Annotated in this window: 50 protein-coding genes (1 of these 50 running past the window's edge); 2 read left to right on the plus strand and 48 right to left on the minus strand. The window is 40.2% G+C overall.

Annotation, left to right across the window (positions count from 1 at the left end; translation table 11 throughout):
- The 16 genes from QMF37_RS08450 to yneA form a co-directional block, all read right to left on the minus strand.
- Positions 1-74: the start of a hypothetical protein gene (locus tag QMF37_RS08450; RefSeq protein WP_283477820.1), read on the minus strand. The gene continues 961 nt to the left of window position 1, outside the view; 74 of the gene's 1,035 nt are visible here — the first part of the coding sequence; its start codon is at positions 72-74; the stop codon falls past the left edge of the window.
- A 23-nt stretch (positions 75-97) separates the two neighbouring features.
- A complete protein-coding gene (locus tag QMF37_RS08455) occupies positions 98-268 on the minus strand; it encodes a helix-turn-helix domain-containing protein (RefSeq protein WP_283477822.1) in 171 nt (56 codons plus the stop codon).
- Between the two features lie 88 nt (positions 269-356).
- On the minus strand, positions 357-1,208 hold the full coding sequence (locus tag QMF37_RS08460) for an SU10 major capsid protein (RefSeq protein ID WP_283477824.1): 852 nt from the start codon (positions 1,206-1,208) through the stop codon (positions 357-359).
- 54 nt (positions 1,209-1,262) lie between these two features.
- Positions 1,263-1,655: a hypothetical protein gene (locus QMF37_RS08465; RefSeq protein ID WP_283477826.1), complete on the minus strand. Its 393-nt coding sequence runs from the start codon at positions 1,653-1,655 to the stop codon at positions 1,263-1,265.
- A gap of 14 nt (positions 1,656-1,669) precedes the next feature.
- On the minus strand, positions 1,670-1,936 hold the full coding sequence (locus QMF37_RS08470) for a hypothetical protein (protein ID WP_283477828.1): 267 nt from the start codon (positions 1,934-1,936) through the stop codon (positions 1,670-1,672).
- Positions 1,933-3,177, minus strand: a complete 1,245-nt coding sequence (locus QMF37_RS08475; protein WP_283477830.1) for a M26 family metallopeptidase — start codon at positions 3,175-3,177, stop codon at positions 1,933-1,935. The genes QMF37_RS08470 and QMF37_RS08475 overlap by 4 nt, the downstream gene beginning before the upstream one ends.
- Before the next feature lie 10 nt (positions 3,178-3,187).
- Entirely contained in the window at positions 3,188-3,535 is a 348-nt protein-coding gene (locus tag QMF37_RS08480; RefSeq protein WP_283477832.1) for a hypothetical protein, read from the minus strand.
- A 225-nt stretch (positions 3,536-3,760) separates the two neighbouring features.
- Positions 3,761-4,780 carry a hypothetical protein gene (locus QMF37_RS08485; protein WP_283477834.1) on the minus strand — a complete coding sequence of 340 codons (1,020 nt, stop codon included), beginning with the start codon at positions 4,778-4,780 and terminating at the stop codon, positions 3,761-3,763.
- Between the two features lie 159 nt (positions 4,781-4,939).
- Entirely contained in the window at positions 4,940-5,185 is a 246-nt protein-coding gene (locus tag QMF37_RS08490) for a DUF3102 domain-containing protein (RefSeq protein WP_349307300.1), read from the minus strand.
- A gap of 5 nt (positions 5,186-5,190) precedes the next feature.
- The gene (locus tag QMF37_RS08495) at positions 5,191-5,574 is read right to left on the minus strand and encodes a hypothetical protein (RefSeq protein WP_283477836.1); all 384 of its coding nucleotides are present in this window, start codon (positions 5,572-5,574) and stop codon (positions 5,191-5,193) included.
- 553 nt (positions 5,575-6,127) lie between these two features.
- Complete coding sequence (locus QMF37_RS08500) at positions 6,128-7,042, minus strand: tyrosine-type recombinase/integrase (RefSeq protein ID WP_283477838.1); 915 nt, start codon at positions 7,040-7,042, stop codon at positions 6,128-6,130.
- 223 nt (positions 7,043-7,265) lie between these two features.
- Positions 7,266-7,508 carry a YneF family protein gene (locus QMF37_RS08505; RefSeq protein ID WP_058384996.1) on the minus strand — a complete coding sequence of 81 codons (243 nt, stop codon included), beginning with the start codon at positions 7,506-7,508 and terminating at the stop codon, positions 7,266-7,268.
- Between the two features lie 130 nt (positions 7,509-7,638).
- Positions 7,639-9,642 carry a transketolase gene (tkt, locus tag QMF37_RS08510; protein ID WP_283477840.1) on the minus strand — a complete coding sequence of 668 codons (2,004 nt, stop codon included), beginning with the start codon at positions 9,640-9,642 and terminating at the stop codon, positions 7,639-7,641.
- 87 nt (positions 9,643-9,729) lie between these two features.
- Complete coding sequence (locus QMF37_RS08515; protein WP_058384994.1) at positions 9,730-9,963, minus strand: DUF896 domain-containing protein; 234 nt, start codon at positions 9,961-9,963, stop codon at positions 9,730-9,732.
- A gap of 58 nt (positions 9,964-10,021) precedes the next feature.
- A complete protein-coding gene (locus QMF37_RS08520; protein WP_058384993.1) occupies positions 10,022-10,675 on the minus strand; it encodes a YneB family resolvase-like protein in 654 nt (217 codons plus the stop codon).
- On the minus strand, positions 10,672-10,989 hold the full coding sequence (gene yneA, locus QMF37_RS08525; RefSeq protein ID WP_058384992.1) for a cell division suppressor protein YneA: 318 nt from the start codon (positions 10,987-10,989) through the stop codon (positions 10,672-10,674). The genes QMF37_RS08520 and yneA overlap by 4 nt, the downstream gene beginning before the upstream one ends.
- A 165-nt stretch (positions 10,990-11,154) precedes the next feature.
- Here yneA and lexA point away from each other — a divergent pair, with 165 nt between their 5' ends.
- A complete protein-coding gene (gene lexA / locus QMF37_RS08530) occupies positions 11,155-11,775 on the plus strand; it encodes a transcriptional repressor LexA (protein ID WP_058384991.1) in 621 nt (206 codons plus the stop codon).
- Positions 11,776-11,835: 60 nt separating this feature from the next.
- Here lexA and QMF37_RS08535 read toward each other — a convergent pair whose 3' ends face one another.
- The 7 genes from QMF37_RS08535 to QMF37_RS08565 form a co-directional block, all read right to left on the minus strand.
- A complete protein-coding gene (locus tag QMF37_RS08535) occupies positions 11,836-12,570 on the minus strand; it encodes a class I SAM-dependent DNA methyltransferase (RefSeq protein ID WP_283477848.1) in 735 nt (244 codons plus the stop codon).
- Positions 12,571-12,658: 88 nt separating this feature from the next.
- Entirely contained in the window at positions 12,659-12,853 is a 195-nt protein-coding gene (locus tag QMF37_RS08540; protein ID WP_078080522.1) for a hypothetical protein, read from the minus strand.
- 60 nt (positions 12,854-12,913) lie between these two features.
- Positions 12,914-13,345, minus strand: a complete 432-nt coding sequence (locus tag QMF37_RS08545) for a hypothetical protein (protein ID WP_078080523.1) — start codon at positions 13,343-13,345, stop codon at positions 12,914-12,916.
- Between the two features lie 145 nt (positions 13,346-13,490).
- The gene (locus tag QMF37_RS08550; protein ID WP_058384987.1) at positions 13,491-13,679 is read right to left on the minus strand and encodes a hypothetical protein; all 189 of its coding nucleotides are present in this window, start codon (positions 13,677-13,679) and stop codon (positions 13,491-13,493) included.
- Positions 13,680-13,906: 227 nt separating this feature from the next.
- Complete coding sequence (gene glnA, locus QMF37_RS08555; RefSeq protein ID WP_283477851.1) at positions 13,907-15,241, minus strand: type I glutamate--ammonia ligase; 1,335 nt, start codon at positions 15,239-15,241, stop codon at positions 13,907-13,909.
- A 44-nt stretch (positions 15,242-15,285) separates the two neighbouring features.
- Complete coding sequence (locus QMF37_RS08560) at positions 15,286-15,672, minus strand: MerR family transcriptional regulator (protein WP_058384985.1); 387 nt, start codon at positions 15,670-15,672, stop codon at positions 15,286-15,288.
- A gap of 121 nt (positions 15,673-15,793) precedes the next feature.
- Positions 15,794-17,026, minus strand: a complete 1,233-nt coding sequence (locus QMF37_RS08565) for a methionine gamma-lyase family protein (RefSeq protein ID WP_283477854.1) — start codon at positions 17,024-17,026, stop codon at positions 15,794-15,796.
- Between the two features lie 109 nt (positions 17,027-17,135).
- Between QMF37_RS08565 and QMF37_RS08570 the strand changes: the two genes are divergently transcribed.
- Entirely contained in the window at positions 17,136-17,741 is a 606-nt protein-coding gene (locus QMF37_RS08570; protein WP_058384983.1) for a trimeric intracellular cation channel family protein, read from the plus strand.
- Between the two features lie 133 nt (positions 17,742-17,874).
- Here the strand turns inward: QMF37_RS08570 and QMF37_RS08575 are convergent, their stop codons facing one another.
- The 25 genes from QMF37_RS08575 to QMF37_RS08695 all read right to left on the minus strand — a co-directional run bounded on the left by QMF37_RS08575 (position 17,875) and on the right by QMF37_RS08695 (position 48,528).
- The gene (locus tag QMF37_RS08575; RefSeq protein WP_283477856.1) at positions 17,875-18,174 is read right to left on the minus strand and encodes a rhodanese-like domain-containing protein; all 300 of its coding nucleotides are present in this window, start codon (positions 18,172-18,174) and stop codon (positions 17,875-17,877) included.
- A gap of 389 nt (positions 18,175-18,563) precedes the next feature.
- Entirely contained in the window at positions 18,564-18,788 is a 225-nt protein-coding gene (hfq, locus tag QMF37_RS08580) for an RNA chaperone Hfq (protein WP_058384980.1), read from the minus strand.
- Positions 18,789-18,798: 10 nt separating this feature from the next.
- Positions 18,799-19,755 carry a tRNA (adenosine(37)-N6)-dimethylallyltransferase MiaA gene (gene miaA, locus QMF37_RS08585; RefSeq protein ID WP_283477859.1) on the minus strand — a complete coding sequence of 319 codons (957 nt, stop codon included), beginning with the start codon at positions 19,753-19,755 and terminating at the stop codon, positions 18,799-18,801.
- Complete coding sequence (locus QMF37_RS08590) at positions 19,748-20,668, minus strand: alpha/beta hydrolase (protein ID WP_283477861.1); 921 nt, start codon at positions 20,666-20,668, stop codon at positions 19,748-19,750. The genes miaA and QMF37_RS08590 overlap by 8 nt, the downstream gene beginning before the upstream one ends.
- A 71-nt stretch (positions 20,669-20,739) precedes the next feature.
- Complete coding sequence (gene mutL / locus QMF37_RS08595; protein ID WP_283477863.1) at positions 20,740-22,554, minus strand: DNA mismatch repair endonuclease MutL; 1,815 nt, start codon at positions 22,552-22,554, stop codon at positions 20,740-20,742.
- A 4-nt stretch (positions 22,555-22,558) separates the two neighbouring features.
- Complete coding sequence (gene mutS, locus QMF37_RS08600) at positions 22,559-25,084, minus strand: DNA mismatch repair protein MutS (RefSeq protein WP_058384976.1); 2,526 nt, start codon at positions 25,082-25,084, stop codon at positions 22,559-22,561.
- Between the two features lie 194 nt (positions 25,085-25,278).
- The gene (locus QMF37_RS08605) at positions 25,279-25,707 is read right to left on the minus strand and encodes a YlbF/YmcA family competence regulator (protein ID WP_058384975.1); all 429 of its coding nucleotides are present in this window, start codon (positions 25,705-25,707) and stop codon (positions 25,279-25,281) included.
- Positions 25,708-25,996: 289 nt separating this feature from the next.
- Positions 25,997-26,794: a TIGR00282 family metallophosphoesterase gene (locus QMF37_RS08610; protein WP_058386876.1), complete on the minus strand. Its 798-nt coding sequence runs from the start codon at positions 26,792-26,794 to the stop codon at positions 25,997-25,999.
- 65 nt (positions 26,795-26,859) lie between these two features.
- Complete coding sequence (gene rny / locus QMF37_RS08615) at positions 26,860-28,416, minus strand: ribonuclease Y (RefSeq protein WP_058384974.1); 1,557 nt, start codon at positions 28,414-28,416, stop codon at positions 26,860-26,862.
- Positions 28,417-28,776: 360 nt separating this feature from the next.
- Positions 28,777-29,847: a recombinase RecA gene (gene recA / locus QMF37_RS08620; RefSeq protein WP_058384973.1), complete on the minus strand. Its 1,071-nt coding sequence runs from the start codon at positions 29,845-29,847 to the stop codon at positions 28,777-28,779.
- A gap of 174 nt (positions 29,848-30,021) precedes the next feature.
- Entirely contained in the window at positions 30,022-31,275 is a 1,254-nt protein-coding gene (locus QMF37_RS08625) for a competence/damage-inducible protein A (protein ID WP_058384972.1), read from the minus strand.
- 24 nt (positions 31,276-31,299) lie between these two features.
- Positions 31,300-31,878 carry a CDP-diacylglycerol--glycerol-3-phosphate 3-phosphatidyltransferase gene (gene pgsA / locus QMF37_RS08630; RefSeq protein ID WP_071154160.1) on the minus strand — a complete coding sequence of 193 codons (579 nt, stop codon included), beginning with the start codon at positions 31,876-31,878 and terminating at the stop codon, positions 31,300-31,302.
- A gap of 50 nt (positions 31,879-31,928) precedes the next feature.
- Positions 31,929-32,786 (minus strand): helix-turn-helix domain-containing protein, encoded by an 858-nt coding sequence (locus tag QMF37_RS08635; RefSeq protein ID WP_283477868.1) that lies wholly within the window; start codon positions 32,784-32,786, stop codon positions 31,929-31,931.
- Positions 32,787-32,803: 17 nt separating this feature from the next.
- Positions 32,804-33,604 carry a YmfK family protein gene (locus QMF37_RS08640; RefSeq protein WP_058384969.1) on the minus strand — a complete coding sequence of 267 codons (801 nt, stop codon included), beginning with the start codon at positions 33,602-33,604 and terminating at the stop codon, positions 32,804-32,806.
- 490 nt (positions 33,605-34,094) lie between these two features.
- Positions 34,095-34,814, minus strand: coding sequence for an elongation factor P 5-aminopentanone reductase (gene ymfI, locus QMF37_RS08645; protein WP_283477871.1), 720 nt, complete (start codon positions 34,812-34,814; stop codon positions 34,095-34,097).
- Positions 34,811-36,112, minus strand: coding sequence for an EF-P 5-aminopentanol modification-associated protein YfmH (gene yfmH, locus QMF37_RS08650; RefSeq protein WP_283477873.1), 1,302 nt, complete (start codon positions 36,110-36,112; stop codon positions 34,811-34,813). The genes ymfI and yfmH overlap by 4 nt, the downstream gene beginning before the upstream one ends.
- A complete protein-coding gene (yfmF, locus tag QMF37_RS08655; RefSeq protein ID WP_071154157.1) occupies positions 36,105-37,379 on the minus strand; it encodes an EF-P 5-aminopentanol modification-associated protein YfmF in 1,275 nt (424 codons plus the stop codon). The genes yfmH and yfmF overlap by 8 nt, the downstream gene beginning before the upstream one ends.
- 146 nt (positions 37,380-37,525) lie before the next feature.
- On the minus strand, positions 37,526-38,485 hold the full coding sequence (locus QMF37_RS08660) for an ABC transporter permease (RefSeq protein WP_049693250.1): 960 nt from the start codon (positions 38,483-38,485) through the stop codon (positions 37,526-37,528).
- Between the two features lies 1 nt (position 38,486).
- The gene (locus QMF37_RS08665) at positions 38,487-39,536 is read right to left on the minus strand and encodes an ABC transporter permease (RefSeq protein ID WP_058384964.1); all 1,050 of its coding nucleotides are present in this window, start codon (positions 39,534-39,536) and stop codon (positions 38,487-38,489) included.
- Positions 39,526-41,085: an ABC transporter ATP-binding protein gene (locus QMF37_RS08670; protein ID WP_283477879.1), complete on the minus strand. Its 1,560-nt coding sequence runs from the start codon at positions 41,083-41,085 to the stop codon at positions 39,526-39,528. Before QMF37_RS08670 ends, QMF37_RS08665 begins: the two co-directional genes overlap by 11 nt.
- A 172-nt stretch (positions 41,086-41,257) precedes the next feature.
- Complete coding sequence (locus QMF37_RS08675; RefSeq protein WP_071153817.1) at positions 41,258-42,331, minus strand: BMP family lipoprotein; 1,074 nt, start codon at positions 42,329-42,331, stop codon at positions 41,258-41,260.
- A gap of 47 nt (positions 42,332-42,378) precedes the next feature.
- On the minus strand, positions 42,379-43,107 hold the full coding sequence (locus QMF37_RS08680; RefSeq protein WP_078080551.1) for a GntR family transcriptional regulator: 729 nt from the start codon (positions 43,105-43,107) through the stop codon (positions 42,379-42,381).
- 175 nt (positions 43,108-43,282) lie between these two features.
- Complete coding sequence (locus tag QMF37_RS08685) at positions 43,283-45,619, minus strand: FtsK/SpoIIIE family DNA translocase (protein ID WP_283477884.1); 2,337 nt, start codon at positions 45,617-45,619, stop codon at positions 43,283-43,285.
- A 77-nt stretch (positions 45,620-45,696) separates the two neighbouring features.
- The gene (locus tag QMF37_RS08690; RefSeq protein ID WP_071153816.1) at positions 45,697-47,364 is read right to left on the minus strand and encodes a ribonuclease J; all 1,668 of its coding nucleotides are present in this window, start codon (positions 47,362-47,364) and stop codon (positions 45,697-45,699) included.
- Positions 47,365-47,490: 126 nt separating this feature from the next.
- On the minus strand, positions 47,491-48,528 hold the full coding sequence (locus tag QMF37_RS08695; RefSeq protein ID WP_283477891.1) for an aspartate-semialdehyde dehydrogenase: 1,038 nt from the start codon (positions 48,526-48,528) through the stop codon (positions 47,491-47,493).
- Positions 48,529-48,844: the final 316 nt, after the last annotated feature.

The following is a 48,844-nucleotide window of genomic DNA, read 5'->3' on the forward strand; positions in this document are numbered from 1 at the left end:
AAATAGTCAACGCTCTGACCGCTTGCGAGAAAAAGGAAAGCTAAGTTGAGTAATTCATATTCCAACTCCTTCATAGTCGATTCTCTTTTATGTGTGATTAATACTTTTCGATAAATTCTTTATATTTCACTTGTTTATTTACGTCTAAATTACATTTTTCATTTTCCCATAGCGATAACATAGCCACTGAGCAAGAAACAAATTCGGCAATTTCACGTAACTTGATTCCCTTTTTTCTTCTAAGTAAAAATAAGCTGTCTTTTTCCATGTCGATTTCCTTCTTTCATTTAAATTTTTGATTAAATTTCATTAAAAACAGACACTCACAGTTTAAGGTGAGTGTCTAGATAATTTGATTAAGCTACTGTAATTTCAAATGACACTGCTGCTTTTTCATTCAACAATGCAATACCTGCTTGCGTTTCAAGGTAAACAGATTGTTTAGAACCTGATACTGGCTCAACTTGACCATGCAAAGGAATAAGTACTGGCATTTCAATGTAATCAGGGTTTGCGATGAACATTTTGCCTTTACCCAATTCCTCAGTTAATACGAACGTGATTGTGCCAAACACAGTGCTATATACATCTGCATCAAAGCCCATAAATTTCTCACGAGCTAAATGAACTACTGTAGCCGAATTAACTAGTTTCTGCTTCATTGATGCAGGAAGGAAAGCAACCATGTTATCAGATACTCCTGCGTCATAAAGTTTTTCTACTGCTGATTCAAATTCAACATCTGTAAATGTAGCACCAGTAAGTTTGTTGTCAGCATCAATTTGCTCTAAAATACCGCTTGTGTGATATGTTCCTGTAACAGCGTCATAGCTACCGATTCCATGAATAAATTTATTTTCTACTCTGCGTTTGATGGCTTTAGTTTTAGAATCTACTTCCTTAGCTAAAAGATCACTAATCGCATGATGAGAAGAATATTGAGCTGTATTTGAAACTGTAGCTGTATTAGCGAAAATCTCTAAATAGTTCTGTTTCAAATTGCGAAGATCTTTTTGATAACCAGGAGCGTCTCCACCTTCTGCAAGTGTTACAGCAGAATCAGTAAGCTCTTCTTGAATCCAGTTATATACAGGAGCCGATGCCTTAACCGTTTTTGACAATAGGAAAGTCGTGAACGGATTTTGTTTTTTATTTACCTCAACTAATACGTCTTTTAAATCAATAATCTTATCTTCTACTTTGAACATTTAATATTCCACCTTTGGTTTTTTTAGTTTTTTTTTTAATTTAAAAAGCACTAATCAGCGATTGCCGAAAAGTGCTTTAATCATGTTGCGTGAATCGCCATTTTGTTTAGCTACTGTATATGAGTCCTGTTTGGTATTATCTTTTGGTTGATAGCTTTGTTCAATTTTCAGGTCATTCATGATTTTAGTTAGTTTAGCCATAACTGCATCTAAATCTTCATGAGAATCTACATTAATAATTTCTTCAAACGCTTCTAATCCTTTATCCTTCAAAGATGATTTTACTTCACGTTGGAACAATTCTTTCTCACGCTTATCTAGGTTTTCCTGAATCTTGTTCAAATCTTCATTTGTAGATTCTATTTTTTCTGTCTCCACTGTTTCAGTTTCAACTTCTTCTGTAACTGTTGTATCTACTTCTTGATTTTCTACTGGTGTATTCTCCATAATGATTCTCCTTCTTAGTTAAATTTGACCTGTACTAATTGACGAGCAAGAACAGGTTTTGAAAAGTGATAGCCATGATACTCAAATATGAAATCTGAGTTAGTGGCTGTATAGTCGTAAAAATAATTTCCCTGAGACAAATCTATAATGCCTTCTGTAATTGTTTCAATTAGATTTTCCTGCTTATCATAAATCTTTAATACAACATTATCAGGAGTAATTGCATTACCGTTTACATCACGAAATTGCACATTTAATCTAGCTGTATCATTTTTAATCATAGAACCACCTGCATTTCTGTAGCGTTTTCTTTAATAGTTGTATCTGATTTATTCGTTATCATATTTACACTTGATTGATTTTCCATCACATATACAACTGCATATACAGGACGCTCAACGTCAACTGGAATTACAATCTCAGTAGTAATTGTGAATGGCTGCATGACTGATTCAACTAATCGAGTAGCTTTAACTATTCGTTGAGTAGTAGAGCCAATTCCCTCTATATGAGATGAAATAATGTGAGTTTTGACATTGGCATTTGCTAATGCTTGAACGTTGCTCACAATGTTATCTATAGTCGATTCTGCAATAGCTAGAGCTTGTTTAGAGAGCGATTGACTGATAGGCAATGTACTTGTTAGGACTACTTGTAACTTCCTCTTAGAGCTTGTCAGAGAGCTTAAAACTAACCCTGAATATGAGCTAATTGTTACCGTCTGTTTTTTAGCTGGAAGTGAAGGAACACCAAAAGCTTTTAAGTATGGATAATCAGCAAACCCCCAAATACTAGAATCCCATGTAGAGAAATTAGTTGAATCTGCAAATTGTGCTGTAGTTAATCCTGTACCTGCATCTGATGTGGGATATACGTCTGTATTCCAATATGAGTTAGTTACAATTGCAGACGTAACTCCTGCACCTAATGAACCAACTAGACCTCCAGCTATTTGAGGTGCTGAAACAGATGAATAAGCATAAGAATTAATAATAAAGCTAGAAGCATTAACTATGTTCCCTACAAGCCCACCTGTACGTCCTAATGAAGTAACAGAAGCATTTGACCAACTATTTCTTACTGTTCCACCTGAATGCCAACCGACTATTCCACCTTGTCCATATTGACCATTTAAAACACCTGTTGAGAAACATTGGTCAATTACAGAATTACCGTTAGTTTGACCTACAATGATGCCTGAATAGTTAGAGCTTTGGGAGTTTACATTAGCGTCAATTACGCCTAATTTTTTAATTATACCGTTGTCGATAAACCCAAATAATCCTGTATAGGCAACATTTCGACTAATCTTTAACTTCTTCACTTTGAAACCATTGCCATCTAATGTACCTGTAAAGCGTTGACCTGATGCCGATGAACCTATTGGAACAAAATTAGTGTAACTAGAAAGATCAATGTCATTCATTAAAATGTAATGTGCTGTTAGATTATTTCTGATTGAGTTAAATTCAACTGCTGTTGTAATTTGAAATGGACTAGCAACCGTACCTGAGCCGATCATATTAAATCACCTACAATACTTTAGGTACTTGTAATTTATGGATAATTGTTAATTCGTCCTCAGCAGATTCAAATAAAAATGTTGAAAATGTCTCTGTAGCGATTGCTGAACCGCCTGTAGCAGCATCAAACAAAACTGACTTGCCAACTGACTGACCAATGAATGTTGCATCGTTTCCACTAATTACAATTTTATATTCAATTTCTGCGCTTGCTGATGTGCCTGTAATAGTTAGACCGTCTGTAACGCTAAAACGTTTTAATACAACTCCTGTTGGTGTACGTACCTCTAGGTATTTCCAGTTTGCAATTACAAACTCACGAATTTTTTGATATCCATATTGATTAATTTCTGCCATGTAACATGACCTCTTTTCATTTAAATGTTTTATTGAAATTTTTGATTAATAAGCATAGAAAAGAACCCCTAATGGAGTTTAGGGATTCTAATGGGGGAACTATAATGGCAAAAAACAAGACGAGTTCTTGATAACTCTTTTTGTCTTTATGTGTAGTATTTGAAAGTAAAAGTTTCACCTTTTACCCCTACAATAAACCTAATTATACACAATAAGTGTTACGTTTTATTGTTGCTTAATAATTGCCTTATTTTCATCATTTAGTGCAGATTTCTTTTTCATACGTGCCAATTTATTTTTAAACGCTGATTCTTTAATGTCCATCTGTTTAGCAAAATATCGTTTATTGAATCCTATGACATATCCATTTTCATTAAACGTGAATGGCTCAATATTGAATTCATTAATCTCTTTTTGAATTTTACTCTTTAGCGAATGATAAAAGCTGTATTGGTTAGTAGTGAGCTTATTTTCATCAATCTTCAAAATACTCTCAGCAGCAGTTTTAATAAATTTACTCTTTCTTATTTCATCTTTAGTAAGATAATATTTCTCGCCTTTGATATTGTGTACTTTTGTGCCGAGTAACTTAGTTAGCTTGCGGTCAACTTTACGTTTTGTGCTGATAGCAATGAATCCAATAATTTCCTCTTCTGTTCTAGTAAGATCAACTTTAGGAAGAACCTCATTTAATGACTCTATAATTAATGGTGTGTATTGATCTTCTAGTTTCTTCTTTACTCTATTGATTGCAGGAAGGATATTTTGAAACTCTCTTAGCTCCGACCTAAAATCATCATAGATGTCCCAACCAAATTTACTTTCTATTGCTCGATAAACGCTTTGAGGTATTTTATCGAAATCATCTTTATAAAACTCATGACCTACATCAGCCAAGATTTTATAAATAAACTCAAGAGCATCAAAATCTTGTATTTCAAGTTGCGTTCCTTCAAATTTTTCTTTTTTCCTCATACCATTTGCCTTTTTAGTAAATCGTGAAATCCATATTTTAATGTTTCTAGCCATATGATATTCAGCAACATCTTTTTTTACTGGGTATTTGGGACGCCACCTATTAAAAATTTCTGTATAGTGTCCTCTTTCCTCGTTATAAAATGCTTGCACAACTTCTGTACAAACCATCTCAGTTTTCACCATGTTTGATAAAGCTAATTTAACTAACTCAGTAGCTAAATCATACCTGCCTTCTTGATGCGCCTTAATTTTTTCTACAAATCTCATATTATTTCCTCTTCTCTTTTGTGTATGCCCTCGAATAGTTAGAGGACTACAAAAAGCTCAGAGTATTAATTTCATCTATGTATTTCAGTTTTTAAATTACCTTACCTCTATATTATATGTTCAAAATCCATAAAATCTGACATCATTATTCAACTTTTTTTAAACCGTCTTACTCTCACCTGTAGATGGAATCGTATGTGATTCTGTACGTTGATCCTCTGGCATGGTTGCTATTTGATATAAAGCTTCAATACCTAAAGTCGACTTTATGTTTGTGTACGTACCCAATTTTGAATTGCCAACCTCCTGATACACTGTTATAAATCTGCTTGCTTCAGTTTTAGGTATTCCAATAGATTCACACCACTTGCCAAACTCACCATGCACCAAATCATTTTCCTTCACATGTTTCAATCGTTTACCGATCTCAAAGATAGCTTCACCTGCTCACCCTCAGACAAATAAGCCAACTGTTCAGCAGCAGTAGTCCCAAGTTGCTTAGATGACACTAATTGCTGAATCTGTGGGATTAACTTGTTCAACTTTAATATTCGATTTAAATGTTTTGGTTGTGCTCCAATAGTTTCAGCGATATCTGATGATGTTTTGCCTTCCCCATTATGGGGAACCCTCTTATACTGATTGATCCCATTCCGTACTCCCCAATACTCTTTAAGAAACTGAGCAATCCTAGCTTTCTTAATGGGATCAGTTTCGGCTTGTCCTCTACGTTCCTGTTTATCTTCCTCCTGAAAATTTATCGCTTCCTTCATGTATTGTTGCTTGACTTTCACGCTTTTCAACTAGCAGAATGGAGAGCAATAATAGGAAATATCGAGAGTTGTTGCCTTACTTTCAGACACGAATAAAACATGTCTAAAAGTAAGACAACAATTCCGTTTTAACTAGCGTCATGTGTCGCTAATGAGGTTTCTACGACCTTGTTTAATTGGAAGCTTTCACTTCTCATATTCCCACTTAATTATCGCCCTAAGTGAATACAGAATATAATTGCTGACACGTATGTCACGATAATCCCATCTAGCCCTTTGAGGTGGCTACCACCCTTCTTCCAACGGGGTAAACAAGGAAACCCCTTTAATGTTGGATATATCCTTTGGTTGCAGTGGTAAGGATTACCTGACGATAAGATTAATGAGGTTTATCGGCTTCCCCTCATGAATACACCCGAAAATAGACACTACTTAATAAACCTTGCAATATCACAATTTTTGCGATAACATAAGGGTACGTTTTGAATACGGGTGAGTATTCTATATTAAGTTGTAAGAAGGTTGAGTGACTGTAATCACTTGCCTTCTTTTTTTGTGCCTTAAATTACTGATATCATTTGTTATTCTTGTTGCTCATTAAAGGACTAGAGCTAATAGCTTTTGTTATTAGCTGTTCGTCATTCATTGACTGCAAATATCGTTGCGTGACAGATATATCTGAATGTCCTAATAGGCGTGATAAGCTGTATACGTCCATTCCTCCTGCGTTCAAGCATTGAACAGCGTAGAAGTGCCTAAACGTGTGAGGAGAGATTCTTTTCCCTATCACCCCTGCCCTTTTCCCTGCTTCTTTGACAACGCTGTCTAGAGCTACATGTGAGAGTCCAGAACCCGTATACGAAAGAAAATATTCATCTGTCATTTGTTTATCACGAAAATATTGTTTTTTCATTCGTTCGTATTTGATGAGGATTCTCTTTAAGGCAGGGCTGATAAAAACAATACGTTCCTTATTTCCTTTGCCATTTACAAGGATAGTTGTCTCTTTCAGGTTCGTTGTTTTCAATCCTCTTATTTCCATTGCTCTAATGCCTGTATCAGCTAACATGGCAATGATCGCTTTATTTCTGGCTTCTAAATACGTTTTGTACGAAAATGCTTCAATCATGGCATGAACATCTTCCATAGTAAACCCCGTTAAAACTTTTCTAGGAACTTTAGGAGTTTCTACTTTACTGGCTATATTTACTTTTAAGTATTCCTCTTTCTCACACCAACTAAAAAATGCTCGTATGATTTTGAACATGGAATCAATACTTTGAGCTTGCAACCCTGCAATCTGTTTTAACCTGACATAAGCTTTGAGATCATGAACCGTTATATTTTCCAATTCGGTTATTGCTCGCTTTTGGACTAAATACTCTTTTAGCTGTTTTAATTCTTGCCTTTTGTTAATCATTGTTTTTTGTGTAAATCCTTTTGCTCGACAATGATATAAATATTCTTTTAATACATCTTCTAACTCCATAGAAAAAAAGCCACCTCTCTGCTTTAGTTTCAACAGAAAGGTGGCTTTTTATAATAAAAATGAAAGATTAACCAATGACAAACAAATTATAAAGGGAATATTCACTCCAAAATCCAGAAGCATAATCTATGCTTACCAAAAGCTTACTCAAATGATTGTTAAACCAGCATATTTAGCGTAATGAACATTAGAAGTCCGTACTCTTTATGTGTTCATCTACTTTTTATTTTTTAGCTGGTTTGCCAGGTTTCGTTGACGCTTTATTCATTTGAGACATCATTTGATTGATTTTTTTCTGAGACGGTTTTTGTCCCATTTGCATCATCATGATTCGTAGCATTTCTTCGTTGATTGGTGGATTATCTTGCAAATACTTCATCATATAGCGACGTGCGATAAAGAATCCAAGTGCAACACCTGCGAGTAAAGCCACGATAACGATTACGATCCAGATCCATGTATCCATTCTTGTTACCTCCTTCGTGTTGCGTAAATAAGTAGTACACCACATTGGATTATACTATAAAAAAAGAATCGTGACTATAAGTAGCTAAATAATTAAAAAATGGAAGCAACAAATGCTTCCATTTTTTATCTTACTGTTCGTTGATTAGGTTTTTCACTTTGCTTGCTACGTTTTCAACAGTGAATCCGAACTCTTCCATAATGCGCTCGCCCGGTGCACTTGCACCAAAACGGTCGATTGCTAGAATTTCGCCTTCATCGCCTGTGTAACGGTCCCAACCAAATGAAGTTCCCACTTCTATTGCAAGACGCTTTTTAACCGTTTTTGGAATAACAGATTGCTTGTATTCCTTGCCCTGTTTTTCAAAACGATCCCAAGAAGGCATTGAAACAACAGATACGTTGATACCCTCTTCAGCCAATTGCTTTTGTGCAGCTACAGCTAAACTAACTTCAGAGCCAGTTGCTAATAGCAATGCTTGCGGATGTTCAACAGGTGACACAACATAAGCACCTTTTTTAACTCCAGCTTCAGCAAGTTCGCCGCTGTTTTCTAGAATCGGCAAGTCTTGACGAGACAGCACCAGTAAAGTCGGTGTCGTTTTAGCCGTTAATGCTAAACGCCATGCTGCTTTTGTTTCATTCGCATCTGCTGGACGAACAACGCTTAAGTTCGGCATTGCGCGAAGAGAAGCTAAATGTTCAACGGGTTCGTGAGTTGGGCCATCTTCTCCCACTGCCACACTGTCATGTGTGAAGACGTATGTTACAGGAAGTCCCATTAAAGCAGCTAGGCGAATCGCTGGACGAACATAGTCGCTAAAGACGAAGAACGTTCCACCAAAGACATGAAGTCCGCCGTGAAGAGCCATGCCGTTTAAAGCAGCACCCATTGCGAATTCGCGAACACCAAACCAGATATTGCGACCTTCAGGATGGTCAGCGTCAAAGTCACCGCCGCCTTTGATGTTTGTTTTGTTAGACCCAGCAAGGTCAGCACTCCCACCAAAGAATGAAGGCACTGTTTTAGCGATTGCGTTAATCATGTCTCCAGAAGAAGCACGAGTTGCTTGTTTCTTGCCGAAGTCATATGTCGGGAATTCCGCATCAAAGTTCTCCGGAAGTTCGCCGCGAATCGCCATTTGTAATTGTTCTGCTAGTTCTGGATGTGCTGATTCATACTGGCTGTACATGTCGTTCCAGTTAGCTTCAGCTTTAGCGCCCAACTCTTTCGTTGCTTGCTCAAACGTTTCGTATACTTCTGTTGGCACATGGAAATCCTCTTCAAATGTCCACTCGTAATGCTCTTTCGTCAATTTCATTTCATCTTCACCAAGTGGCGCTCCGTGTGAATCTGCTTTACCCGATTTGTTTGGAGAACCGTAACCGATAACCGTTTTAACTTCGATTAAAGTTGGTTTGTCTGAAGAACCTTTGGCTTGGGCAATTTTTTCAGATAGATCGTCCAGTTCGTTGCCGTCATCTACGCGCAAATAATTCCAGCCGTAAGATTCAAAGCGCTTTTGAACGTTTTCAGAGAAACTTTTTCCAAGGGGTCCGTCTAACGAAATATCATTACTATCATAAAGTACAACCAATTTATTCAGTTTCAAGTGACCTGCAAGAGAAATTGCTTCTCCGGCAACGCCTTCCATTAAATCACCGTCTCCGCATAGAGCGAATGTGTTGTGATCAATGATTTCTAAGTTTTCTTTATTGTATGTAGCCGCCAAATGACGCTCAGCCATTGCCATACCAACTGCCATACCAATTCCTTGGCCTAGTGGTCCGGTTGTCGCTTCAACGCCTACAGTGTGACCAAATTCCGGGTGTCCAGGAGTTTTCGAATCCCACTGACGGAAGTTTTTGATTTCATCCATTTCTAAACCATAGCCGCTTAGATGAAGCAAGCTATATAAAAGCATAGAACCATGTCCTGCCGATAACACAAAACGGTCACGGTTAAACCAATCCGGATTTTTCGGGTTATGGTTCATGTGTTTAGTCCACAATGTATACGCCATTGGAGCTGCGCCCATTGGCAATCCTGGATGACCAGAATTAGCTTTTTCAATAGCATCAATAGAAAGTGTACGAATTGTTGTTACTGCAAGTTGATCTGCGTGGGTTGACATAGTAACATCCTCTCTCAAACAAAAATTTAATCCTATTCTAGTTTAGTCAACAATAGGAAAGAATACAATGAAAAAGAGAATAAGTATTTAATTCAAATACTTATTCTCTCGAATATTTTTGACCTTTTCAGGAGTTACATCATTTCCTTCAGGATCAATTACTTTTACGTTTTCAATTGTACCGCGCATGGTTTTGCGAAATGTTTGCAAATACTCTTGGCGCAGAGAAGATTGTTCTTTTGCTTCTTCTTTAGACAAACCTTCTGTTTTAGACTTGCGAGACAATTGGTTAATACGTGCTAATTTTTCTGGTGATAACATAGACATCCACCTTTCTTCTTTTCATATCGTACAAAAAAAGTAAGATTTCTGCAATGTTTTAGTCTTCCATTAGTCGCTCGTATTCTTTAAAGCGCCGATGAACCGTTGCCTTGCTGGCTTGATAACCAAACCCCTGTAGCGTAACAGCAATTTCACTGAACGTCAGGCCGTTAGACTTCAAACTTACAATTTGGTCAATAGGCAAATCAAGACGTTCGCGGCCTTCAGGATTTCCTTTTCCCTTTAGATTCTTTTCCGGCTTATAGCCATTATCCACAGCGCGTTTCATGCCCCGTTTAATTTTGGCATTATGTATCTTGCGCTGATATTCTTCTACGATTGCTAGGATTTCAAGCACCATGTCATCCATATCATTTAATGCAATCGGTCCTTGATCTGATAAGGTATAAACCTCAACTTCGTACTTTTTCATAACATGTAAAAGCGCAATCCGCGCGTGTCCCCTGCCCAAACGTGTTTCGTCCTGAATGAAGACAGCATCAACTGGTTGTGTCTTGATGCTATTTAACATTTCTAGCAGTCCATCTCGATCCATTTCATACCCACTATGTTGATCCGAAAATACAGCTTCAACTTTATAGGATTGTTCATATGCGAATTTCGTCAGTTCTTCTTCTTGTCTTTCTAGTGAAGACTCCTGCGTGTCTTTAGTTGTGCTAACACGGCAGTAAATTAATGCGTTTTTCTTCATTCAGCATCACCTGCAAATTTAATGGTTTCATCAGGAGCAAACTTCAATTGATCACTGGGAATTTTAAGAGATTGCCCTGCAATAATTTTAGAAGTTGAAAGATTATTTTCTTTCATAATATCTTCTATCCACTCGTGATGAGGGGTCTTGCCGCTGAAAGATTCAGCTAATGTCCAAAGTGTGTCGCCTTCTTCTATTTCAACTTGGCTCATTTGTGCACTGTTTGTATTATGAGACACAATCGCGTAAAAAGTAAATACAATGATTAAAACAAAAAATGCAACTAGAAAAGAATTTTGTCGGATGGTTGTCAATTGAAACGCCTCCTAGGAATGTGTGTTCGGAATATATGTTCTCATATTAATGCGAACAAGTGTTTTTGTCAACAATAAAATTCGAACCTATGTTTGCATTTCATAGCCCGAGTTGGTATACTATTGGTAGAAATCAAGTAGAATTACTCAAATGAGGTGAAACTGTTGAAAAAAGTATCTAAACGCCAAGAAGATATTCTGACGTTCATAAAAGATGAAGTTCGCTTGAAAGGCTATCCACCGTCCGTTCGTGAAATTGGTGAGGCAGTTGGTCTGGCATCTAGTTCGACTGTACATGGCCATTTGGCACGCCTTGAAAGTAAAGGTTTGATTAGACGAGATCCAACAAAACCGAGAGCAATTGAAGTAATCAGTACCGATGAAGCACTTATTGATAAAAGTCCAGTGTTACACGTACCGCTGATAGGTAAAGTAACTGCCGGCATTCCAATTACAGCTATTGAAAATGTTGAAGAGTATTTTCCTCTTCCCCAAAGCTATGGCACAGAAGATGATCATATCTTTATGCTCGAAATTATGGGTGAAAGTATGATTGAAGCAGGAATTTTAAATGGGGATTACGTCATTGTTAAACAACAACAAACAGCTAACAACGGGGACATTGTTGTTGCCATGACAGCTGAAGATGAAGCAACCGTTAAACGTTTTTTCCGTGAAGAGAATTTTTTCCGACTGCAACCTGAAAACTCTTCGATGGATCCAATTATCGTTGATCAAGTTTCTATTCTCGGCAAAGTTGTCGGCGTTTATCGTCAAATTCAATAATATAAAAAACACCGAGAACATGTTCTCGGTGTTTTTTATATTATTATTATGTAAACAACTTTATTGTTTGCTGCAACTAAAAGCTAAAATAACCGGAATCCGCTTTCTTCTCTCGTACTCTTCTTGGTCTTCAAAGTATTGTCGATTGGGCATTCCTTCTCGAAGATCCGTAATGCTAAATCCCGCTTTTCTCAGCGCTTTAAAATAACTTTCAGTAGTGCGGTGATACTTGACTACTATTTTATCAATCCAAGGTTCTTGTCGCTCACCTTCTACAAAGTAATCGTCAACAATCCAGTTCCCTCTTTTTTCTCCTGTTTTTTTACTCGCAAACGAGGATGTGGTTAGCGGATGTTGAACGCTAAAGACAAACTTTCCATCCTCTTTTAAAGAGGCATGAACATTACGAAACAATTCATCTATCTCTGACAAGTAATGAATTGCCAAGCGTGAGGTCACATGATCATAATGTTCTTTTGGAAAATCGAACGACTCCATCGTTGCGAATGTCATTTCAGCATGTAAGCCCTCAATATTTTGTTGTGCGAGTTTATACATCTCTTCAGAACCTTCTACTCCGTGATAAAATTGCGTACCTGCTTGTAGCAGCTCTTGCCCAAACAAAGCATCTCCACATCCCAAATCCAATATCCGTTTGTTGTGCACCGTTCCAAGCAGCTCATAGATGACTGGCTTTTCAATGCTATTATTTGGACTATCTACACGATTTCTTCTTAGTAGAAAATTTGCTAAAAAGTCCTTTTCTTCGTAAGCACTCGGTCCTTTAAAGTTCATCTTACTCCTCCTCAAGTTAACGTTTTGTTCAAAAAAAAGAGGCTACCGGAGCAGCACCTTCTCTGCAGCTAGTTTAAAAAGACATCTTTTAAGCTTCGCTGACTGTTATATGTTTAACTAAATTAATTGTAATGCGATGAATATTACCTGTTTCCGTATTAGAAATTTCGTAAGTGCCATTGGATGGAATTTTGCTTAATGCCGACTCTTTATCCACAGCCTGAACCTTATGAACGATGGTGTTTCCTTGGTCAAAGTTGAACTCTACACGAAACGTCTTCATATAATGGCCTCCTCTAATCTAGTTACTTTGTCTTCGTGAACCAGTCTACCACATCTAAAGTTATTGCTGCTTGTATAATTCTTTATAAGCGATCACTTTGAGAGCTAGTAGTTCTTCTTCGTTTAGATCTTGTTCTAAGGTTTGAATCACTTCATCAACAGACATCGTGCCGTCTTCAATTCCAGACTTCATCTTAGCCAAATCTGTTATCCCAACTTTTTTAATGACTGTACCGGCAGCATCTCCAGCTGTTTGGAATGGTAAGGGCTGGTCCTGTTGTTCTGCAACTTCCACTTGTTCTATGTATTCGAGCATTTTCGGATCACTTTCCACATACTCGATTACTTTTTCCATCTGACCATTATTCCGCATTTCTTTGGTTACTTCTGCAACCATACGATCTGCCGAAAAGTCTGGTCCTATGACATAAGCACCGATGCCTGCAACTGAAAAAAATATTAAAAAAATGATAATTGTCATTAAAAAACGCATAGCCGTCCCTCTCCTCCGTTTTAGTTTATTATAACAGTAGACGGATAGAAGTGTATAAAGTTACCAAAAAAGAAAAACCTTAATAGTGATTCTCTACAGAACCAAAATTAAGGCTACCTCTCTTATTCGCATATTCATTAATTAATCATCGTTTCCGCTGCTCAGCAATCCACCAATCAATATGTTCTAAATTAAATATAATGACATCTTTGTAGGCTTTGCGATGCGGAATCTTTCTTTTCGACATTAAGTCTGTAATCTGCTCTGCAGCCAGTGGATAATTTACCGACTCCAAATAATTAACCAAATTTGAAAGCCCTTGTACTTTCCTCAATTTAATCCCCTCCCACAAAATCCTCCTTTTGGTTACCCAAAGGAAAATTCAGTACGAGTTACTAAATATTTAGGCTGCATTTTAGTATAACCTTTTTGCAGGTGCTTTAAACCTTTAGGATTTTATAATTCGTATTTTTTTGATTCACTGGCAAACATATTTGGAGAAGAAGTTGTTTTCTAGAAACAAAAAACCGTTGGAGCCTTAGAGCCCCAACGGTTTTCAACTTAATACATTTTCAAGTATTGCTCACGTTCCCACGGGTGGACGCTTGTGCGGAACATGTCCCATTCAATTTCTTTCGCTTCGACGAAATTATTTAAAATGTGTTCGCCTAATGCTTTTGTCATAATTTCATTTTTTTGTAGCTCTTGTAGTGCGTTATACAAAGTGCTTGGCAGATCTTCAATACCGACTGCTTCACGCTCTTTTTGGTTCATCATGTAAATGTTGCGGTCTACTGCTTTTGGTGGCGTTAGTTTTCTTCTGATGCCATCAAGACCTGCACCTAATAGTACCGCCATTGCTAGGTACGGGTTTGCTGCTGGATCAACTGAACGTACTTCAACACGTGTAGACAAACCGCGTGATGATGGGATACGTACTAACGGGCTACGGTTTTGGCCAGACCAAGCAATATAACAAGGTGCTTCGTAACCTGGAACTAGACGTTTGTACGAGTTTACAAGTGGATTTGTTATAGCTGTATAGCCTTTAGCGTGCTCAATAATACCTGCAATAAACTGGTAAGCTGTTTCACTTAGTTTCAAGTCGCCCGCTTCATCAAGGAATGTGTTGCGGTCTCCGTCAAATAATGAAACGTTCATGTGCATTCCTGAACCACTTACACCGTACAATGGCTTCGGCATAAAGGTTGCATGCAATCCGTGTTTACGCGCAATTGTTTTAACAACTAACTTAAAGGTTTGAATGTCGTCACAGGCTTTTATTGCATCTGCGTATTTAAAGTCAATTTCATGTTGTCCTGGTGCTACTTCGTGGTGAGAAGCTTCAATTTCAAAGCCCATCTCTTCAAGTTCTAGAACGATATCGCGTCGGCAGTTTTCGCCAAGGTCCATCGGTGCTAAGTCAAAATAGCCGCCGTGGTCATTTAGTTCTAATGATGGTTCGCCTCGTTCATCAAGTTTGAACAAGAAAAATTCTGGCTCTGGTCCTAGGTTAAAATGCGTAAATCCTAACTCTTCCATTTCTTTTAATACGCGTTTTAAATTAGTGCGCGGATCTCCAGCAAATGGCGTGCCGTCTGGGCTATAAATGTCACAGATTAAGCGCGCTACTTTCCCTTTGCCTGTAATCCATGGGAACACTGCCCAAGTATCAAGGTCTGGGAATAAATACATATCCGATTCTTCGATGCGTACAAATCCATCGATAGAAGATCCATCAAACATCATTTTGTTATCGAGTGCTTTGTCCAATTGGGATGTCGGTATTTCAACGTTTTTGATGACTCCAAGAATATCTGTAAATTGCAGACGAATAAAATTAACGTTCTCTTCTTTTACTAATTGGTGAATGTCTTCTTTTGAATACTTGCCCATGTTCTCTTCACTCTCCTATGAATGTTTTATGTAAGCCCATTTCTTTAATGGAAGAAACGGGATAAATCACCTTGTCTAAAGCCACCAAGTTCGAAGGGTCGAGCTTGATGTTTCAATTGTTCACGCAGCAAATTTCGCAACTCCGCGTCACTTAGATTTTTTGACTCTACCTGATTGTTTTCAGGCGAGTTTTTTAACTCGTATAATTTCTTAATGCCGGCGATATTAAGTCCTTGATCCAAGTAGTCCTTGATTTCAAGTAAAGCATCGACGTCGTTTAACGAAAACATACGCTTATTCCCATCGGTACGGGCAGGGCTAATTAACTTGTGCTCTTCGTAATAACGGATTTGTCTCGCAGTAAGTTCCGTCAGCTGCATAACTATACTGATTGGAAGAAGCGGCATCGTCCGTCGAACCCGGTTCGTCATAAGTTTCACTCATTTCAAGTAGTTATTACTTTTACAGCATATATCATGTTAGATTATTTGTCAAACAAACGTTAAGTTTCCTTACATTAAAACTCCCCGCATGCCATATGCGAGGAATCGATTAGATTAAGTTAGCTTTTTTCAATACGTCAACCGAGTTTAAAACGGCAATTTTAACGTGTTCATAGGTAAGTCCACCTTGTACAAACGCTGTGTACGGTGGCCGAATGGGACCATCCGCTGTCAGTTCAATGCTGGAACCTTGCACAAACGTTCCTGCTGCCATAATGACATCGTCTTCATAACCTGGCATATAAGCCGGTTCCGGTTTGAATTGCGCATTGACTGGTGAACTCGCTTGAATCGTTTGGCAAAAAGCAATCATCTGCTCAGCCGTTTGAAACGATACCGATTGAATCAAGTCTGTCCTCTCGTCACTCCAATGAGGCGCGGTAATCATTCCCGCGTCTTCTAAAAGTGCTGAAGTAAAAATTGCCCCTTTTAATGCTTGAGAAACAATATGTGGCGCCATGAAAAACCCTTGATACATATCGGGTAGTGCATTGAGTGACGCGCCTGCCTCTCCCCCTATACCCGGCGATGTCATGCGGTAACCACATTTTTCAACCAGATCGGCTCTACCGGCGATGTAGCCACCAATTTTAGCGAGTCCACCTCCAGGATTTTTAATCAGAGAGCCGGCAATCAAATCCGCGCCTACTTCAATCGGCTCACGCGTTTCCACAAACTCGCCATAGCAATTATCAACAAAAACAATAGCTTGTGGCTTTATGCGACGAATACCCGCAATCATGCCTTCGATTTCTTCTATCGTAAAGGAAGGTCGTGTGTCATAGCCTCGCGAACGTTGAATGGCGATGACTTTGGTCTTGTCATTTATTGCTTTTTCAGCTGTTAGCCAATCAATTTTATTGTTAGCGTCCAGATCGGTATGCTGGTAACTAATACCGAAGTCTTTTAGCGATCCCGTATCCTTGTCACCGCCTGAGACAATAGAATCTAATGTATCGTAAGGCTTACCTGTTAGATAAAGCAGTTCGTCTCCTGGTCTCAATACACCGAACAACGAAATGGTAATGGCATGGGTTCCAGAAATAATTTGCGGCCGAACGAGAGCCGCTTCCGCTCCAAAAACATCCGCATAGACTCGCTCAAGCGTATCTCGTCCTTCATCGTCGTACCCGTAACCGGTAGATGGATTAAAATGATGGTCACTAACGCGCTGGTTATGAAAAGCCGTTAATACTTTCTTTTGGTTTATGTAAGCTGTTTCGTCAGCCAATTCGAGCTGTCTTTTGATAATTTTTTCTATTTTAGTAATTGTAGTAAACATGTAATTCTCCATTCTCTTGAATTTCTCTTTTCTATTATGCGGCATGACTTGAAATAGCGTCAAATTCTGCTACAATTCATAGAGTTGCATGTTGAGGAGGAATAGCTCTATGGCTTGGGAAGTACTGAGCGCCTTCGGTACGATTGCTTTTGCAATATCCGGCGCAATTATTGCCATGGAAGAAGAATACGATATTTTTGGTGTCTATCTTCTCGGCGTTGTCACAGCCTTTGGTGGCGGTGCCATTCGAAATTTATTGATCGGCGTGCCTGTTTCGGCGCTATGGGAACAAGAATTCATGTTCCAACTGGCCTTTGCATCGATCACGATTGTCTTTTTGTTTCCGCATAAACTGCTTGGCCACTGGAATCGCTGGGGCAATTTTTTTGATGCTATCGGATTGTCAGCGTTTGCTGTTCAAGGAGCCATTTATGCTGTTGAACTAGAATTGCCACTATTTGCAGTTGTTGTAGCAGCCGTACTTACAGGTTCTGGCGGAGGAATCATTCGTGATTTACTAGCAGGAAGAAAACCACTTGTGTTAAAATCTGAAATCTATGCGGTTTGGGCTGCATTGTGCGGATTGTTCATCAGCTTTAATTCAGCATCTTCTGACCTTATGCTTTATTCGTTATTTGTGCTGATCACAATCCTGCGAATTTTGTCCTATACTTTTAAATGGAGATTACCCGCTCGTAAAATCCAAATCTCCTAGAGGCATGTACAAATGCTGGATCATTAAAATCAAGACATTGGAGCTTGACTGTAAACTGAAGAGCTGAAACTGCATACTTTTCAAACACAAACAAACCACACAGCAAAAACGCTGTGTGGTTTGTTTGTGTTTGTTATGCGATTGTCTCGCCGTTCCAGGCAGTCATGCCGCCTTCAACGTTGATGGTCTTCATATTTTTTGATTCCAAAATGTCACAAGCCATTTCACTCCGACGACCCGCACGACAAACCAGATGATAGTCTTTGGTTGCGTCTAGCTCTCCGCTACGCTCTTCCACTTCACCGAGCGGAATGTGTTTAGCTCCTGGAATCATTCCAAAAGCCACCTCGTCTGCTTCACGAACGTCGATGATGTGTAACTCTTCTCCAGCTTCAACTCGTTTTTGCAATTCATCTACTGTAATAGTCTTCATAAAGACACCTCCCGAAATTTAAATCGAATTCACTTCAAAATGCTATACCTCAACAACATAACTGTCAACCCGAAAAGCGTAGGTGCCCGTTTAGCTCTGACAGGCATAAGACAGAACAGCAGTGTGGCGTCTTTTGCCACACAGTTGGGCTGGCTTATGACCCGAAGAGCTGGGCACCGGAGCTAGACAACCCGAAAAGCGTAGGCAGCCGTGTAGATTTGACGGGCTTAAGACACACTGGTGAAGCGGCGTCTTTTGCCGCACAGCCAGAGTGGATTAAGACCCTAGAATCTGGCTGCTGGAGCTAGACAACCCGAAAAGCGTAGGTGCTCATTTAGCTCTAACAGGCATAAATCAAAAAAACGGACTGCACCTACAGTCCGACTTTTTTACTCTTCGTGTTCAATCGCTACAGCTTTTGACGGAGAAAACGTCGAAATTGCATGTTTGTAAATTAACTGTTGTTTGCCATCTGTTTCGACCAGCACCGTAAAATTATCATAAGATTTAATGGTCCCTTTTAATTGAAAGCCATTAAGTAAGAAGACCGTTACATAAATATTATTTTTACGCAGTTGATTTAAATAGACATCCTGAATATTAACTGGTTTCATGTAAATCCCCCTATTTCTCTGTTTGTGTTTGATTGGCCATCAATTTATCAATTCGACAGTTTCTGTCAGTTTCCTGCATAACCACTGTTATTTCATGGAGATTTTTTTCGAGATCAGCCAGTGCATCGATCCAGAAAATCGGTAGTTTGTTTTTAAAATAAGTAAATTGCCTTTTTGCGTATTTGCGTGAGTTTTGCTTGAGTTTTTCGATTGCTCGTTCTAAACTTTCTTGTTCATCCAAATAAGCGTAAATTTCTCTATAGCCAATGGCTTGAATAGACTGAACGTCGCGTATGCCTCTTTGCCGTAAGGCTTGCACTTCTTCGATCAAGCCGCGTTGCAACATCGTCTCCACTCGTTGATTAATACGGTCGTATAGGATGTCTCTTGGCATGTCTAATCCAATAATGACTTCATTGTAAATCGGCGACAACGCCAAATTCCGGTCTCCTTTTTGCTGACCACTCATCAAAATTTCAACCGCCCGTATGACACGCCGCGTGTTGTTCGGGTGAATGTCTGACTGCGGATCCAACTTTAACAATTTGGCATACAGTTGTTCAGGACCCGTTTGTTCTAGTTCCTTGTTTAACTCATCTCGAAGTTGTTGGTCGACAGGCTGTTCTGAAAATCGGTAATCAAAGAGTACGGCCTGCACATACATCCCTGTTCCCCCGACAATAATCGGCAGCTTTCCACGCGAGCGAATTTCAGCAATTTTCTCCCGCACTAAGAATTGGTATTCTGCAACTGAAAAACTCTCGTCCGGCTCTTTAATATCCAGCAAGTGATGAGGAATTCCTGCCATTTCTTTAGGTAAAATTTTCGCTGTCCCAATCGTCATATCTCGGTAAATCTGCATCGAGTCCCCGTTGATAATTTCACCGTTTAACCGCTTAGCTAATTCAAGGCTCAGCGCAGTTTTCCCAGATGCCGTAGGTCCAACAATGGCCACCACATCAATCATTTCCGCACATCCAATCTCCGATTAACTCAAAATAATCTTTTCGATTAAGTTCGTTGAGCAATTCATGCCGACCTTGTTCTGCTAGGTAAACTTTAACGTTAGTCATCCCTGCTTTGTTGAATTGTTTGGCTGAACTGAAAACACCTTCACCGTTATTTCCGACAGGGTCCATCGCACCGCTAATAAACAAAACCGGCAAGTCTTTTCGAATTTTGGCGATTTCTTCAGACTTATTCAATGTTGCAAGCCCGGAAAATAAATCAATGTAAAACTGATTAGTTGATTCAAAACCACACCAAGGATCTGCTTCGTATTTCGCAACAGCCTCTTTATCTCGACTCAGCCAAGCGTAAGACGAACCTTCTTCTGCGAAAGGTTTATTAAAATTGCCAAAAGTCAATTTCCCAAGCGCTTTGCTAGGTTCTTGCTTTCCTTGTAATTTTGCCGATGCGACCGCTACAGCCATTCCGACTTTACCGGAAATGCCAGGATTTCCACTAGTACCGGATAATACGATACGACTGATTTCTTCACTGTGCAATTGCATGTAACGACGAGCCACAAAGGACCCCATACTATGACCGAATAGCAGCAATGGCAGATTTCCCGTTGCCTGCTGGATTTCAGCAATGACGGTATGCGCATCTTCCACTACTCGTTCAAAGCCGTTATCATCTGCAAAGTAACCTTGAATCCCGTTCTGTTCTGCCGTTTTCCCGTGTCCACGTTGATCATGTGCAGATACCACAAAGCCGCGAGACATTAAGTATTCCGCGAACTCTTCGTAGCGACCGATATGTTCAGCCATCCCGTGGATAATATGGATATGGCCAATCGGATTTGGTGGTTCGTAACGCGCATAAAAAAGTTCATGTCCATCAGAAGCATTCATGTAATTTTTGGTTACCTGCATCGTTTACACCCTTCCTCACTACACGTATTCTCTATTCATACCCGAAACGCTGGCAAATTAGACGCCAACTTTTAATTCATTACACGTTTGAACATTTTCTCCACATCGTATGTCCTGAAATGGATAATCACAGGACGACCGTGCGGACAAGTAAAGGGTTGTTCTGCTTGTTTCAAATCTACCAGTAACCGTTCCATATCGTGTTTCTGCAAAAAATGATTTGCTTTAATCGAGCGTTTGCAACTCATCATAATGGCTGCATCTTCCCGCAATTTCTTAATATCTACTTTTCGCTCGTTCAAAATTTGTTCGATCAAATCTTCAATAACTTCCTGTTCAAATCCTTTTGGAAACCAAGTGGGGTATTCCCGAACAATAAACGATGTATCGCCAAACACTTCTAAAAATACGCCACTATCAGCCAAAACAGCTAAATGGTCTTTCAACCTCAACGCTTCATCTCGACTGTAATGGAATGTTAACGGCAACAGTAAAGTTTGTCGTTCATTGCTGTCAATATCTCCTACTTTTTCACGAAAGTATTCGTATTTGATGCGTTCTTGTGCTGCATGCTGATCAATCAAATAAAAACCATCATGGCTTTGCGCCACAATATAAGTGCCATGAATTTGGCCCACCACTTCCAATTCGGGAAATTGAGGGCTTTCTTGTTGTTCCTCGTGTTCTGCTAATGGTGGCAATTCTTCAATAAATGGCGTTCCACCTTTAAGTGGCTCATCTTGTCGTTGAACAACTTCCGTTTCGTGTTCAACGGGTAGCTCTGACCATTCTTGTGCGGGTAACTGTTTTGTTTCTTGAACTGTAAACGAACTTTTCCAGAGATCTAATTGTTTAGTCGGCGCTTGTTTGACGGGTTTTGGTTGATCGATAATCGGTGCACGCACAACTGAACTAATCGTGCGTCGAATCGTTTCATGGATCAATTCCATCAATTCTTTTTCTTTACTCAAACGAATTTGTTGTTTTGATGGGTGGACATTGACATCTGTCAAATAAGGATCCCCTTCAATATTTAATACGACAATTGGCTGCCGCTCAAGCGGCAAGAACGTATGATACGCCTTATGAACCGTGTTGGCAATCGCATAATGTTTGACCCAGCGCCCGTTTACAAACAATGAAATATAGTTTTTATTGGCACGGGTGATTTCAGGAAGTGACGCATAGCCCGATACTTTATAGTCATGTGACTGTCCCTCGAACGGAATCATTTTCTTAGCAATCGCAACACCGTAAATGTCGGCTAATACGCGCTTGATTTCTCCACTGCCTGAGGTTTGCAGAATCACTCTGCCGTCATGCATCAGCTTAAAAGCAACACCTGGATAGCTCAGCGCAAAACGGTTCAACAAATCGATGGTATGACCCAATTCTGTCTGCAATGTTTTCATGTATTTTAGCCGTGCAGGTGTATTAAAAAACAATTGATCGATTTTCATATCCGTTCCTTTTCTAAGAGACCCCGCGCGTTGCTCGGTTAAACGTCCGCCTTCCATTTGCACAAAAGTTCCACTCGCACCATTTGATGTATGCAAAGTTACTTTCGAAACTGAAGCGATACTCGCTAGTGCCTCACCTCGAAACCCAAGTGTCCGAATCCGGAATAAATCATGCTCATTGGCAATTTTACTTGTGGCGTGTCTGGAAAATGACAACAATGCATCATCAGCATCCATACCTGCACCGTTATCAATAATTTGAATAGAGGTTAGCCCTGCTTCGATGAGTAACACTTCGATGGCTGTGCTTCCAGCATCGATGGCATTTTCCACTAATTCCTTAACGACCGAAGTCGGCCGTTCGACGACTTCACCCGCGGATATTTTATTGGATAGAGGTTCGTCCATCAATCGAATGATGCCCATTTTCTCACTCCTTAGCCGTTAACTTTTGTTGCAAATCGTTAAGCATCTGCAAAGCTTGAAGAGGTGTCATTGCGGATACTTGAACGTCCTTAATGGTCTGTAAAATTTCGTCTTTTTCTGTATCTGCATCATCAAAAAATGATAATTGCTCGATTGTTGTAGGCTGCTTCTTTTTATCTTCTTCAAAGGTTTTGAGCAATTCACGTGCACGGGCAAGAATGGGTTCTGGTAGATTCGCCAGTTCAGCAACATGAATCCCGTAACTCTTGTCTGCTGGCCCTTTTTTCACTTTATGAAGAAACACGACTTTACCCGATTGCTCCATTGCCGCGACATGGACATTATGAAGCTTGTCCAGCGAATTTTCCAATGCCGTCAACTCGTGGTAATGCGTAGAGAAAAGTGTATTGGCACCAATTTCTCTATGAATGTATTCAATCATCGACTGCGCTAATGCCATGCCATCGTATGTTGATGTACCGCGACCGATTTCATCAAACAGCAATAAGCTATTTTTTGTCGCATGTGTAATCGCATATTGCGACTCGAGCATTTCGACCATAAAAGTACTTTGGCCTGACACTAAGTCATCGGCTGCTCCAATACGCGTAAAAATTTGATCAACAATTGGCAAATTTGCAGATTCAGCAGGAACGTAACTGCCAATTTGCGCAAGCACAATCGTTAGCGCTACTTGTCGCATATACGTACTTTTCCCCGACATGTTGGGCCCTGTAATCAACAACATATTTTTATCTTCCGCAAGGACACAATCATTCGGTACATAATGTTGCTTATTGAGCATTTTTTCCACAACCGGGTGACGCCCTTCTATAATCGATATTTCTGTCGATTCATTAAATTCAGGTTTGACGAAACGGTATTTTTCTGCCACATTAGCAAAACTCAAAAAGACATCCAGTCCACTGAGAGAAGAAGCAAGTCGTTGAATACGTGAAATGTATTGTTTGACTTCCTCTCGAATCGCCACAAACAACTCATATTCAAGTGACAAACTTTCTTCTTCAGCCGTTAAGATTAACGCTTCTTTTTCTTTCAGTTCAGGAGTCGTATAACGTTCTGCGTTAGCGAGCGTTTGTTTGCGATCGTAGCGTTCTAAATCAGCTAAATGCATATTGGCTTTAGAAATTTCAATATAATAGCCGAAAATGCGGTTATAGCCAATTTTTAACGATTTAATGCCCGTTAATTTGCGTTCTCTTTGTTCAAGCGCGGCAATCCAATCTTTGCCGTTACGCGAAGCATCTCGGTATTCATCAAGCTGTTGATGAAAGCCGTCGCGTATAACGCCGCCTTCTTTTGAAGACAATGGGGGACTTTCGCTAATCGCTTGCAATAGTTCACAAACTTCTATGCAGCGGTCTAGTTTGCCACTAAAGTCCTGCAACGCTAAATTGCCGGAATTCGCTAATTCTTCAATGAGCACAGGAACTTTCTCAAGGGAACTTCTGAGCTGTGCTAAATCACGTCCACTGGCGCTACCAAAGGCAATTCGACCGGATAGGCGTTCCAGGTCATAAACTTCTTTTAATAGCCCCTGAAGCTCTACACGCACGAAATACTGGTCAATCAATGCCGCTACCATTTGCTGACGCTCTTCAATCATTCTTTTGTTTGCTAGTGGCTGATGCAACCACTGCTTTAGCTTTCGGCTCCCCATCGCCGTCATGGTTTCATCTAGGAGCCAAAGCAAGGTCCCTTTTGTTTCGCTGCCCCGAATCGATTGCAATAATTCCAAATTCCGCTTTGAATGAAAATCGATACTTAGTAATTGATTATTTTCTTTATAGGAAAACGCTTGGATGTGATCAAGTGATTGTTTTTGCGTGCGAGAAATGTATGTCAGTAACCGATGACTGCTCATCCGCAAATCTTCCGGACAGTCAGCGACTTGTTCTGGTGATAACGGATAGGCATTTTCCATCGTCTCAATGGATAATACCAGTCCTTGTTCTTCTTCAGTCAGCAACACGAATAATTGCTCTGAAACGACCAGCTCGCGAATATTCAAAGATTGCAATTCCTGCAACAAAGCTTTTTCCGTCCCCATTATGTACGTAGCTGTTGCTTCACCTGTGCTGATATCGACATAGGACAAACCAAATCCATCAGCAAGTTCGTCAGCTGCAGCTAAAAAGACGTTCGATTTAGAGTCAACGCTTTTTCCTTCTGTATGAGTACCCGGTGTAATTAACCGGACAACTTCACGCTTCACAACACCTTTTGTTAGTTTTGGATCTTCTACTTGTTCACAGATGGCCACTTTATGACCTTTTAAAATCAATTGGTCGATATAGTTTTTTGCTGCATGATGAGGAACCCCGCACATTGGAATTCGGTCATCCCCAGTTCCACCACGGCTAGTTAAGGTAATTTCTAGTATTTGCGACGCTTTAATCGCGTCATCGTAGAACAACTCATAAAAATCGCCCAAACGGAAAAATAAAAAAGCATCCAAGTATTCAGATTTCACTTGAAAATATTGTTGCATCATTGGTGTCGGTGCCATATTAAAACCTCTTTCAAATCGATTGTCGTTTTTCTATTATACCAAAAATACAGCTGGAAAAGAAAAAACTGAAAGAGCTTTGGCTCTTTCAGTTTACTTCTGTTTACCTACGTTTTAATTCGGGCTTGCATTTAGCTCTATCGGTCGGAATGTTTTATGCCGTCGGGACTAAACGGTCGTTTATGCTTTTCTTGTTACCCGCAGCTTCCTGGTTTGTCGTTGCGGACTTTTGATCCGGTTTCGCCGCGCAGCAAGTCGCCGCCTGTTTCAGTAATGATGTTATTTGTTACTTGGTTGGCAATGGCTGTTGAAACCATCTGCAATAAAGAATTGACGTCGCTCTGTGATTGTTTGAATTCTTGAACAATCGGCACAGCGTCGATTTCTTCTTCAATTTTCGTGATTTTTCCTTCGATCAATGTCAACGCGCGCTCTTTACCATACGCCTGGAAATTGACTGCTTGTTTCTGCAAACTTTTCAGGCTGGCAATTTTTTCACGAATTTGCTGGTTTTCATTAATTTGTGCTTCTGCACGTTTAAAGAAATCCACTTCTTCTGTTGCCGCAATCATATCTGCTACTTCGCGCGCTTTTGCGACGATTTCTTGTTTTGTATACGTCATTTTAAGACACCCATTTCCTGGTCTGACACGACTTCTATACTGTCATCGCTCAACGACCATGTTTTAGTTTCAGTCAGTCACTTTATTTTTTAGGCACAAAACCTACCTCGACGTCTAAATACATCGAACCGGATTTTTCCCTTTTGCGAGCAGTTTAATCGATTTAAAGAATTTGCAACAGATTTCATAACGAAACTTGTTTTAAACGCTACCTCATTATACTGAAAACCAGGCACGTACTTCAAGGTGTCTGCTTGAATTGTCGGAGTTTCGTCAAGAAGTTGAAGGTTTAGCCTTGGAATGGATAATCTTCATTGATATATATGCGTTCAAAACTAATCGCTTTCCCTGTTTGGTCGTCAACTTCAGTGAAAAAGCCACTGACTACTGAACGTCCACGCTTTGGTACTTCGAAACGTGTTGGCATATTGGTCTTGAAACGATAAAGTACAGCTTCTTTATTCATTCCCAAAATTTCATCATACGGTCCTGTCATCCCCACATCTGAGATATAGGCAGTACCGTTTGGCAAAATGCGTGCATCGGCAGTTTGAACATGGGTATGCGTCCCAACAACAACTGAAGCGCGGCCATCTAAATGCCAACCCATCGCGATTTTTTCACTTGTTGCTTCAGCGTGAAAATCTACAAATACGAGCGGTGAAATGGCTTTAGCTTCAGCCATTAGCTCATCCACTTTTTGAAATGGATCTTCATGCGGCGGCAAGAACACACGACCATGCAAATTGATGACCGATAAAGTTTGGCCATTTTTTGTAACAGTCGCCATGCCACGTCCCGGTGCTTCGTCTGAGAAGTTAGCTGGACGGATCAAGTAATCGACTTCATCAATAAAATCAAAAATTTCTTTTTGATCCCATGTATGATTGCCCATGGTTACCATATCTACTCCCATAAACAAAAGATCCTGGTAAATAGCCTTGGTAATGCCGCGTCCTGCTGCTGCGTTCTCGCCATTCGCAATGATAACGTCTGGTGAATACTTTCTTTTCAGTCTCGGTAAATACGATTCAAGTGCATCTCTTCCAATGGATCCAACAATATCTCCAATAAATAAAATTTTCACAAACTCACCTTTTTCCATAAGAAAAAGGCTTCTTTGAATAGACATTCATCGAAGCCTCACCCTTATTATTTTGCGTATTCAACTGCTCTTGTTTCTCTAATAACCGTTACTTTGATGTGACCTGGATAGTCTAACTCTTCTTCAATCCGTTTCCGAATGTCACGAGCAAGACGATGTGCCGTCATGTCATCAATTTGTTCCGGACGAACCATGATGCGAATTTCACGTCCTGCTTGAATCGCGAATGATTTCTCCACGCCTTCATACGACTCGGAAATTTCTTCAAGTTTTTCTAGGCGACGAATGTAGTTTTCCAATGTTTCACTTCTTGCACCTGGACGAGCGGCAGACAATGCATCTGCTGCTGCGACGATGACCGAAATGATGGAAGTCGCTTCTGTGTCACCGTGATGGGAAGCAATACTGTTAATCACTACAGGATGCTCTTTGTACTTCGTTCCAAGTTCTACACCGATTTCAACGTGGCTACCTTCTACTTCATGATCGATGGCTTTACCAATGTCATGTAGAAGTCCAGCACGACGAGCGAGGGTAACATCTTCTCCAAGTTCAGCTGCCATTAAGCCTGACAAGAATGCTACTTCCACAGAGTGCTTCAGCACATTTTGTCCATAACTTGTACGGTAGCGAAGGCGTCCAAGAATTTTGATCAAGTCAGGATGCAAGTTGTGCACGCCTACGTCAAATGTCGTTTGTTCACCAATTTCACGAATTTGCTCATCCACTTCACGTCTTGACTTCTCAACCATTTCTTCGATACGCGCCGGATGGATACGGCCATCTGATACCAGTTTTTCTAGAGCCAATCGCGCCGTTTCACGGCGAATTGGATCAAATCCTGATAGAATAACCGCTTCTGGTGTATCATCGATGATTAAATCGATTCCCGTAAGAGTTTCAAGCGTACGGATGTTACGTCCTTCACGCCCAATGATACGCCCTTTCATCTCGTCGTTTGGCAAGTTCACTACTGAGACAGTCGTTTCTGCTACATGGTCTGCTGCAAAACGCTGCATCGCCAAGGACAAAATGTTTTTTGCTTTTTTGTCTGATTCTTCTTTGGCGCGAGCTTCGGCTTCTTTCATCATTACCGCAATATCTGTTGAAAGTTCTTTTTCAACATCCTGTAAGATGATCGACTTGGCTTCTTCGCGTGTCAAAGAGGAAATACGTTCCATTTCAACTTGCTGCTGATGAACTAACTCTTCAGCTTTGCTCTCCATCTGTTCAATATGCTGTTGTTTTTCTACGAGTGCTTCATCTTTACGCTCTAGACTCGCTTCTCTTTTGTTTAATGCATCATCTTTGCGATCTAAATTTTCTTCTCTCTGCAACAACCGATTTTCTTGTTTTTGAAGTTCAGATCGGCGTTCCCGAATATCAGATTCTGTTTCAGTACGCAATTTGTGATTTTCGTCTTTTGCTTCCAAAAGGGCTTCTTTTTTCTGCGCTTCGGCTTCTCTCTTTGCATCTTCGATGATCTGCTCTGCAGAGTTTCTCGCACCTGCCATTTTGGACTCATTTGATTTTTTCATTACAAAATAACCAACAACTACACCGACGATGATACCAAGCAAAGCGAAGATGATCGCGTTATCCATTCGGACACCTCCTCTTGCTATTAATTTTTTTCGTTTTAAAGAATAATAATGAAACTTTTCTTATCACTGCAACAATTTAAAAATTAGTAAATTATACAATTTTAATTGTATAGCTGGACTTATGTCGTGTCAACCCAGGAAAAGCGGAAGCGGTCGTTCAGCTCTGACAGGCAAGTGATGGCTCAAAGGTAGTTTGGGCCATCACTTTGCGACGAAGCACAAGAGGCTGCAGGAGCAGTTTAGGTTTAAGCTGCCCAATTTTTGTATAACCTTAAGTAGCTTACGAACCGAAGAGTTGGTCGATGGAGCTACACAATAGAAAAGCCGCCAAGCATAGCTTGCGGCTTTTTCTTTCTTATTCTACTTGCCTGATGAGTCGTCTTCATCCATCAACAAGTTAAAATCTTCTGCTGTATCTTTGTTTCCAGCAATTGTATAAGTTGCTGCTTCCATTCCAGAAGATTCACGAATTTTATTAGAAATTTCATTGCGAATTTCTGGATTTTTAAGCAAGAATTGCTTAACATTTTCACGACCTTGACCGATTCTTTCTTCATTATAAGAATACCATGAACCGCTCTTTTGAATAATTTCCATGTCAGAACCGATATCGACAATTTCACCTTCTCGTGAAATTCCTTTTCCGTACATAATATCAACCTCAGCTGTACGGAACGGTGGAGCTACTTTGTTTTTTACTACTTTTATTTTTGTTCTGTTACCGATAATTTCAGTTCCCGATTTCAATGCTTCTGCACGACGGACTTCTAGACGGACAGATGAATAGAATTTCAACGCACGACCACCAGGAGTGGTTTCTGGGTTACCGAACATCACACCAATTTTTTCGCGAATTTGGTTAATGAAAATAACGATTGTATTTGATTTGTTGATGACACCAGACAATTTACGAAGAGCTTGAGACATTAAACGTGCCTGTAACCCCATATGAGAATCGCCCATTTCGCCTTCAATTTCAGCTTTTGGTACTAATGCTGCTACTGAATCGACAACGACGATATCAACTGCTCCACTTCGAACAAGTGCTTCGGCAATTTCAAGTGCTTGCTCGCCAGTATCCGGTTGAGAAAGCAATAATTCATCAATGTTAACACCTAAATTTTTTGCGTAAACAGGATCTAATGCATGCTCTGCATCAATAAATGCTGCTGTTCCGCCTGTCGCTTGAACTTCGGCAATAGCATGAAGAGAAACTGTTGTTTTACCTGAACTTTCCGGGCCGTATATTTCAATGACACGCCCACGTGGATATCCGCCTATTCCTAACGCTGTATCCAATGCCAAAGAACCACTTGAAACGGATGATATATTACGGTCGGTTTTTTCTCCTAATTTCATGACAGAACCTTTACCGAATTGCTTTTCTATTTGTTTTAACGCCATATCTAATGCTGCTTTACGATCGCTCAAAAGAAATCCTCCTCTAAATGAAAACCTATTTTCTATCTGTCTCTATTATACTAGCTTATTGAGAAATACACAAGAAAAAAGCGAACGTTTATTCGTGTTTGTTTTTCAGAATTTTATTTTTAAATGTCTTATATAGAGCATTTCCCATTTTTGACTAGAAAAAAACACGCAAAATTAAATTTTGCGTGCGTCTTCTTCAGTTAATATACGAATTACATAATGGAGTGCCAATTTAACAGCCCGCAAACGATTGGTATTGCGCATACCGGACAACTGAAGACGGTATGACTGAGAACCTTGTTTAGTGGCAATGCCTATCCATACAGTACCTGCTGGCTGATCCCCGTGTGCATCTGGTCCTGCTGCACCAGTCAGTGAAACGCTAATATCCGTTTTGAATTTTTCTCGTACAGCTTCTGCCATAGCCAATGCCGTTTGTTCACTAACGACTCCATATTCAGCAAGCAATTCAGCTGACAGTCCAAGCTGGTGAACTTTCATTTCTTCATTATAGGTAATAACGCCGCCGGATAGCACTGCACTCGCACCTGGTACTGAAGCCAATTCAGACTGGAAGAGCCCAGCAGTTAAACTTTCTGCTGCTGAAATTGTCTTCCCTTGTTCAGTTAGTAGCTCGATTGCTTTGGAAGCTAGCGAATCGTTATCGTAGCCATAAAGGTAATCGCCCACTACATCTAAAATTTCATCTCTAGCGCCATTGATCAATTGCCAAGCTTCTTCTGTCGTATTGGTCTTAGCTGTAATGCGCAGCGTTACTTCTCCATCTGCTGCCAATGGTGCGATCGTTGGGTTTGTTTGCTTATCAAGAATAGAATGCAATCGATCTTCTAGTTCAGCTTCACCGATGCCGTAAAAACGCAATACATGCGATAAAATGACATCTGCTTTGTTCAATAAATGCGCGAGCTTTGGCTTTGCTTCGAATTGGAACATGGGCTCCATCTCTTTTGGTGGACCAGGCAATAAGATATAAACACGGTCTTCTTTTTTGTACATCATACCTGGTGCCATTCCATTATAATTGACGAGAACTTCACTATCTTTTAAAACCAATGCTTGTTTTTTATTGTTTTCGGTCATTGGACGCCCTGCACGTTCAAAAAAAGCAACGATTGAGTCGAGAGCTTCTCCATTCATTTCGAGCGTTGTGTCTAGGTGTTTAGCGATAGACTCTTTTGTCAAATCGTCTTTAGTTGGACCAAGCCCACCTGTGAATAAAATAAGGTCGGCGCGGTTTTCCGCTATAGTAATGGCATCTTCCAAACGAGCGGCATTGTCGCCGACTACCGTGTGGTAATACACATTAATACCGAGTTCTGCTAAATGATTGGATAGAAAACGAGCATTTGTATTGGTGATTTGACCTAATAACAATTCTGAACCGACAGCAATAATTTCTGCGTTCATCTATTCAATCCCCTTTGGATTCATTTATTTTGAAGTCATTAAGGCGCGGCGGTTGGCGTAAAAATAATCCCATCCAGACCAAACTGTGAAAATCAATGCGATATAAAGCATGATTTGACCGAATGGCAAGCCGACTAAAACAAAAATCGTATCATGTAACAACAAAGCAGAAATTGCTAAAATTTGAGCTGTGGTTTTGATTTTTCCTAAACCGCCAGCTGCGACAACTTCACCTTCGCCTGCCAATACTAAACGTAATCCTGTAACGGCAAATTCACGGCTAATGATAATAATCACAATCCATGAAGCTGCAAATCCAAGTTCAACTAAAATAATCAAAGCAGCTGAAACTAACAGTTTATCAGCTAAAGGATCTAAAAATTTGCCGAAAGTTGTGACTAGGTTATATTTACGCGCATAAAAGCCATCCACCCAATCGGTTAACGATGCAAAGATAAAAATAAGTCCTCCGACAAAATGAGTAACGGGCATTTCAGCTCCAAAAAGTGTCATTGTGCCCCAATCAAAACCGGCCAACATAACCACCATGAAGACAGGAATCAATAAAATCCTCGAGATGGTAATTTGATTTGGTATGTTCATTAGTGTTTCTCCTCTCGAACTTTCGTAAAAAATAGCCACTCTAAAGATGGCTATTCGGCGTCTGTAAATTGAATAACGATATTTTGGGTTTGTAGTTGCTGCTTGTACTCAATCTCTTCACCATTCAACAGCAATGTAATATTCGAATAGTCACCTAAGCGTAACCGAACAACATCCACTTCCGACAAATCGATTGCTTCTGTTTCACCAGATTGCATCACTCGTGCTCTCGAACTTAATTCTTTCTGGTTTTGATCAGTGGCCGTAACCCAAGATGGTCCATCAGCCACTATTTCTAACTGAGGATTTGACGGACCCTGCCATGAGTATGTGGTTGTATCTCCCTCAATTTCTCCACTAGAAAGAACCGCTTTCGACACTTCAGGCTCTTTTTCTTCTTTTTCTGCAGTCGCCTTTTCTGTTTCTTCTGGTACAGGAGCCACAGATTCTTCATAGGGAACACCGACATCGCTCTCTGTCGGTATATTTGTTGAATCGCTATTTGTCGAAGCACTATAAAAATACCAGACGACGGCAAGAATCAAAACAATAAACAGCGCAACAAGAACTTTAGGAATAATTTCAGCATACGCTTCACTCGGAGCTGTCCGCGTAATTGCGCGCCTCCTAGAAGTAAAGGTATCAGGCATTTCTTTTGGAGCAACAGGTTCATTTGCAGACAGTTCCTCTTTATGCTGTTCAAGCAGTTCTTCTCCACTTAGCCCGACTGCTGCCGCGTACTGCTTGATAAAAGCACGTACATAAAACGTACCCGGCATCATGCTGTGATTCCCATCTTCTATGCCCGCCAAGTAACGCTTTTGTATCTTGGTCAAGTCCTGTAAATCTTCTAAACTAAACCCTTTGGCGATTCTGGCTTGTTTCAGCCGAGTACCCAAGTCACTCAAAACAATCACCTACCTACTTAAAAGTTGAATCCATCGCCAAACATATTTCCTTGTGATTTCTCATCCATGAACGTATTTTTCTCCAATACTTCATACGTAATTTTTTCTTCCGGATGGTGACGTAGTTCAATAATATAATCAAAATCATCAATGCTATATTCTGATTGCTCGACAAACTTATCCGGATGCTCTACTACTTTAATCGTTGGCATACGCATCATTTCCCGAACCAATTGCATATGACGTTCATCAGCTGAGCGGCGTGTAACAATACCGTCTAAGATGAAGATGTTGTTGTCGTTATGCTCATCACCCATCAACTGATTTCGAACCGTTTGCTTAATCATGGTAGAAGATAAGAAAATCCATTTTTTATTGGCGCTAACGCTTGCAGCCACGATTGACTCCGTTTTCCCCACACGAGGCATGCCTCTGAGTCCAACTAATTTGTGACCTTCTTGCTTAAAAATTTCTGCCATAAAATCCACCAGCAATCCTAATTCGTCACGCACAAAGCGAAACGTTTTACGATCGTCAGCATCTCGCTGAATATATCTGCCGTGTCGCACCGCCAATATATCGCGTAGCTTCGGTTCACGGAACTTTGTTACAGCAATCGTATCGATAGTTGATAAAATTTGTTCAAAGCGCTCTAACTGTACGTCATGTTCTGCACGTAACAGCATGCCGCGACGACCTTGATCTACACCATTTATCGTCACGATATTTACCCGCAACATTCCCAGTAGAGAAGCGATATCGCCAAGCAGACCGGGACGGTTAACTTGGATTTCATATTCAAAATACCATTCTTTCATGCACTATCCGTCCTTTCTCCATATAGAACTTCCTAAAAGCTATACGCGTTAAATTTCTGCTCTCTAGCGAAAAGTATACTGCAATAGATAGAGTGTTTGGCCAACGTAGGTTGAACGAATGATTTTCACTTGTTGATGTTTCGCAAAACAGCTGTGCTTTCGGGATCAGAGGATATGGGACATGCAACTGGCATGACAGAACGTCGCGGTGCCAGTTGCCAAGGGCTCGCGCCATATCTTTTAGACAACAACGAAAAAAATTACTCCCTTCTTACTTAACGAGTTACTTAGCACTGGCACGTCCACGTGCCAGTGCTAAGTAAGAAGCTATGCCCAAAGCGGCCGAAGCGGTGTAAAAAAGTCGACTTTTTTCATTCAACACCTATAGTTGAAAACCACTTTCTTACGTTTGACATCCTCAGTTAATATACTAGCTGAATTGTCTTTAACAAAAAAGAGCATATAGTTACGGAAAAGCCTGAAAAGGCCATTATATTAACCAGCCACCATTCACTCGCAACGTTTGACCTGTCATATAATCCGCTTTCCCATTAACTAAAAAATCTACCGCATTCGCTATGTCCTGCGGAGCACCGAGACCAAGTGGAATCTCTTCCTCAATTTCTCGCAACTCTTCTACAGAAAATACAGCATTCATTTTCGTCTGGATAAATCCAGGTGACACGGCATTAACACGTGTTCCTGATGGTGCCATTTCTTTGGCATACGCTTTCACAAAGGAGAGTTGCGCACCTTTTACAGATGAATACATGGTTTCCATGGAAGCACCTACCTCCCCCCAAATGGAAGCAATAAAGACCACGTAAGATCGATCGTAGCGATGAAAAAATGAAGAAATTGAACGAATCGCTGCGATTGGATTTTTCACATGGACTTGCCATAGTGAATTCATGTCTTGGTCCGAAGTATCAATCAACATCTTCATCAGCGATTGACCGCTCGCAACAATAACACACGACGCATCAAAGACGTTGTCAGTAAGCTGCTGCGCACCTTCTTCACTAGCAAAGTCAGCCTGCACTGTTATAAATTCCTGCGCAGGGTAACGTGTTGCCAAGTGCTGGGCGAGTGGAGCTGTCGAATTGGTATTCCAGTGTAAGTATAAAGACCAACCACTCTCTGCCAACTGCTGCGCAATGCTTTCACCAATTTCACCAGATGCCCCTAACAGCACAGCAAACTTTTTCACTCTGCATCCTTTTTCGAAGGCATAATCGTGAAAACAGAATGCTGAGACTCGTGGCTAACCAAAGCAAATGCCTGTTGAAGATCAGCAACTTCTAACTCTTCAAGTACAGGAACTACATCAAACAAATTCATTTCATTAAATGCATAATTCGTGAATTGATTCGCAATGTATTCTGGTGAGTTTAATGCTCTTAAGAAAAAGCCGATTTTTTTGCGGCGAACACGATCCAGATCATCTTGTCCAAAAGGCCATTTTTCAACAGCATTTTGAAGCGTGTGTTTAACTTCTTTAATGAACGTTTCGGGTTTATGAGTGTCGGAACCAATCAAAGCATAGCCAAAGCCACTTTCTAACGAATAATCAAACGAATACGATTCATCGATCCAATCATTTTCGTACGCTTCGTGATAAAAATCCGATGTGCGTCCAAACAACAATTCATACGCAAGTTGAGCAGCTAGTTCGTGCTTCAACATCTCAGGTCCAATCATATCGAGTTTCTCCGGCTTCAAACCATAGAAAACTTTTGGCTTCTGAACGCTCATTTCTAACACGCGTTCTTTAATCGCTACTTCTTTTGGCTCTTGTGGATACATACGTTCGATTTCAGTTGGTTCTGCAAACGTTTTTTGTGCTTGGTCTTCTTTTACTAAAGTCATCATTTGTTCCGCATCCACATTTCCAACGATAAATAAAATCATATTTGATGGATGGTAAAACGTGTTGTAGCATGTATACAAATGTTCTGCTGTGATGTCTTGAATCGATTCCACTGTTCCTGCAATGTCAATTTTAACCGGATGGTTTTTATACAAGTTTTCGATAATCCCAAAATACAAGCGCCAATCCGGCTGATCGTCGTACATTGTGATTTCTTGTGCAATAATGCCTTTTTCTTTTTCTACCGTTTTTTCTGTAAAGTACGGGCTTTGCACAAAATCCAATAACGTTTTTACGTTTTTGTCAATTTCACCTGTTGCGGAGAATAAATAAGCCGTGCGCGTAAACGACGTAAAGGCGTTTGCTGAAGCGCCTTGTTTGCTAAACTCTTGGAACACGTCTCCTGCTTCTTTTTCGAACATTTTATGTTCTAAAAAGTGCGCGATGCCATCTGGTACTTTAATAGCTTTCGTCTCACCTTGAGGTACAAAATGATTATCAATTGAACCATATTTTGTAGTGAATGTAGCAAACGTTTTCGAAAATCCTTTTTTCGGCAAAATATAAACGGTTAAACCGTTATCGAGCGTTTCATGAAAAAGTGTTTCACCTAGTTGATCAAATTCAACTTTATGCATTTGTGTCATCCTCCTTACCAGATAGGAAGTAAGTCATTTCTAAAGACAATTCCTCAGCGACTTCTGCAATATCTTCTTTCGTTACGTTTTTCCATTTATTAATCATGTATTCAGGTTCGAAAGACTCTGTCAATTCCATATACTGATCGTATATTTCAATTTGTCCACGTGCAGAATCTAGTGCTTCTTTTAATTGATTGATGAGCAGCGCTTTTGTCTGATCAAGTTCAACATCTGAAATATTGCCTTTTTTGACTTCTTCTAATTGTTCCAAAACCAAGTTCACAGCTTTTTCTTCTAATTTGGAATCAATGCCTGCTAAAACGAACATCAACCCAAATTGTGAAGCAAAAGAACTGGATACGTAATACGCCATACTTTCTTTTTCACGAATATTTACAAATAGCTTTGAGTGCGCATAGCCACCAAAAACACCGTTCATCAATTGCATAACCGGGAATTTTTCGTGACGGAATGTAATTGGTGTAAAGAATGCCATATGCAGTTTGCCTTGCTTCATGTCTTCGTGTTCAAGGACACGTGACTGCTCAGGCTTAACCAATTCCATTGGAGCCACAGCAATTGCTTTTTCACGATCTTTAAAATGGAAAAACTCACGGATGTATGACGCGATCATTTCCGGCTTTACATCGCCTACTGCATAAATTTCAATTTCATTTTGAGTGAGCATTTCTTGGTATTCAGCAACTAATTGCTCGTTCGTAACCGCTTCTACTGCTTGAATCGTGCCGTTTGATGTAATCGAAGCAGGGTGGTTCGGCAAAGCGAGCTCCATCATGCGCTGCTGTGCATAGCGTGTCTTGTCATCAAACACCGATTCAATGCGTTGAACAATCGAATGTTTTTCCCGTATAAAAATAGACTCTTTAAATAAATCATTTTCAACATTAGGTTTGAATAGAACGATATACATCAAGTTCAGTACTTTCTCAAGTACACCTTTTTCAGAAAGGTATTGATCATTAACCGTTTCAACATTCAAGGTCACAACATGTTCGTTGCCTCGTTTTGAGGAGTCTATGTAAAGAGAAGTTCCGTAAAGATCATCCAATACCATACGAAGTGCAGTGTGCGAAGGATAAACCTCGTTACTATGCTGCAAAACGTTTGCCAAAATCGAGCGGGCAGACGCTTTTTCCTCCGTTAGTTTATCTTTAAATTTGATTGAAAAATTTATCGTTTTAAACTGTGTCGTTTCATTAACGTGTACATTCACGCCTTTAGCGATATTAATGGTTTCAAACATGTAGAATCCCCTCTCGTCGTTCATATCTTAACTATACCGAACTTTTTCCGTTAATTGCAAATAAAGAAAAGCGCAGGTACTAAATACTAACCGTATTTATGTGCATAAAAAAAGAGCCATCGCAACTGACGGCTCTTTTGAAAGTCTTATCGTTGTCCTTTAATGTAAGGTTTACCATTGGCTAACGGTGCATTGGCACGGCCAATAAAGCCAGCTAACGCGATAATTGTTAAGACATACGGCAAGATTAACAAGAAGACGTTTGGAATTTCTGAAATATACGGAATGCGCGAACCGACAATACTTAACGATTGAGCAAACCCAAAGAACAAAGCAGCTCCCATAGCCCCAAGTGGATGCCATTTCCCAAAAATCATCGCAGCTAACGCCATAAATCCTTGTCCGTTAATCGTTGCATGTCCAAAATCATTTGTAATGGTTTGCGAATAAATGGCACCACCGATACCTGCTAAAGCCCCGGAAATCATAACGGCAACATAACGCATTCTCGTAACATTAATGCCCATCGTGTCTGCGGCCATTGGATGTTCTCCAACTGCGCGAAGACGCAAGCCAAAAGGTGTTTTGTAAATAACAAACCATGCAACAAACGCTACTGCAATCGCAAAGAATGAGGTATTATATACCGATTTAAATAACAAAGGTCCAATGACTGGAATATCTGATAAAAAAGGTACGTTGTAACGCGAGAAACGTTCTGTGATGAAATCGGTTTGACCTTTTCCAAAAATACTTTTCACTAAGTAAATTGATAATGCTGCTGCTAACAAGTTAATGGCAACCCCAGAGACTACTTGGTCTGCGCGGAACGAAATCGATGCAACCGCGTGCAAGAGCGATAACAGCAACGCCGCTAACATAGCCGCGACCAACGCAAGCCACGGTGTCGCTCCGCCAAATGTATCAGCAAACAATAAGTTAAACAGGATCCCGACAAATGCGCCGATGACCATCAATCCTTCGAGACCGATGTTCACGACTCCAGATTTTTCCGAAAAGACTCCGCCTATCGCCACTAAAATAAGTGGCGCAGCATAGAAAATCGCTGAAGGAACGATGAAATATAGAACGTCAAGGAAACTCATATTACTTCGCCTCCTTCTTCTTAGCTGCTGCACGGAGCAACAGCAAACGAATAATGTAACCAGATGCTACAAAGAAGATAATCACTGCAATAACAATTTCTACAATTTCAATTGGAATACCGGCCGCATTTGGCATATTTAACGCTCCGTATTTTAGCGAGCCAAACAACGTAGCACCAAATACCACACCAAGTGGTGTATTCAAACCAAGTAATGCTACTGCAATCCCGTCAAAGCCGATGCCAGTAAAGCCACCTTTAGAGGATACATACTCAAATGTTCCAAGAGCTTCCATAGCACCTGCAAGTCCAGCAAATGCCCCAGAAATAACCATGGCCAAAATGATGTTTTTATTGACATTCATCCCTGCATATTGAGAAGCGTTTTGGTTAAAACCAACTGCTTTTAGTTCAAAGCCCAGTGTAGTTTTTTCTAAAATAAACCACATGACACCCACCATCGCCAAGGCAATAATGATTCCGTAATGTAAACGAGAGAAATCCGTCAGTTCTTCTAAAAAATCAGAACGTAAAGAAGCACTTGCAAAAATATTTTCCGTACGGTCACCACCATCAGAAACTGTACGAATTAATGCATTGGATACGTGTAAAGCAATATAGTTCATCATAATTGTGACGATTACTTCATGAACATGGAATTTTGCTTTTAACAGTCCCGGTACAAATCCCCATAATGCGCCAGCTACCGCTGCAGCTAAAATGGCTAGAGGCAAATGAATAATTTTTGGCAATTCTACTGCTACGCCTACATATGCTGCTGCAAACCAGCCAACAATCAATTGTCCTTCAACACCAATGTTAAAAAGCCCTGAACGAAACGCAAATGCTACCGCAAGACCTGCTAGTAGATAAGGAGTGATTTGTCGAACCGTTTCACCTATTGTATACAAGTCTCCAAAAATCCCGTTCCACAGAGCAGCATAGCCTTCAAGTGGATCGTAACCACTTACTAGCATAATCACCGCTCCGACCAAGAGGCCTAAAATAACGGAAATGACGGGGACCAGAATATTCGTCGCTCTATTCGACATGCTGATTCTCACCTTTCTTCGTCAAATCCTGTTGCTTTTTATCGACTGTATGACCCGCCATTAACAAGCCTAGTTCTTGCTCAGTAGTACTTTCTGGTATTACAATATCCACGATTTCACCGTCGTGAATAACCGCAATACGATCTGAAACGTTCATCACTTCATCCAACTCGAACGAAATCAACAAAACTGCCTTACCGTTATCCCGTTGTTCAATCAAACGACTATGAATAAATTCAATTGCACCTACGTCCAATCCCCTGGTCGGTAATGCCGCAATCAGTAAATCAGGGTCACGATCAACTTCTCGGCCAATAATAGCTTTTTGTTGATTTCCTCCGGATAAGGATCTTGCCAATTCCGACGGCCCTTGAGTGCGGACATCAAAATCTTTTATAATTTGCAAGGCTTTTTCATTAATCTTGTCGTAGTCAATAATGCCCGACTTGGAAATTGGTTTTTTATAATAGGTTTGAAGTGCAATATTATGCCCTATCGGAAAATCCAATATGAGTCCGTGCTTATGGCGATCTTGAGGAATATGTCCAACGCCCGATTCTGTTACTTTTCGCGGTTTCATATTGGTAACATCTTTGTCATTGAGAGAAATCGTCCCGCTTTTCACTTTACGAAGACCCGTAATTGCCTCGATCAGTTCAGATTGTCCGTTGCCATCAATTCCGGCAATCCCCATAATTTCACCTTTGCGAACGTTCAGATTCAAACTTTTAACTTTATCAATTCCGCGGTAATCTTGAACAACTAAATTTTTAATATCCAAAATTTCTTCACCCGGGAAAGCTTCTCCTTTTACCGTGGTAAATTCCACTGCGCGACCGACCATTAATGAGGCAAGGTCGTTCGGATTGGTTTCTGATGTAGTAACTGTGCCAATTCCCTTACCTTTTCGAATAACTGTTACGCGATCAGAAACATCCATAATTTCTTTTAGTTTATGCGTAATCAAAATAATCGACTTGCCCTCAGCTACTAATCGTTTCATAATTTGAATCAATTCAAGAATTTCCTGAGGTGTTAATGAAGCTGTTGGCTCATCAAAAATCAAAATCTCGGCTCCACGATAAAGCGTTTTCAGTATTTCTACACGTTGCTGCATTCCCACCGATATGTCTTCAATGATAGCGTTTGGATCTACATTCAAACTGTATTGCTCTGATAAGGCTTGAACTTTTTTAGCGGCGTCTTTTTTATTGGTAATTCCGTATTTAGTTGGTTCGCTTCCCAAAATAATGTTTTCGGTAACAGAAAAATTTTCGACTAGCATAAAATGCTGGTGGACCATGCCAATTCCGAGATCGTTAGCTATATTCGGATTAGAAATATCGACTTTTTTACCATGAACCCGAATTTCTCCACCTTCTGGCTGATACAGACCGAATAAGACGTTCATCAAAGTCGATTTACCCGCACCATTTTCTCCTAATAATGCATGAATTTCTCCCTTTTCCAGTTGCAGCGTAATGTTGTCATTGGCGACAAATGTACCGAACTCTTTACGGATATTCAGCATTTCGATTACATATTCCACTGTTGTCACTCCCTCAAAATCGCTGACTTCTTTTAAATTCATTAATTAATTAATACATGAAAGGCTTCTGTTGCAAAAAGCCTTTCATCTATTAATTTCTAGCTTGTAGACAAAAAAAATCATAAAGACCGGTCAAACCGGTCTTTATGATGACCGTGCTACAAAATAGCTATTACTTTACTGTTTCTGGAACTTCAATGTCACCATCGATTACTTGTTTTTGGAATTCTTCAATTTTCTTCATTACATCTTCAGGGATTGCTCCACGTGAATCAGCAAGACCTACACCTTCATCAGCTAAACCATAAGTAACTGTTTCGCCACCTGGGAATTCGCCTGCCATCGCTTGTTCAGAAATGTTGATAACGGCTGTATCCACACGTTTTAATACCGAAGTTAAAGTAACGTTAGCGTCACCAGTTTGACCTTCATCGTATTGGTCAGCATCTACGCCAATAACCCAAATATTGTCATCAGGATTTGCTTCTTTACGTTCTTTTGCTTCAGTGAATACGCCATTTCCTGTACCGCCAGCTGCGTGGAAAATGATATCTGCACCAGCAGAGTACATACGGTTAGCAGTTGTTTTACCTAATTCCGCTTTATCAAAAGCTCCTGTGTATTGAACATCGACTTTAATTGAATCGTCTACTGCTGCAACGCCTTCAAGGAATCCTGCTTCAAAACGCTCGATTACTGGAATTTCCATTCCACCGACAAAACCGATTTTTTTCGTTTCTGACATTAGAGCTGCTGCTACACCCGCAAGGAATGCGCCTTCTTGTTCTTTAAACAAGACACTTGCAACGTTTGGAGCGTCTACTACTGCATCAACGATTGCAATTTGAGCTTCTGGCTGCTGTTCAGCAATTTCTTTTACAGCACCTTCCATTAGGAAACCAATACCGTACACGACGTCAAAATCACGACGGATTAAGTTGTTCAAGTTGGTGTTGTAATCTGCATCAGATGCAGATTGAAGATAGTCAAAACCGCCATCGCCTTTTTTAAGACCATTTTCTTCGCCAAATTGTTGTAGCCCTTCCCAAGCAGATTGGTTAAAGGATTTATCATCTACTCCACCAACATCTGTAACCATCGCTACTGAGAAATCAGCTGTTTCTTCTCCGCCTTTTCCTTCATCAGTCTTGTCAGTTGTTGTGTCTTCGTCGCTTCCGCAAGCAGCTAGCATTGTACCAGCAGCTAGCATTAATGATAAACCTAAACCAAATTTACGTTTCGTCAATGTAATAACCCCCAAGGTTTTTTTGATATTAGCAGGAATTTGCTGTTTTACACACGTTTTCGAACTACATGGAAACTGAATTTATCAGCTCTAAAGTAATTCTTTGAATAAAGCACCAATCGATCGTCCTCATCGTAGTGGAGCTGTTTTAAAACAAGTAATGCTGTTTCCGGTTCACATTCTAAAATTGGCGAAGCCTCTTCATGATAACCAGTCGGATCGATAAACGTTACCGCATAGGAAATATGAATGTCCCCTGTTTCTTCAATCGCCTTAAAAATGGAACTTTCAGTACGTCCTAAAAAATCTGTAGGCAAATACGCAGCAGGAACCTTGTCTATGCAATAGACGACTGGATCTCCGTTTGCCGTACGAACGCGTTCAATCGTAATAACAGTATCGTCGGCGGTGCAGTGAAAGCGCTTTATATCTTCTTCAGAAGAAAGGTTCTCCAACGTGCTCAAGTAGATTGCGCCGGGTTCCATTCCTGCCTGACGGATCATATCGGAAACACTTGTCAATTGTTCAATCCCTGAAGAAAATAGGGGTTTTGAATTGACAAATGTTCCAACTCCGTGGCGTCTGATGATAATATTATCTTCTTCCAACAACCGTAGCGCTTCTCGCAAAGTCGCACGGCTGACTCCAAGTGTTTTTGACAATTCAAATTCCGACGGCAACTTCTCTTTTTCTTTGTAGACGCCTGCAGCAATATCCTGCTTCATTCGATCAATCACTTGAAGATACAATGCACGATGATCTGATTTAATGGTCATCCGATTCACCACCTATGATAGAGATCAGACATCTGATGTAAAACATTCCTACTAATCAAAATTACTATACCACTTATTAGATACGAAATAAATAGCAATTTGTCGAATTCAGCGAATTTTCGCATCACAGTCATCTTAAATAGTGATCATTTTATCACAAAAACCTTCGAATACTTCAATATTCTTCCTGCTTTGGAACTAATACAGTCCGTGGCTTACTACCTTCATAAGGTCCAACCACACCACGCTGCTCCATTTGATCTATAATTCTAGCGGCTCGAGAATAGCCGACACGGAAGCGGCGCTGCAACATTGACACGGATGCTGTCTGCATTTCTGTAACGAGTTGCACGGCATCATCATAAATTTCATCTGTTTCTTCATCTATTTTCGTTTCATCGATTTCACTCGGAATCATATCTTCTTGGTATTGGGCCTTTTGCTGTTCAATAACAAAGTCAACAATTTTTTCAACTTCTGAATCCGATAAAAATGCCCCTTGAACACGCACAGGTTTTGATTGACCCGCCCCAAGAAAGAGCATATCTCCACGTCCAAGTAATTTCTCAGCTCCACCCATATCGAGAATTGTTCGCGAATCAATAGATGAGGACACCGCAAAAGCAATACGCGACGGAATATTCGCCTTAATAACGCCCGTAATGACGTTAACACTTGGACGCTGTGTCGCTATGATTAAGTGAATCCCAGCAGCGCGCGCCATCTGTGCTAGACGTGTAATCGCATCTTCCACTTCATTTGAAGCAACCATCATCAAATCCGCTAATTCATCGACGATGACCACAATAAAGGGTAATTTCGGATGCTTGTCTTCATTTTCCTCATTGAAAACACGAACATATTCGTTATAGCCTTCAATATTACGTGTTCCTGTATGTGAAAAGAGTTCATATCTTCTTTCCATTTCCGAGACGATTTTCTTTAACGCTTGTGCTGCTTTTCGTGGATCCGTTACAACAGGCGCTAACAGATGCGGAATCCCATTATAAACGTTCAATTCGACCATTTTCGGATCGATCATCATCATTTTCACTTCATGGGGCTTAGCGCGCATAATAATACTTGTGATAATGCCGTTAATGCACACCGATTTCCCGCTACCCGTCGAACCAGCAACTAGTAGATGTGGCATTTTATTTAATTCGGTCATCACAGCTTGTCCTGTCACATCTCTACCTAAAGCGAACAATAGTTTGGCATCCGGCTTGTTGTTCTCTTCTGATTCTAATACTTCACGCAAGCTAACTATTGAAACTTCCGAGTTTGGCACTTCGATACCGATTGCTGATTTACCTGGAATGGGTGCTTCAATTCGAATATCACGTGCAGCTAAAGCTAACGCCAAATCATCATGCAAACTAACTATCTTGCTTACTTTCACACCGGTATCCGGCAACACCTCATATTTTGTCACTGCTGGTCCTAAATGCACTTGTGTCACTTTTGCCCGCACACCAAAACTTTGGAACGTTTTTTCGAGTTTCTTAGCATTTTTTTGTATGCCTGAATATTCTCCGCTTTGGTCGTGATGCGGCGGCAGGGTCAACAAGCTAAGAGGCGGCAGCTGATATTCTTCATTTTCTAGTTCTTCTGCCGTCGATAATAACTGAACGTCTGCTGTTTTCATTTCCTTAGCAGGCTGTTGTGGTGCCTCCGTCTGTCTCGGTTTTACATTTTCGGTAAAGGCTGAAATAATCGGCTCTTGTTGTTTTGGTCGGTATAGAAGATCTTCTTGTTCATCCTCTTCTTCATAAGCCAATGATTCATTGATTTCTAATACTTGTTCAGCCTCCGACTTTTTACGCGGAGTGCGTACTTTTTTGGGTTTGGCCTGTTGGAAACGATTCATTAACGCATCGATAGCTGGACGTGCACTCGGTATTTTTTCTGCAATAAACGGTGCGGCTGCTTTTCCCGTTAAAATAATCGCCCCGATCGACAGTAAAATAATTGCGACAATCCATGTGCCAGCTGTATCAACTAACACATGCAAGAGTGCGTACAACAGCGCACCAATGAGGCCACCTCCAGTTGCCAAATAACTATTCCAAACAGTGCCCGTCATTTTTGTTGTACGAATTGTTTCGTCGATGACATTTGATGAAGTAATCGGCAAAATAGTGCCAGCTGCCCAGATTAAATGACAGATTAGCAAAATACCAATTAAGACAAATGCAGAACCAAATGCCACTTTCATTCTTGGCTTTGGCCATTTCCGCTTGACCATCACATAAATTGCCAGATAGATAAGCACTAACGGTAGTAGAAAGGCCATATAGCCCACTAAAAACTCGGCCATATTGTAAAACATTTTGCCAATAACCCCAAGCTGGAATGTCATCAATATCGCAACCCCTACTAATACTAAGCCAATCACTTCATAAGCAATCATTGGCATGGGCTGTCTCTTTCTATTTTTAGACTTTGTTTTAGGTTTTACTTTTGCTCTCGCTTTGGATTTCGCTTTCGTCGTTACACGAGCCCTGTTCATTGCAATCCCTCATTTCTTCATAATCGAAAAAGGATTTCCGCCGATTAAATCGGTATGGAAATCCTTCTACTTTTTTCTTAGTATTCCATAATAATTGGGATAATCATTGGACGACGTTTTGTTTGTTGGAACAAGTAAGAATTCAATGTATCACGAATTTCTTGTTTAATATTGTTCCACTCGAATGCGTCTCTCGTAACGTATTTTTCAACGACTTTTCGAACAAGTCTTGTCGATTCTTCCATCAATTCCTCTGATTCACGAACATAGACAAAGCCGCGTGAAATCATTTCCGGACCTGATGCAATTTTCTTTTCTTTGCGGTTTAACGTAACCACGACGATAAAAATACCATCTTGCGACAATAATTTACGATCACGTAGAACGATGTTTCCTACGTCGCCAATGCCGATTCCATCGATTAAGACATTTCCAGCAGTAACACGTCCACTCATCCGAACTTTGCCGCCTTTGTATTCGACGATGTCCCCTTTGTCAGCAATAAAGATCTCAGACTTATGCAACCCAACTTGTTGAGCTAATTTAGAGTGCGCGATTAGCATTTTGTATTCACCTTGAATCGGAATGAAATACTTAGGTTTCATCATATTGAGCATCATTTTCAAGTCTTCTTGACTACCATGTCCTGATACGTGGACTTTCTTACTTGCAGTTAATACGTTTGCACCGGCTTTTGCCAGTTTGTTCATTGTTTGGAACATAGGAACTTCCATACCGGGTGATGGTGTGAATGTAATTAATACTGTGTCGGTTTCTTTAATTTTAACGTCTTTGTGTTGTTTACGAACCATTTTGTCCAAGGCTTCCAGTGGTTCACCTTGGTTACCTGTAACGATAATCACAACTTCGTCATCACGGTAGTTTTCCAAATCTTTTAAGGAGATTACAACATCTTCATGAACGGTTAAATAGCCAAGACGCAATCCAACTTCATAACTATTTTCAAGACTTCTACCAGCTACCGCTACTTTTTTACCTGTAGTTGCTGCGATGTCAAATACTTGCTGAATACGAATAAAGTTTGATGAATACAGAGATACCAGTACACGACCTTCTGCAGCTAGGAATGCTGATAAAATATGATCAGCAACCACGATTTCAGAAGTTGTGTACCCTGGACGCTCAGCTTCAGTTGAATCAGACAACAGCATTAAAACGCCGTCTTCTCCAAGTTTTGCCATTTTTGCGATATCTGGCTTGTAACTTCCTTTAGCCGACTGATCAAATTTAAATTCACCCGTATGCACGATGGCACCTTCTGATGTGTGGAAGACGATTCCAAGTGCATCAGGAATACTATGTGTCGTATGGAAAAACGTTACATGTGTTTTATCAAAGTTCATCCGGCTTTTATTGGTCACTTCAAAAAACTTCACATGTTTTAAAGAGCCTTGTTCTTTAATATGTTCTTTAGCTAACGCAATTGTTAATTTTGATCCATAAACTGGTGCTTGAATCTTTTTCATTAGATAAGCGATTGATCCAATCGCATCTTCATGACCGTGAGTCAGAAAAACTCCCTTTACACGGTCTTTGTTTTCTTCTAGGAATGTCATATCCGGAATGACGATGTCAACACCTAGCATCTCATCTTCTGGGAACATCAATCCGCTATCTACAACAAATAAATCTTCATCAATTTCTATTACATACATTGCTTTGCCGATTTCGCCGACGCCGCCTAAAGGGATAACTCTTATTACTTCATTTTTAATTTTACTCAATTTATTTCCTCCTAAAATTCACCCGTACGCATCCATAGACTTCATTATACGGGAATGACCGGAAACAGTCCAAAGAAAAAAACAAACCGAGGATGATCGGCTTGTTTTAGGGGTCTGTAACTTCTATCAAATAACATTTTCTTCGATTAGCGCTTCAGCAATCTGAACAGAATTCAAGGCTGCCCCTTTAACTAGATTGTCTGCAACTATCCACAAATGAAAGCCATTTGGATTGTCTAAATCCTGACGAATACGTCCGACAAACACTTCATCTAGGCCCGCAGCCATTAATGGCATGGGATAAATTTGATTTGATGGGTCATCCATCAATTCAACACCTGGTGCGTCTTTAATCGCTTGTTTAACCTGTGCGATAGTCGCTGCACGCGATAGTTCTACATACACTGATTCAGAATGGCCTGTGACTACTGGCAGACGTACACACGTGGCTGCTACGGCTAAAGAATCGTCATGCATAATTTTTTTAGTTTCATTGATCATTTTCATTTCTTCTAATGTATAACCATTATCAGCAAATTGATCAATCTGGGGAATCACATTAAAGGCAATCGGGTAATGATTTTTTGCCGATTTAACTGGTAGCATTTCGGCTTGTGCATCTTTTGCGTTGTCAAAATCAGCTGCCTGTGCTTTTAATTCGTTAATTGCACCGATGCCGGCTCCAGAAACAGCTTGATAAGTCGAAACTACAACTTTGGTCATTCCAAACTGTTCTTTTAACGGTTGCAACGCACAAACCATTTGGATCGTTGAACAGTTTGGATTGGCAATGATTCCTTTGTGAAGACCCAGATCGCTTTTGTTTACCTCTGGCACAACTAATGGCACGTCTTTGTCCATTCGGAATGCGCTGGTGTTATCAATAACAATTGCTCCTCGTTTAACGGCTTCAGGTGCAAATTCCTCTGAAATACTGCCACCTGCGCTGAACAATGCAATGTCTATCCCTTTAAACGATTCAGGTTTCGCTTCTTGAACTGTAAAAGTTTTCCTTTTAAACTCAATTTCTTTTCCGGCAGAACGGCTCGAAGACAAAAAGACGATATCTTTTATCGGGAAATCCCGTTTTTCCAATTGCTCTTTCATTTGCTGGCCAACTGCTCCAGTTGCTCCCATAATTGCTACATTATACGTTTTCACAATATTCGCTCCTTCAATGATGATTTGAATTATTGTAACATAATTTAGTCTGCTAAAGGAATAGAAAACACAAAAAAGCTTCCTTAAACTAAAGAAGCTTCAGACTGTAGACAAAGTCTTATTAAACTGAATAGTAATGCATAATTTCCAACTGGGCTGGCCACTTCGCTTTCCGTGGGCTCAGCTTCAGCCCATAGCTGTCAACTTAAGAAATAACGTGGAGTATGCCCATTAAATTTGTACGATATGGGGGTTTGAATTAGGGGAATATCGGAAATGGTGATAACTAAGAACGCCAACTAGCCTCCCTTTTTTGGGG

Source organism: Planococcus sp. S3-L1 (assembly GCF_030063085.1).
GTDB lineage: Bacteria > Bacillota > Bacilli > Bacillales_A > Planococcaceae > Planococcus > Planococcus kocurii.

Excerpts from the sequence above, each read along its gene's own strand:
- QMF37_RS08455 (WP_283477822.1), bottom strand. The coding sequence starts at position 268 with ATGGAAAAAGACAGCTTATTTTTACTTAGAAGAAAAAAGGGAATCAAG.
- QMF37_RS08665 (WP_058384964.1), bottom strand. The coding sequence starts at position 39,536 with ATGTCGAATAGAGCGACGAATATTCTGGTCCCCGTCATTTCCGTTATT.
- mutS (WP_058384976.1), bottom strand. The coding sequence starts at position 25,084 with ATGGCACCGACACCAATGATGCAACAATATTTTCAAGTGAAATCTGAA.
- QMF37_RS08520 (WP_058384993.1), bottom strand. The coding sequence starts at position 10,675 with ATGAAGAAAAACGCATTAATTTACTGCCGTGTTAGCACAACTAAAGAC.
- QMF37_RS08535 (WP_283477848.1), bottom strand. The coding sequence starts at position 12,570 with ATGAACTTTAAAGGACCGAGTGCTTACGAAGAAAAGGACTTTTTAGCA.
- hfq (WP_058384980.1), bottom strand. The coding sequence starts at position 18,788 with ATGAAACCAGTTAATATTCAGGATGTCTATTTAAATCAACTGCGTAAA.
- QMF37_RS08685 (WP_283477884.1), bottom strand. The coding sequence starts at position 45,619 with ATGAACAGGGCTCGTGTAACGACGAAAGCGAAATCCAAAGCGAGAGCA.
- QMF37_RS08590 (WP_283477861.1), bottom strand. The coding sequence starts at position 20,668 with ATGCAGGTAACCAAAAATTACATGAATGCTTCTGATGGACATGAACTT.
- pgsA (WP_071154160.1), bottom strand. The coding sequence starts at position 31,878 with ATGAACATACCAAATCAAATTACCATCTCGAGGATTTTATTGATTCCT.
- QMF37_RS08545 (WP_078080523.1), bottom strand. The coding sequence starts at position 13,345 with ATGCGTTTTTTAATGACAATTATCATTTTTTTAATATTTTTTTCAGTT.
- QMF37_RS08640 (WP_058384969.1), bottom strand. The coding sequence starts at position 33,604 with ATGAAAGAATGGTATTTTGAATATGAAATCCAAGTTAACCGTCCCGGT.
- QMF37_RS08480 (WP_283477832.1), bottom strand. The coding sequence starts at position 3,535 with ATGGCAGAAATTAATCAATATGGATATCAAAAAATTCGTGAGTTTGTA.
- QMF37_RS08570 (WP_058384983.1), top strand. The coding sequence starts at position 17,136 with ATGGCTTGGGAAGTACTGAGCGCCTTCGGTACGATTGCTTTTGCAATA.
- QMF37_RS08515 (WP_058384994.1), bottom strand. The coding sequence starts at position 9,963 with ATGTTATCACCAGAAAAATTAGCACGTATTAACCAATTGTCTCGCAAG.
- QMF37_RS08470 (WP_283477828.1), bottom strand. The coding sequence starts at position 1,936 with ATGATTAAAAATGATACAGCTAGATTAAATGTGCAATTTCGTGATGTA.
- QMF37_RS08540 (WP_078080522.1), bottom strand. The coding sequence starts at position 12,853 with ATGAAGACGTTTCGTGTAGAGTTCAACTTTGACCAAGGAAACACCATC.
- QMF37_RS08465 (WP_283477826.1), bottom strand. The coding sequence starts at position 1,655 with ATGGAGAATACACCAGTAGAAAATCAAGAAGTAGATACAACAGTTACA.
- QMF37_RS08505 (WP_058384996.1), bottom strand. The coding sequence starts at position 7,508 with ATGGATACATGGATCTGGATCGTAATCGTTATCGTGGCTTTACTCGCA.
- QMF37_RS08500 (WP_283477838.1), bottom strand. The coding sequence starts at position 7,042 with ATGGAGTTAGAAGATGTATTAAAAGAATATTTATATCATTGTCGAGCA.
- rny (WP_058384974.1), bottom strand. The coding sequence starts at position 28,416 with ATGGATAACGCGATCATCTTCGCTTTGCTTGGTATCATCGTCGGTGTA.
- QMF37_RS08460 (WP_283477824.1), bottom strand. The coding sequence starts at position 1,208 with ATGTTCAAAGTAGAAGATAAGATTATTGATTTAAAAGACGTATTAGTT.
- QMF37_RS08605 (WP_058384975.1), bottom strand. The coding sequence starts at position 25,707 with ATGACGTATACAAAACAAGAAATCGTCGCAAAAGCGCGCGAAGTAGCA.
- QMF37_RS08625 (WP_058384972.1), bottom strand. The coding sequence starts at position 31,275 with ATGAACGCAGAAATTATTGCTGTCGGTTCAGAATTGTTATTAGGTCAA.
- QMF37_RS08680 (WP_078080551.1), bottom strand. The coding sequence starts at position 43,107 with ATGACCATTAAATCAGATCATCGTGCATTGTATCTTCAAGTGATTGAT.
- QMF37_RS08565 (WP_283477854.1), bottom strand. The coding sequence starts at position 17,026 with ATGTTTACTACAATTACTAAAATAGAAAAAATTATCAAAAGACAGCTC.
- QMF37_RS08575 (WP_283477856.1), bottom strand. The coding sequence starts at position 18,174 with ATGAAGACTATTACAGTAGATGAATTGCAAAAACGAGTTGAAGCTGGA.
- glnA (WP_283477851.1), bottom strand. The coding sequence starts at position 15,241 with ATGGGCAAGTATTCAAAAGAAGACATTCACCAATTAGTAAAAGAAGAG.
- QMF37_RS08485 (WP_283477834.1), bottom strand. The coding sequence starts at position 4,780 with ATGAGATTTGTAGAAAAAATTAAGGCGCATCAAGAAGGCAGGTATGAT.
- QMF37_RS08475 (WP_283477830.1), bottom strand. The coding sequence starts at position 3,177 with ATGATCGGCTCAGGTACGGTTGCTAGTCCATTTCAAATTACAACAGCA.
- QMF37_RS08660 (WP_049693250.1), bottom strand. The coding sequence starts at position 38,485 with ATGAGTTTCCTTGACGTTCTATATTTCATCGTTCCTTCAGCGATTTTC.
- yfmF (WP_071154157.1), bottom strand. The coding sequence starts at position 37,379 with ATGTTTGAAACCATTAATATCGCTAAAGGCGTGAATGTACACGTTAAT.
- QMF37_RS08560 (WP_058384985.1), bottom strand. The coding sequence starts at position 15,672 with ATGACGAACCGGGTTCGACGGACGATGCCGCTTCTTCCAATCAGTATA.
- miaA (WP_283477859.1), bottom strand. The coding sequence starts at position 19,755 with ATGATTGATGTGGTGGCCATTGTTGGACCTACGGCATCTGGGAAAACT.
- tkt (WP_283477840.1), bottom strand. The coding sequence starts at position 9,642 with ATGTCAACCCACGCAGATCAACTTGCAGTAACAACAATTCGTACACTT.
- mutL (WP_283477863.1), bottom strand. The coding sequence starts at position 22,554 with ATGGGCATCATTCGATTGATGGACGAACCTCTATCCAATAAAATATCC.
- yfmH (WP_283477873.1), bottom strand. The coding sequence starts at position 36,112 with ATGCATAAAGTTGAATTTGATCAACTAGGTGAAACACTTTTTCATGAA.